56 protein-coding genes and 1 riboswitch (2 of these 57 cut by a window edge) are annotated in these 57671 nt (G+C 38.0%); of the genes, 37 read left to right on the top strand and 19 right to left on the bottom strand.

The window, feature by feature from the left end; genetic code table 11:
* Positions 1-153: the 5' end (the start) of a kinase-associated lipoprotein KapB gene (kapB, locus tag ACSVDH_RS23280; RefSeq protein WP_439251663.1), read on the bottom strand. The gene continues 237 nt to the left of window position 1, outside the view; 153 of the gene's 390 nt are visible here — the first part of the coding sequence; the start codon lies at positions 151-153; its stop codon lies beyond the left edge, outside the window.
* 161 nt (positions 154-314) lie between these two features.
* Here kapB and ACSVDH_RS23275 point away from each other — a divergent pair, with 161 nt between their 5' ends.
* Positions 315-515: a hypothetical protein gene (locus ACSVDH_RS23275; RefSeq protein ID WP_299087334.1), complete on the top strand. Its 201-nt coding sequence runs from the start codon at positions 315-317 to the stop codon at positions 513-515.
* Positions 516-854: 339 nt separating this feature from the next.
* Here the strand turns inward: ACSVDH_RS23275 and ACSVDH_RS23270 are convergent, their stop codons facing one another.
* Together ACSVDH_RS23270 and ACSVDH_RS23265 are read right to left on the bottom strand one after the other, a co-directional pair.
* The gene (locus ACSVDH_RS23270) at positions 855-2153 is read right to left on the bottom strand and encodes an ATP-binding protein (protein ID WP_439251664.1); all 1299 of its coding nucleotides are present in this window, start codon (positions 2151-2153) and stop codon (positions 855-857) included.
* Positions 2154-2297: 144 nt separating this feature from the next.
* Positions 2298-3464 (bottom strand): MalY/PatB family protein, encoded by a 1167-nt coding sequence (locus tag ACSVDH_RS23265; protein WP_439251665.1) that lies wholly within the window; start codon positions 3462-3464, stop codon positions 2298-2300.
* A 112-nt stretch (positions 3465-3576) separates the two neighbouring features.
* On the opposite strand from ACSVDH_RS23265, the gene ACSVDH_RS23260 reads away from it, so the two are divergent.
* Positions 3577-3837, top strand: coding sequence for a DUF1871 family protein (locus tag ACSVDH_RS23260; RefSeq protein ID WP_439251666.1), 261 nt, complete (start codon positions 3577-3579; stop codon positions 3835-3837).
* 311 nt (positions 3838-4148) lie between these two features.
* Here ACSVDH_RS23260 and ACSVDH_RS23255 read toward each other — a convergent pair whose 3' ends face one another.
* Positions 4149-4982: an alpha/beta fold hydrolase gene (locus ACSVDH_RS23255; protein ID WP_299087326.1), complete on the bottom strand. Its 834-nt coding sequence runs from the start codon at positions 4980-4982 to the stop codon at positions 4149-4151.
* Positions 4983-5240: 258 nt separating this feature from the next.
* Here ACSVDH_RS23255 and ACSVDH_RS23250 point away from each other — a divergent pair, with 258 nt between their 5' ends.
* From ACSVDH_RS23250 to yugI, 5 genes are all read left to right on the top strand, one after another.
* A complete protein-coding gene (locus ACSVDH_RS23250) occupies positions 5241-5741 on the top strand; it encodes an Lrp/AsnC family transcriptional regulator (RefSeq protein WP_046587649.1) in 501 nt (166 codons plus the stop codon).
* Positions 5738-6907 carry an aminotransferase gene (locus tag ACSVDH_RS23245; protein ID WP_439251667.1) on the top strand — a complete coding sequence of 390 codons (1170 nt, stop codon included), beginning with the start codon at positions 5738-5740 and terminating at the stop codon, positions 6905-6907. The genes ACSVDH_RS23250 and ACSVDH_RS23245 overlap by 4 nt, the downstream gene beginning before the upstream one ends.
* Positions 6908-7141: 234 nt before the next feature.
* On the top strand, positions 7142-7702 hold the full coding sequence (locus tag ACSVDH_RS23240; RefSeq protein WP_439251668.1) for an RNA polymerase sigma factor: 561 nt from the start codon (positions 7142-7144) through the stop codon (positions 7700-7702).
* Positions 7695-9380, top strand: coding sequence for a hypothetical protein (locus ACSVDH_RS23235; RefSeq protein ID WP_439251669.1), 1686 nt, complete (start codon positions 7695-7697; stop codon positions 9378-9380). Before ACSVDH_RS23240 ends, ACSVDH_RS23235 begins: the two co-directional genes overlap by 8 nt.
* Before the next feature lie 139 nt (positions 9381-9519).
* Complete coding sequence (yugI, locus tag ACSVDH_RS23230; protein WP_439251670.1) at positions 9520-9918, top strand: S1 domain-containing post-transcriptional regulator GSP13; 399 nt, start codon at positions 9520-9522, stop codon at positions 9916-9918.
* A gap of 314 nt (positions 9919-10232) precedes the next feature.
* Here yugI and ACSVDH_RS23225 read toward each other — a convergent pair whose 3' ends face one another.
* Positions 10233-10457: a DUF378 domain-containing protein gene (locus tag ACSVDH_RS23225; RefSeq protein ID WP_299087317.1), complete on the bottom strand. Its 225-nt coding sequence runs from the start codon at positions 10455-10457 to the stop codon at positions 10233-10235.
* Positions 10458-10600: 143 nt separating this feature from the next.
* Between ACSVDH_RS23225 and ACSVDH_RS23220 the strand changes: the two genes are divergently transcribed.
* Positions 10601-11764, top strand: a complete 1164-nt coding sequence (locus ACSVDH_RS23220) for an iron-containing alcohol dehydrogenase (protein WP_439251671.1) — start codon at positions 10601-10603, stop codon at positions 11762-11764.
* A 213-nt stretch (positions 11765-11977) separates the two neighbouring features.
* Positions 11978-13330, top strand: coding sequence for a glucose-6-phosphate isomerase (locus tag ACSVDH_RS23215; protein ID WP_299087313.1), 1353 nt, complete (start codon positions 11978-11980; stop codon positions 13328-13330).
* Between the two features lie 374 nt (positions 13331-13704).
* On the opposite strand, the gene ACSVDH_RS23210 is transcribed toward ACSVDH_RS23215, so the two are convergent.
* Entirely contained in the window at positions 13705-13995 is a 291-nt protein-coding gene (locus tag ACSVDH_RS23210; protein ID WP_439251672.1) for a hypothetical protein, read from the bottom strand.
* Between the two features lie 153 nt (positions 13996-14148).
* Here ACSVDH_RS23210 and ACSVDH_RS23205 point away from each other — a divergent pair, with 153 nt between their 5' ends.
* On the top strand, positions 14149-15234 hold the full coding sequence (locus ACSVDH_RS23205) for a CotH kinase family protein (RefSeq protein ID WP_439251673.1): 1086 nt from the start codon (positions 14149-14151) through the stop codon (positions 15232-15234).
* 480 nt (positions 15235-15714) lie between these two features.
* Here the strand turns inward: ACSVDH_RS23205 and ACSVDH_RS23200 are convergent, their stop codons facing one another.
* Entirely contained in the window at positions 15715-16542 is an 828-nt protein-coding gene (locus ACSVDH_RS23200; protein ID WP_439251674.1) for a UTP--glucose-1-phosphate uridylyltransferase, read from the bottom strand.
* A gap of 327 nt (positions 16543-16869) precedes the next feature.
* On the opposite strand from ACSVDH_RS23200, the gene ACSVDH_RS23195 reads away from it, so the two are divergent.
* From ACSVDH_RS23195 to ACSVDH_RS23185, 3 genes are read left to right on the top strand one after another with little or no spacing between them, the layout of a single operon-like run.
* Positions 16870-18153 (top strand): UDP-glucose dehydrogenase family protein, encoded by a 1284-nt coding sequence (locus ACSVDH_RS23195; RefSeq protein ID WP_439251874.1) that lies wholly within the window; start codon positions 16870-16872, stop codon positions 18151-18153.
* Positions 18150-19103, top strand: a complete 954-nt coding sequence (locus ACSVDH_RS23190; RefSeq protein WP_439251675.1) for an NAD-dependent epimerase/dehydratase family protein — start codon at positions 18150-18152, stop codon at positions 19101-19103. The genes ACSVDH_RS23195 and ACSVDH_RS23190 overlap by 4 nt, the downstream gene beginning before the upstream one ends.
* Positions 19103-20293 carry a glycosyltransferase family 4 protein gene (locus ACSVDH_RS23185; RefSeq protein ID WP_439251676.1) on the top strand — a complete coding sequence of 397 codons (1191 nt, stop codon included), beginning with the start codon at positions 19103-19105 and terminating at the stop codon, positions 20291-20293. Before ACSVDH_RS23190 ends, ACSVDH_RS23185 begins: the two co-directional genes overlap by 1 nt.
* A 467-nt stretch (positions 20294-20760) precedes the next feature.
* Here ACSVDH_RS23185 and ACSVDH_RS23180 read toward each other — a convergent pair whose 3' ends face one another.
* Entirely contained in the window at positions 20761-22161 is a 1401-nt protein-coding gene (locus ACSVDH_RS23180; RefSeq protein ID WP_439251677.1) for a glycosyltransferase family 4 protein, read from the bottom strand.
* Positions 22158-23255 (bottom strand): CotS family spore coat protein, encoded by a 1098-nt coding sequence (locus ACSVDH_RS23175; RefSeq protein WP_439251678.1) that lies wholly within the window; start codon positions 23253-23255, stop codon positions 22158-22160. The genes ACSVDH_RS23180 and ACSVDH_RS23175 overlap by 4 nt, the downstream gene beginning before the upstream one ends.
* 352 nt (positions 23256-23607) lie before the next feature.
* Here ACSVDH_RS23175 and ACSVDH_RS23170 point away from each other — a divergent pair, with 352 nt between their 5' ends.
* Complete coding sequence (locus ACSVDH_RS23170) at positions 23608-24012, top strand: YugN-like family protein (RefSeq protein ID WP_299087297.1); 405 nt, start codon at positions 23608-23610, stop codon at positions 24010-24012.
* Here the strand turns inward: ACSVDH_RS23170 and ACSVDH_RS23165 are convergent.
* Both ACSVDH_RS23165 and ACSVDH_RS23160 read right to left on the bottom strand, forming a co-directional pair.
* On the bottom strand, positions 24009-25004 hold the full coding sequence (locus tag ACSVDH_RS23165) for a potassium channel family protein (RefSeq protein WP_439251679.1): 996 nt from the start codon (positions 25002-25004) through the stop codon (positions 24009-24011). The two genes, ACSVDH_RS23170 and ACSVDH_RS23165, sit on opposite strands and share 4 nt — an antisense overlap.
* Positions 25005-25009: 5 nt before the next feature.
* The gene (locus ACSVDH_RS23160) at positions 25010-25255 is read right to left on the bottom strand and encodes a hypothetical protein (RefSeq protein ID WP_439251680.1); all 246 of its coding nucleotides are present in this window, start codon (positions 25253-25255) and stop codon (positions 25010-25012) included.
* A gap of 241 nt (positions 25256-25496) precedes the next feature.
* On the opposite strand from ACSVDH_RS23160, the gene ACSVDH_RS23155 reads away from it, so the two are divergent.
* Together ACSVDH_RS23155 and ACSVDH_RS23150 are read left to right on the top strand one after the other, a co-directional pair.
* Positions 25497-25901 carry a secondary thiamine-phosphate synthase enzyme YjbQ gene (locus tag ACSVDH_RS23155; protein WP_439251681.1) on the top strand — a complete coding sequence of 135 codons (405 nt, stop codon included), beginning with the start codon at positions 25497-25499 and terminating at the stop codon, positions 25899-25901.
* Positions 25902-25980: 79 nt separating this feature from the next.
* Positions 25981-26211, top strand: a complete 231-nt coding sequence (locus ACSVDH_RS23150) for a DUF2651 family protein (protein WP_439251682.1) — start codon at positions 25981-25983, stop codon at positions 26209-26211.
* Positions 26212-26471: 260 nt separating this feature from the next.
* Here ACSVDH_RS23150 and ACSVDH_RS23145 read toward each other — a convergent pair whose 3' ends face one another.
* The 3 genes from ACSVDH_RS23145 to ACSVDH_RS23135 all read right to left on the bottom strand — a co-directional run bounded on the left by ACSVDH_RS23145 (position 26472) and on the right by ACSVDH_RS23135 (position 28530).
* The gene (locus ACSVDH_RS23145) at positions 26472-27296 is read right to left on the bottom strand and encodes a protein-glutamine gamma-glutamyltransferase (protein WP_439251683.1); all 825 of its coding nucleotides are present in this window, start codon (positions 27294-27296) and stop codon (positions 26472-26474) included.
* 72 nt (positions 27297-27368) lie between these two features.
* Positions 27369-28166, bottom strand: coding sequence for an MBL fold metallo-hydrolase (locus ACSVDH_RS23140; protein ID WP_299087571.1), 798 nt, complete (start codon positions 28164-28166; stop codon positions 27369-27371).
* Between the two features lie 163 nt (positions 28167-28329).
* Positions 28330-28530: a hypothetical protein gene (locus ACSVDH_RS23135; RefSeq protein ID WP_439251684.1), complete on the bottom strand. Its 201-nt coding sequence runs from the start codon at positions 28528-28530 to the stop codon at positions 28330-28332.
* A 171-nt stretch (positions 28531-28701) separates the two neighbouring features.
* Between ACSVDH_RS23135 and ACSVDH_RS23130 the strand changes: the two genes are divergently transcribed.
* Complete coding sequence (locus ACSVDH_RS23130) at positions 28702-29163, top strand: MarR family winged helix-turn-helix transcriptional regulator (protein ID WP_299087283.1); 462 nt, start codon at positions 28702-28704, stop codon at positions 29161-29163.
* A gap of 2 nt (positions 29164-29165) precedes the next feature.
* A complete protein-coding gene (locus ACSVDH_RS23125) occupies positions 29166-32282 on the top strand; it encodes an MMPL family transporter (RefSeq protein WP_439251685.1) in 3117 nt (1038 codons plus the stop codon).
* Positions 32283-32333: 51 nt separating this feature from the next.
* Here the strand turns inward: ACSVDH_RS23125 and ACSVDH_RS23120 are convergent, their stop codons facing one another.
* The gene (locus ACSVDH_RS23120) at positions 32334-32882 is read right to left on the bottom strand and encodes a CBO0543 family protein (RefSeq protein WP_439251686.1); all 549 of its coding nucleotides are present in this window, start codon (positions 32880-32882) and stop codon (positions 32334-32336) included.
* Positions 32883-33143: 261 nt separating this feature from the next.
* Between ACSVDH_RS23120 and ACSVDH_RS23115 the strand changes: the two genes are divergently transcribed.
* The 5 genes from ACSVDH_RS23115 to trpB all read left to right on the top strand — a co-directional run bounded on the left by ACSVDH_RS23115 (position 33144) and on the right by trpB (position 38268).
* On the top strand, positions 33144-33341 hold the full coding sequence (locus ACSVDH_RS23115) for a cold-shock protein (protein ID WP_046587614.1): 198 nt from the start codon (positions 33144-33146) through the stop codon (positions 33339-33341).
* Between the two features lie 190 nt (positions 33342-33531).
* Complete coding sequence (locus ACSVDH_RS23110; protein ID WP_439251687.1) at positions 33532-34242, top strand: winged helix-turn-helix domain-containing protein; 711 nt, start codon at positions 33532-33534, stop codon at positions 34240-34242.
* Positions 34232-35632: a sensor histidine kinase gene (locus ACSVDH_RS23105; protein ID WP_439251688.1), complete on the top strand. Its 1401-nt coding sequence runs from the start codon at positions 34232-34234 to the stop codon at positions 35630-35632. Before ACSVDH_RS23110 ends, ACSVDH_RS23105 begins: the two co-directional genes overlap by 11 nt.
* Before the next feature lie 130 nt (positions 35633-35762).
* The gene (locus ACSVDH_RS23100; RefSeq protein WP_439251689.1) at positions 35763-36665 is read left to right on the top strand and encodes a peptidylprolyl isomerase; all 903 of its coding nucleotides are present in this window, start codon (positions 35763-35765) and stop codon (positions 36663-36665) included.
* A gap of 436 nt (positions 36666-37101) precedes the next feature.
* Positions 37102-38268: a tryptophan synthase subunit beta gene (trpB, locus tag ACSVDH_RS23095; protein ID WP_439251690.1), complete on the top strand. Its 1167-nt coding sequence runs from the start codon at positions 37102-37104 to the stop codon at positions 38266-38268.
* A gap of 33 nt (positions 38269-38301) precedes the next feature.
* Here trpB and ACSVDH_RS23090 read toward each other — a convergent pair whose 3' ends face one another.
* Positions 38302-38622, bottom strand: coding sequence for a winged helix-turn-helix transcriptional regulator (locus ACSVDH_RS23090; RefSeq protein ID WP_299087266.1), 321 nt, complete (start codon positions 38620-38622; stop codon positions 38302-38304).
* A 168-nt stretch (positions 38623-38790) separates the two neighbouring features.
* Between ACSVDH_RS23090 and ACSVDH_RS23085 the strand changes: the two genes are divergently transcribed.
* Positions 38791-39738, top strand: a complete 948-nt coding sequence (locus ACSVDH_RS23085; RefSeq protein ID WP_439251691.1) for an aldo/keto reductase family protein — start codon at positions 38791-38793, stop codon at positions 39736-39738.
* A gap of 242 nt (positions 39739-39980) precedes the next feature.
* Complete coding sequence (locus tag ACSVDH_RS23080; protein WP_439251692.1) at positions 39981-40871, top strand: 50S ribosomal protein L11 methyltransferase; 891 nt, start codon at positions 39981-39983, stop codon at positions 40869-40871.
* Positions 40872-40921: 50 nt separating this feature from the next.
* Here ACSVDH_RS23080 and ACSVDH_RS23075 read toward each other — a convergent pair whose 3' ends face one another.
* Positions 40922-41605 carry a response regulator gene (locus ACSVDH_RS23075; RefSeq protein ID WP_439251693.1) on the bottom strand — a complete coding sequence of 228 codons (684 nt, stop codon included), beginning with the start codon at positions 41603-41605 and terminating at the stop codon, positions 40922-40924.
* A 20-nt stretch (positions 41606-41625) separates the two neighbouring features.
* Positions 41626-43203: an ATP-binding protein gene (locus ACSVDH_RS23070; protein ID WP_439251694.1), complete on the bottom strand. Its 1578-nt coding sequence runs from the start codon at positions 43201-43203 to the stop codon at positions 41626-41628.
* A gap of 102 nt (positions 43204-43305) precedes the next feature.
* Here ACSVDH_RS23070 and ACSVDH_RS23065 point away from each other — a divergent pair, with 102 nt between their 5' ends.
* The 11 genes from ACSVDH_RS23065 (at position 43306) to secDF (ending at position 56273) form a co-directional block, all read left to right on the top strand.
* Positions 43306-44367: a DctP family TRAP transporter solute-binding subunit gene (locus ACSVDH_RS23065; RefSeq protein ID WP_439251695.1), complete on the top strand. Its 1062-nt coding sequence runs from the start codon at positions 43306-43308 to the stop codon at positions 44365-44367.
* Between the two features lie 159 nt (positions 44368-44526).
* Positions 44527-45198 carry a ThuA domain-containing protein gene (locus ACSVDH_RS23060; protein ID WP_439251696.1) on the top strand — a complete coding sequence of 224 codons (672 nt, stop codon included), beginning with the start codon at positions 44527-44529 and terminating at the stop codon, positions 45196-45198.
* 96 nt (positions 45199-45294) lie between these two features.
* Positions 45295-46788, top strand: a complete 1494-nt coding sequence (locus tag ACSVDH_RS23055; RefSeq protein ID WP_439251697.1) for a GMC oxidoreductase — start codon at positions 45295-45297, stop codon at positions 46786-46788.
* 173 nt (positions 46789-46961) lie between these two features.
* The gene (locus ACSVDH_RS23050; RefSeq protein WP_439251698.1) at positions 46962-47708 is read left to right on the top strand and encodes an IclR family transcriptional regulator; all 747 of its coding nucleotides are present in this window, start codon (positions 46962-46964) and stop codon (positions 47706-47708) included.
* 126 nt (positions 47709-47834) lie between these two features.
* Positions 47835-48467, top strand: a complete 633-nt coding sequence (locus ACSVDH_RS23045; RefSeq protein ID WP_439251875.1) for a bifunctional 4-hydroxy-2-oxoglutarate aldolase/2-dehydro-3-deoxy-phosphogluconate aldolase — start codon at positions 47835-47837, stop codon at positions 48465-48467.
* Positions 48468-48484: 17 nt separating this feature from the next.
* The gene (gene dgoD / locus ACSVDH_RS23040) at positions 48485-49633 is read left to right on the top strand and encodes a galactonate dehydratase (RefSeq protein WP_439251700.1); all 1149 of its coding nucleotides are present in this window, start codon (positions 48485-48487) and stop codon (positions 49631-49633) included.
* A gap of 221 nt (positions 49634-49854) precedes the next feature.
* Positions 49855-51156, top strand: coding sequence for a dicarboxylate/amino acid:cation symporter (locus ACSVDH_RS23035; RefSeq protein ID WP_439251701.1), 1302 nt, complete (start codon positions 49855-49857; stop codon positions 51154-51156).
* A 125-nt stretch (positions 51157-51281) separates the two neighbouring features.
* Positions 51282-52358, top strand: a complete 1077-nt coding sequence (locus tag ACSVDH_RS23030; RefSeq protein ID WP_439251702.1) for an NAD(P)H-dependent flavin oxidoreductase — start codon at positions 51282-51284, stop codon at positions 52356-52358.
* Between the two features lie 130 nt (positions 52359-52488).
* Complete coding sequence (locus ACSVDH_RS23025) at positions 52489-53418, top strand: manganese-dependent inorganic pyrophosphatase (protein WP_439251703.1); 930 nt, start codon at positions 52489-52491, stop codon at positions 53416-53418.
* 204 nt (positions 53419-53622) lie between these two features.
* Positions 53623-53946, top strand: coding sequence for a hypothetical protein (locus tag ACSVDH_RS23020; RefSeq protein ID WP_439251704.1), 324 nt, complete (start codon positions 53623-53625; stop codon positions 53944-53946).
* 62 nt (positions 53947-54008) lie between these two features.
* Positions 54009-56273, top strand: coding sequence for a protein translocase subunit SecDF (secDF, locus tag ACSVDH_RS23015; protein WP_439251705.1), 2265 nt, complete (start codon positions 54009-54011; stop codon positions 56271-56273).
* Positions 56274-56662: 389 nt separating this feature from the next.
* Here the strand turns inward: secDF and ACSVDH_RS23010 are convergent, their stop codons facing one another.
* Positions 56663-56803, bottom strand: a complete 141-nt coding sequence (locus ACSVDH_RS23010) for a bacitracin ABC transporter ATP-binding protein (RefSeq protein WP_299087247.1) — start codon at positions 56801-56803, stop codon at positions 56663-56665.
* A gap of 149 nt (positions 56804-56952) precedes the next feature.
* Positions 56953-57097, top strand: a riboswitch (cyclic di-AMP (ydaO/yuaA leader).
* 166 nt (positions 57098-57263) lie between these two features.
* Here ACSVDH_RS23010 and kimA point away from each other — a divergent pair.
* Positions 57264-57671, top strand: partial view of a potassium transporter KimA gene (gene kimA / locus ACSVDH_RS23005; protein ID WP_439251706.1) — the 5' end (the start) only. The gene runs 1419 nt beyond the window's last position; the window shows 408 of its 1827 coding nt (coding positions 1-408); the start codon lies at positions 57264-57266; its stop codon lies off the right edge, out of view.

Raw genomic sequence — 57671 nt, 5'->3', positions numbered from 1 at the left:
TTTTGGATGATGTAAATCGCCTTGTTGCGGATGCTTAAGGACAGCTTTTACTTTAACCAAATAATGCATTGGACGAATATCCGTAATTTCTCCAATATATTTTCCGGTTTTGTAGATTCCTGTAACGATTTCTCCTAACTTTCTTTCTTCCATTTCGCATCAATCCCTTTTCTTCTAATTGTACGAGCTTAATCTATTGTTATCTTAACATGCTAGAATAAAAAAATAATATTGAATGTTTTATGAAAAGCAAATACAGCCTAGTGAATCAGAGCAAAACTTGTTATAGTAAGGGTAAGAAAGGTCGTGACAATATGATCCAATTCATCCCTGTTTTAGGTTTGTTTTTATATTTTCCGGAAGATAAAACGGAATATATTCCAGCAGGTATTACGATGGCGGTCTTTACCATCTTAGCCTTCATCGCTTTTCGTTTTATCATAAAGCTATCGAAGAAAGAACAGCAAGAAGTAGACGAGCTGATAAAAAAGTCAGAGCAGAAAGAAAAAAATTAGGTAACCAAAAAGGTCAGATCCCCAACCAAACCACAATATACAAGATCTAAGAAAGTCAGAACTTATATATTGTGATTTTTAGAGGGTATGACCTTTTTAATAATACACCAGAATTTATATATTTTCTTAACATAGCTTGCGTTTCTGAATTTAGCTCCAGGTGCCATCGGCGAAGCACAGGACGTGCAAGTGCAGTTAAGAGATAAGGCCGCCCTAGTTTTTGACTGCCTCTAGGGTCTAGTCAAACAGGTATTGAAGGTAAAGAACACCTTCTATTCCTGTTCGCCTTATGCTTGTCGCCAAATGCTTAGCGGCTTGCGCTTTTTTTAAAACAGCTGTTTAGCCTGCATCTTGCTCATTATCCGAAACATAGTAAGGCAGAGAAACTATAGCAATTGTTCCTTTGTTTGGTTCACTTTTATAGCGGATGGAGCCACCGTGATTTTTTATAATCGAATAGGTAACGGTTAATCCTAAGCCTGTCCCTTTTTCCTTTAAGGTAAAATAGGGCTCCCCAATTCTGGCAATTTGTTCTGGTGACATGCCTATTCCATTATCCATAATTTTTATTCTAACAAATTCATGTGAAACATATGCTTGAATTGAAACTTTGCCATCAACATTAGGTACTGCTTCAATGGCATTTTTAATAATATTAATAAACACCTGTTTTAATTTGGCATGATCGCCTATTACATATAATTGCTTGTTAATGTTTCCGTTAATTGTTACTGTTTTAAAATTGGCATAGGAGGTCATCAGTGTTTTAATTTCTTCTAGTGTTTCTGCTAAATCGATTTTTTCTTTCGTTATGTATTGCTGGCTCGCTAAACCTAAATAGTCCGAAATAATCGATTGAGCACGATCTAATTCAGCAAGCACAAGATTCATATACTCTTTTCTTTCGGTTATATTGTTATCTGTTGAATTTCCAATTAATTGAACAAAGCCTCTTACAACGGTTAAAGGATTGCGAACCTCATGAGCAACACTTGCTGCAAGCTCGCTGACCATCGACATTTTTTCAGCTTTCACCAGTTCCATGCGAATCAATGCATTTTCTTTCGTATATTCAATTAAATAGATGGTAACTAAAAGGATCATCGTCAGTACAAGGTTGAATGCATTCGTCATATAAAGGTCTTTTATTGGAATGATCGCATTTTTAAAAACGCTTTCAACAACGAGCGAACAAATTGAAAATCCAAAGAGGACTGCACCATAAACAATTGCCCAGCCTTGCTTCCGTTTTAACCCGAAACTTTGCCATTTGATTCGAAGCAGATAGGGAAGCGTGCAATAAGCAATTAAACATAAAATAACCGAATACCATTCTAGATGTAATAGAAAAAAATGGTAAATTGAAGTTGGCATCAATGTTAATAAACCTGGAATAAATCCTCCATAAACAATACTGATAAATAAAGGAATCCCTTGAAGGTTAACGTATATTCCTTCCGCAAGTTCAATCGGGTAAAGAATACATAGTATGGAAGATAGAATCGTACTGCAAGAAATAAGAATTTTGTTTGGCTCTAATACTTGAACATGTGTTTTACTTAGCCAAAATAAATGATAGATGAAAATTGGAAAGATAATAAATGTAATTTGCAGGATGATATCTTTTAACAGTTCCATTAGATTGTCACCTTAGAAGTAGTTTGCCTAATTATACCATTAAATCTTCGCAAGAAGGGTTAATTTTTAATAAATTTACGTTTACATTTTATTAAAGAAGTGCTCAAAGGGCAGACTCATTAAGACTGCCCCTTCTGACAACTTCTATTTTAATGCTCTAACTAAACGATTCAATCCATCCTCAACCGTTTCTCTTGGGCAGGCAATATTCATTCTTAAAAATCCAGCACCGTTTTCACCAAATTTAGAGCCAGGTTCTAAACCAAGCTTTCCTTTTGTGAGAAGAAGTTCTTTTATTTCTTTGTCTGTCTTCTTTAGATAGCGGGCATCAAGCCAAACAAGATAGGTAGCCTCAGGCCGCATCACTTTTAACTCTGGAAGATGCTCTTTCAGGAAATCTTCAATAAAGAGAATATTTCCTTGTAAATAGTCAATAAGCTCATCCAGCCATTTAGCTCCATGGGTATAAGCTGCTTCCATAGCATCTGTACCAAGTGTGTTTAATGTAAAAAGACCATAGAGCTGAAGGACAGCATTATATTTTCTTTTCAGTGTATCGTTTGAAATGAGGACAGCTGATGCCTGAAGTCCTGCTAAATTAAATGTTTTGCTTGGGGCAATACATGTAATGGTCCGATCCGCTATTTCATGATTAATTGAAGCGATTGGTGTATAGTGGTTATCAAATAATAACAAGTCAGAGTGGATATCATCAGAAACTATAAGAACATCGTGCTTGATACAAAGTTCCCCAATTCTTTCTAACTCTTCCTTCCTCCATACACGCCCGCTCGGATTATGCGGGTTACAGAGAATAAACATTTTCGTCATTGGATCAGAAAGCTTTGCTTCAAGGTCATCAAAATCAATATCATAACAATGATCATTGTTTAATAAAAGCTGATTATATAAGACCTCGCGATTATGCTTTTTGGCTACTTCAAAAAATGGATAATAAACTGGAGGCTGAACGACAATTTTGTCGTCGGGACCTGTATATGCCTGGATTGCCAAACTAATCGCCGTTACGATTCCAGGGCTATATGTAATGATACTTGTGTCAATTTCCCAATGATGGCGGGTTTTTAACCAGTTTTGAATAGCTTGCTCTGTTTGCGCACCAGGGATGGTATAACCAAAAATCCCATGTTCAACACGTGCATGCAGAGCATTGAGCACCTCATCCGGCGCTTTAAAATCCATATCGGCTACCCACATTGGCAAGATATCGTCCATGCCAAAGATTCTCTTTGTATCCCATTTCACGGAATTTGTATTCATTCGATTCAGTACCTCATCAAATCTGCTCACTTGTTTTCACCTCAGGTATAAGATTGCTTGCTCACCTTGCTTTTCCTATTATCTTTAATGATAAATGTGATACAATGACAGTGCAAAAAATAAGATTGGTAAAGGTGAAAAAATGGAATCACAGCAAACGAATCTAAAATTAATGGAGCTTTTATTACAGTGGGATCCGCTAGGCTATGGAGAGGGTAGCTATGAAACGGAAGTAGTGGACGTCCTTCAAGCTGTTCATCAATATGATGATGTCATGCTCCTTGCTAGAAAAATTCAAGCGATCTATGAGTTTTCATTTGAAGAAATTATCCCTCTGCAAAAATGCGAAAGCTTAGCTAAGCAATTGATTCTTTTAAAAAATAGTGCTAGCTGTGAATTATAAATCGTTGCAATATAAATATTTTTTTCTTGTACTTGTCTAGCTCCAGCGCCTAGCGACTAATGAACTTCCCCCTCCTCGCATCGTAAGTCAACATCGAATCGCTATCGCTCTTCGTGTTTCCTTTGCCCCACCTTAACGGGCAGTAAAGTGGGTGAGTGCTCTAGTAAAAAATTTTTCCTGAAACTGCCCGTAAAGGTCCGATAAGTCTCGCTATCCATCAGCAGGAAAACCATCTGCTGATGTAAGTCTCGCTTTATCTCATACGGGGTGCTCTTTTTTCTACGTCGCTGAGCAAGGCGCTTCCGCTTTTCTTAATTGGCATGGCAAAATTCAAAAATCATATCTGACACATGCTCCGGTCTTTCTTCAGGCACTAAATGACCCGTGTTTTTAAAGGAAAAAAAGTTGGAATTAGGCAGGTCGTTTTTGAGTCTTTTGCCGATATGGACAGGGACGACCTTGTCCTCATTGCCCCAGATCAGAAGACTGGGCTGTTCGATTTTCTTTAACTCCTCAGGAAGCAGATCTCCCTCATGATCACGTATCATTCTGTTAAGCGCTCTGAAAATTCGGTCATCATGAAATGGCTCCATATATCCATCCATCATCTCTTGGTCAATCAGCGACCTGTCATACACAACATTGTATAAATTTTTTAATACTCCTTGGCTTGCAAGCCAATGTTTGATCCCTAAATAAAAATAAGGAATGTATGAGCCAACGATCAAGCTTGGATGAACTCGTTTCATATATCCAGAGCTGCAAAGGAGTACAACCTTTTCAAATAAATCAGGTCTTTCCTTCGCAGCAATCAGCGAAACTTGTCCTCCCATCGAATGACCGACAATATATGCCTTTTTGATTTGCAGGCTTTCGATTAATTCAATTACCAGCTTTGCCATATTCCGATAAGAATGAACAAACCTTGTTGATTTCTCTGTTTTCCCGAAAGGCGGCAAATCAATTGCTATAAGTTTAAATTCATTTTCCAATAAAGGAATTATTTTTCGATAGCAAAAGCTAGAAGATAAAAATCCATGTATTAACACCATGGTCGGTTTTGAAGGGTGTTTCTCATATACTTCATAGTGAACGTTTACACCAAGAATGTTCATAGTACTGCAATAATAATGACTCTTTTCCATAAGCATTCACTCCGTTTTTCCTATAGATAAAAAGTAATCTTATGTTAAAATGAAATGTCGATTAGCATTGCCACTTTGCAAAAAAAGTGCGAGATCATCTACCAGCAATGCAAATGAATTTTATTTTTTTTATATTTTCACCGAAAAAAAAAGAATCACTCATGTAAAATCTACCCTTAATTCTTTCGGTGAAACATATGAAACCATGCTGTATAATGGTATAATTATCTGAAGATTTGAATAGTGGGAGTGGTGAAAATGAAGTTTACAGACAAGGAAGTCGAGATTTTAGAGATCTTAGAAAATGACTGTCGCCTATCTGCAGAACAAATCGCCAAAATGATTGATTTAACCGAAGCAGAAACAAAACAGTTAATAAAAAATTTAGAGGATCAGCGCATCATTGTTGACTATACTGCCCAAGTAAATTGGCGAAAGGTTGATGGTCATGAAGGTGTAAAAGCAATGATCGATGTGAAGGTACAGCCTAAACGCGGAGTCGGATTTGATGAAATCGCAAGCCGTATTTATAGATTTAATGAAGTGAAATCTGTTTACTTAATGTCAGGTGCCTATGACTTATCTGTGATTATCGAAGGGAAATCTATGTCAGCTATCGCTCAATTCGTATCAGAAAAATTATCTACATTAGATTCAGTCTTATCAACAACAACTCATTTTATCTTAAAGAAATATAAGCATGATGGAACAATATTTGAACAAGATGATGAGGATAAGAGAATTGTGGTGTCACCATGATCGAGCCTTCTCATTACCTCTCGAGTACAGTCAAAAATTTAAAACCATCCGGTATTCGCAAATTTTTCGATTTAGCTGCCGGTATGGAAGGGGTTATTTCGTTAGGTGTTGGAGAACCTGACTTCGTAACACCTTGGAACGTCAGGGAAGCATGTATCCTCTCGCTTGAGCAAGGATATACTTCTTATACAGCAAATGCAGGATTAATTGAATTGAGAAGCGAAATTAGCGATTATTTAAAAGAGAAAACAGCGATTCACTACGATCCAAAAACAGAACTACTCGTAACCGTAGGTGCGAGCCAGGCATTAGATATTGCGTTAAGAGCAATCGTCAATCCTGGTGATGAAGTTATCGTGATTGAACCTAGCTTTGTATCATATGCATCGCTCGTTTCATTAGCGGGCGGTGTTCCTGTGTCTATCCAAACAAGTGGTGAAATGGAGTTTAAACTCCAGCCGGCAGAGCTTGAAGCGGCAATTACAGAAAAAACAAAGGCGATTATTTTATGCTCGCCAAATAATCCAACAGGTACTGTTCTTGCAAAAGAAGATCTAGAGAGAATTGCAGAAGTAATTGAAAAGCATGATTTACTGGTCATTTCAGATGAAATCTACGCGGAGCTTACATATGATGATGCGTATACAAGCTTTGCTTCAATTAAAGGGATGGCTGAACGTACCATTCTGGTTTCTGGATTTTCAAAGGGGTTTGCTATGACTGGGTGGCGTTTAGGCTATGTGGCTGCAAATCCTGAATTTTTAAGTGCAATGTTAAAGATTCATCAATATTCCATGATGTGTGCACCAACAATGGCACAATACGCTGCAATCGAAGCGATGAAAAATGGGAAAGAAGATGTTCTTCATATGAAGAAAAGCTATAGACAGCGGAGAAATTTATTTGTTGGCGCTTTAAATGATATTGGCTTGACATGCCATGTGCCTGGTGGAGCTTTTTATGCTTTCCCATCAATTAAAATAACGAATCTTTCATCAGAGGAATTTGCGGAAGCATTGCTTTTAGAAGAAAAAGTAGCCGTTGTTCCTGGAAGTGTGTTTGGCGAAAGCGGGGAAGGGTACATTCGCTGCTCATATGCATCTTCATTAGATCAGCTGCAAGAGGCATTAAAAAGAATGAATCGCTTTGTAAAAAAGCTCGTATAAAAAAGAGACTGTCCTGATTAGTACAGACAGTCTCATATAAGAGAAAGGGGGGAATACTAGAAAGCCTTGCGCTTGTCTTATTCCCCCTTTCTTATGCACATAAACCACTTTTAAGTTATTCTAAAGGAATAATCTTTCATCTCTGCCTCATTTACCACACCTAAAATGTATTCCATTATGAAACAAATGAATAATAAGTCCCGTTTTATAAGCGAAAAGGGAGGGTAGTTGAAAATGTCTGAAGAAGAACTGATAAAAAAGGCTAAGCAAGGAAATATGAATGCGTTTCAGCAGCTTGTTGAGCTTCATTATCCTGTCGTTGAAAAGTTTGCCTATCAATTAGGGAATAGACATGATGAAATCGAGGATATCACTCAAGAGGTTTTTATTCGTGTCTACCGGTTTATCGACCAATTTACGAAGGCGAAGTTTTCAACCTGGTTATATAAAATTACCTTAAATGTTACAAGGGATTTTGCTAGAAAACGACAATCAAACCTTCGAAAGGTTTTTAAAATACAACAGGACTTTCGAAATGATGATTATCCAGAAACAGAAGCAGCCGTGTTAAAAAGTGAAGAAGATCGAATGTTACATTTAGCGATTCAAAAGCTTGATGAGAAATATCGAATACCGATCGTTTTATATTATTTTCACGAGAAAAAATATGAGGAAATTGCTGAAATCATGTCGATTACGCTATCAACTGTCAAAACAAGAATTTTACGAGGAAAGACGATGTTAAAAAAAGTGATCGAGGACCTTAATAAGAAAGAGGGTGACATAAATGGATGACAAACAATTTGAAGAGCGAATGAGAAATTTAAAACAATCCTACGGGAAAATCCCAACGGTATCATCGCCAGATAAAATAATGGATCAGCTAAAAAGACAAGAAAAGCCAGTGAAGAAACGAATCTTCTTTCAGCTTCCATTTGTCGCATCTTTTATTGGGGTTCTCCTGATCGGAGGAATTTTAGGAATACAATTGCTTTCTCAATCAAACCTTTTTATAAGCGGAGAAAAAACACCAACAAAGGAATCAACGAACAAACCTGTAACAGATAAGGAAATAGAAGCCGCAAATAATGAAATTAGAGGCTATTATGAACGAAAGCTCGATAAACTAATAGTGCAGCTTGATTTCGAAGAGGCTGAGCAATATAAATTTGTACAGGAAGCAAAAGCGGCCGTAGAGAAATTTGAACAACGGAAAAATTATGCAACACAAAGAGAACTTACAACATATAGGGACAAGGTAATGGAAATTATAGACGATCGCGTTTCAATGCCTAATGAACAATTTGAATCTTTCGAACAGACGGCAGAAGATGGGGAAGAAATACCTGTCAGTCAGATATATAGCTATCTTGATAAATTGGAGCTGCTTTCCGAATTGTTCTATGAAGAATGGTATCCATTATATATTGAAAATCAGCAAAATATTACGGATATTGAAGCTTACGTAGAAGGTATCAATAGTGGTGAAGCCATAACAGGTGATCAAGAATTTATTGACTATACAAATAGACTTCGATCATATGGCTATACCTTTTTCCATGAAGGTGAGGGAAGTATTAATTTTGCGCCTGATTATACGAACGTTTATAACGATTTAGAAAGAGCTTTAACAGATGATGCGAAAGTATATTTGGAAATCAAGTCAGAGAAGAAAGCAATGATGGATGGGGCTTTAGTAATTAGTCATACTGAACTTGGAGAACGATTACTCGCAATTGAAGAATTTATTTTAAAAAACCAATCTTCACCTATAGTAGAGGAGCTTAAACTACAGTATCGGCATTACCTTACTCTCTATTTAAAAGGAACAAACAACACAAGCATTGTAACGGATGGTGGGAAAATAAAAGAGGAGATAAAAACCAATTTTGAAAATTTAATTAGTGACAATAAATATTCAGAAACGGCAAAAACGGTAGAAGCATTTTATCAAAAATTAAAGGATGCACAATTTATATTGACTGATGAAATAAGAGCAGAAGAAATTAGCTTGCCCGAATTGTTAAAGCCAAAAATTGAAGAATATTCTTTGGAAAAGCATTTATTGCCAATTACGAAGGAAATGCTTGCTCGATATAAGGCTTTGAAACAAAATGGCGATACAACTGTTTACAATGAAGCATATAGCGGGGCTAATACTTCAATAGAATTTGCAGTCGCAAGAATATACATGCATGCCATTACAAAAGGCGATTTTGAGACTGCCTATCAACTTTCATATCATGGAAAAGACTCTGATTTGCCTGAGTTAGATGTGTTTATTGAACAAATGAAAGCTGCACAGGCTGATTATCAAGCATTATCAAACGAGGTAAAATATGTAAGAACAAATTATAAAGAGGAAGGTGAAGTAATCGAGCATGTTCTCATCAAAGAAACTGGCGAATCAGTCCTTTTTAAGATGAGACGTGAGAACGGTCTTCCAAAAGTTGAGTATCAACCACTTTCTTAAGCAACGACTTCAATCGTTGCTTTTTTGGCATACTATGGCTGACAATAGAAAAACCTTTTGAAAAAAAGGTGTAAATGTGATATAATTTTTTATTGCGTATAAAGAGACCTTTAAATATAAGAAAATTAGGAGTGTTATCATGACAACAAAGTACGAAGTAGGAAGTGTGCATACAGGTAAAGTTACAGGAATTCAACCATACGGAGCGTTCGTTGCACTTGATGAAGAAACTCAAGGATTAGTTCATATTTCAGAAATTACTCATGGATTTGTAAAAGATGTAAACGAACATTTAAAGCTTAACGACGAAGTACAGGTTAAGGTGCTTTCTGTAGACGAAAATTCAGGGAAAATCAGCTTATCCATTCGCGCAACACAAGAGCCGCCAGCTGAAGAAAAGAAAGAAGCACCGAAAAAACCTAAAAAACGCCAAGCAACTGTTAAAACCGATACTGAAACTCCACAAGGATTCAATACATTAAAAGATAAGCTCGAAGAATGGATCGAACAATCGAAGCGTGAAGAAATCAAAAAATAAATGATCGGATAAAGAAAACTCGCCGATTGGCGAGCCTGTAAAGGCGAAGACAGAGGGGTAGTTGCCCTTATACTTCATACTTTAAATTGGCCACTACGTCGAATAGTCTTCTACGCTGCCAATTTTATACTTCGCTTACCAATGAAAAAAGGATGGAACGCATTGCGTTCCATCCTTTTTTCATTGGTAAGCGCAAGAATAGTTAGATGTCTAGCTCCAGCGCCTAGCCACCCATGAATTGAAGGCAAAGAACGCCTTCTATTCATGAGCGTCTTATTTGCCCTAGGCTGAGCAAGGCGCTTGCGCTTTTCTTATTATCTTGCTTCTGGACGAGGTTCTCTTGCAACTTCAGCTGAAGGCTTGAAGAGCAAACCGAGGTTTATTAATCCTGCAATTCCAACTAGACCGTAAATGATACGTGATAATGCAGTATCGCCGAAGATGATAGCTACTAAATTGAAATCGAAAAATCCGATAAGACCCCAGTTAATTGCTCCGATTATTGTAAGAACAAGTGCTATACGTTGAATGGCGCTCATTGTGCAACCTCCTTTGAATATGACTACATGATTAGATTGTGTAGAAAAGGAAATTATATTCAGTGGGAATTCATGGGAAAAGCAGTTTTCTTTACAATAAAAATGGTAATGTAACATAATCTAACTATGGAGGCGATCTGAAAATGGAAAACTTTACATACTATAATCCAACTAGACTGATTTTCGGGAAAGGGCAGGTTCAACAATTAGAAATTGAAGTTCCAAAATATGGAAAAAATGTTCTGCTTGTATATGGTGGAGGAAGTATTAAGCGAAATGGTCTCTATGATGATGTTGTCAATGTGTTAAAAAAAATCGATGTTAACCTATATGAGTTATCAGGTGTCGAACCAAACCCTAGATTATCAACGGTTCATCGTGGTGTGGAAATATGCAAAGCGGAGAAGATTGACTTTATTTTAGCCGTAGGCGGAGGCAGTGTTATTGACTGTACTAAAGCCATTGCTGCTGGCGCAAAATATGACGGAGATGCTTGGGATATTGTGACAAAAAAACATATTCCAACAGAGGCGCTTCCTTTTGGCACAGTTTTAACACTCGCAGCTACTGGGTCTGAAATGAATTCAGGATCTGTCATCACAAATTGGGAAACGAAAGAAAAGTATGGATGGGGCAGCCCGCTTACTTTCCCGCAATTTTCTATTTTAGATCCGGTAAATACGTTCACGGTTCCAAAGGATCAAACGGTATATGGAATGGTTGATATGATGACACATGTTTTTGAGCAGTATTTTCATCATACGAAAAACACACCGCTCCAGGACCGCTTTTGTGAATCACTATTAAAAACGGTGATTGAAACGGCACCAAAATTAATCGAAGACCTAGAGAACTATGAACTGCGTGAAACGATTCTTTATTCTGGAACGATTGCTCTTAACGGCCAATTGCAAATGGGCTATCGTGGAGATTGGGCAACCCACAATATTGAGCATGCAGTCTCAGCCGTTTACGATATTCCGCATGCCGGGGGACTGGCCATTCTATTCCCAAATTGGATGAAGCATACTCTTGATGAAAATGTATCGAGATTTGTTAAGCTTGCCGTAAATGTTTTTGATGTTGATCCAAGCGGAAAAGATGTCAGAACGATTGCATTAGAAGGGATTGAAAAGCTTCGTGAATTCTGGAGCAGCATCGGAGCGCCAAGCCGTTTACAAGACTACCAAATTGGTGATGAGAATATCGAACTCATGGCAGATAAAGCGATGGTAAATGGTGAATTCGGCAACTTTAAAAAGCTAAATAAACAGGATGTAGTGGCGATTTTGACAGCATCATTATAATTTTTCAAGGCTTACTCAATAGGGGCTGACCCATTCATGAAACACTCTTCTAACAGATTGTGTTTAAGTGGTCAGCCCTTTTAGTCTTTTGGTATTAACGAAAAAAATATTAATGGTTACGCTTACATCGGAAGCTTGGCTTGATTTACCTCTTTAGTTTAGATAAAGTGATAATAGCTATAATTATTTTGATGAATATTGGAGGAAAATGGTATGACACATGTACGCTTTGATTACTCAAATGCACTTTCTTTTTTTAATGAGCATGAACTTACATACTTGCGTGACTTTGTGAAAGTTGCACATCATTCAATTCATGAACAAACAGGTGCTGGAAGCGACTTTTTAGGATGGGTTGATCTGCCTAAAAATTATGATAAGGAAGAGTTTTCCCGCATTCAAAAAAGTGCTGAAAAGATCAAATCTGATTCAGATGTTCTTTTAGTAATCGGGATCGGCGGTTCTTACTTAGGAGCACGCGCAGCAATCGAAATGCTGAACCATTCTTTCTACAATTCTTTATCTAAAGAGCAAAGAAACGCTCCTCAAGTGATCTTCGTTGGAAACAATATTAGCTCTACATATATGAAGGATGTTCAAGATCTACTTGAAGGCAAAGATTTCTCAATTAACGTTATTTCTAAATCTGGTACAACAACTGAGCCTGCGCTTGCATTCCGTATCTTTAGAAAGCTTCTTGAAGAGAAATACGGAAAAGCAGAAGCGAAGCAGCGTATTTATGCAACAACAGATAAAGCGCGCGGCGCATTAAAAACTCTAGCAACAGAAGAAGGCTACGAATCATTCATTATTCCTGATGATGTTGGCGGTCGTTATTCAGTTCTTACTGCTGTTGGTTTATTGCCAATTGCGGCAACAGGTGTTGACATTGAAGCTATGATGAAAGGTGCAGCAGCTGCAAGTGAGGACTTCGGTAAATCTGAGCTAGAAGAAAACCCTGCATATCAATATGCGGCAGTTCGCAATGTCCTTTACAACAAAGGGAAAACAATCGAAATGCTTATTAACTATGAGCCAGGGCTTCAATATTTCTCTGAATGGTGGAAGCAATTATTTGGTGAAAGTGAAGGGAAAGATCAAAAAGGCATCTATCCTTCATCTGCAAACTTCTCAACAGACTTGCATTCACTTGGACAATATGTTCAAGAAGGACGTCGTGACATTTTTGAGACAGTTATCAATGTAGAAACTCCACGTCATGAGCTAATTGTTGAGGCAGAAGAAAGCGATTTAGACGGCTTAAACTACCTAGCAGGAAAATCTGTTGATTTTGTTAACAAAAAAGCATTCCAAGGTACAATGTTAGCTCACACAGATGGCGGAGTACCAAATTTAGTTGTATCCATTCCTAAAATGGACGAGTATACATTTGGCTATTTAGCGTACTTCTTCGAAAAAGCTTGTGCAATGAGCGGCTATCTGCTTGGAGTAAATCCATTTGACCAACCAGGTGTTGAAGCTTATAAAGTAAACATGTTTGCGTTACTAGGCAAACCAGGCTTTGAAGAGAAAAAGGCTGAATTAGAGAGCCGTCTGGAGAAATAAGGGTTTTCCCACTAAAAATAGTATATTTTAAAACTGAATTTAAGCTTTAATTATATGGATAAAATAATGATGTGACCATATTTAGTTAAAATTGGTCACATCAGCCATATGATTTGCAAATTTTTCAATTGATTTAGATTTCATTTCCTGACAACTAAAGTTATAAATTAACAAAATAATAAATCGAATAAATAACATTAAATAAGCGTTTTCAATTACAAAACTTCCAAATGGAATGTCAATTCAGTGTGAAACATTAGATAACTTTTTCGAGATTGTTATTGTTAACATATTTAGATATCGCGAAAGTATATTTATTGAAGGGTACCATTTTTATTTCAGGTTTATTCCGAAGCATAAACAGGATCGCATTATCAATCAGAGCCGGAACCAGAGCCGGAACCAGAGCCAGAACCTGAACCAGAGCCGGAACCAGAACCAGAGCCGGAGCCAGAGCCGGAACCAGAGCCGGAACCAGAACCAGAGCCGGAACCAGAGCCAGAACCAGAACCAGAGCCGGAACCAGAGCCAGAACCAGAGCCGGAACCAGAACCAGAGCCAGAATGTTTACCATTAGCTTTTGATCCTGGGTTTCTACTTAGGAATTCTTCATTTCCAGCATCTTTTGCCTTTTTAAGTATCTTTTTTATCTCTTCTCTTCCCATCTATAAAACCACCTTTCAACAATGATCCTTAATAAATAAGGTAGTGTATTTTATGAAATATTTTTTAATTGGTTCTAAACTAGTTAATTAATTTATTATCAAACGCCCTATTTTTTCATATGATAGTGAGAAAAGTGGGAGGCAATGATGTAGATGCAGAAAAATACTATACCTACATTAAGTATTTCTATTCAACCCAAACTTCTTGAATTTTTAGAAGGAAATGTTTGGCATGAAGAACCTATTCCTTCAAAATTAGTTGCAAACAATACTTCATATGATATTGGTATTACTTATCGTGGAAATCACACTCGAAAATTTAGTAAAAAATCTTATAAAATCGACTTTGGAACATTTAATGAGGAATTTGCAGCGCGTGAAGTTCACCTTAATGCAGAATATTGTGATCCTTCTTTTATTCGAAATAAGCTATCTTTTGATTTTTTTAAGCAAATAGGGAGTATTTCACCTGATTGCAGGTATGTTTTAATTGAGGTTAATGGAATGCCTTCAGGAATTTACTTGCAGCTTGAATCTGTCGATGATTTGTTTTTGCAAAAAAGACAGCTCTTATATGGACCTATTTATTATGCAACGAATCATCAAACTAACTTTTCTTTATTAACCACGAAGGGAGAGCCCAAAGCTTCACTTATTTCAGGGTATTTGCGCAAATTAGGAAATGATGAGGATGACCTTGATTTAGAAAGTCTAATAATAAAAATCAATACGATTCCGCGATTTGATTTTGGCAAAGAAATTGTAAAGTACTTGGATGTCAAAAAATATTTAATTTGGCTTTGTGGTGTGGTTTGTACACAGAACTATGATGCATTCATTCAAAATTACGCCCTTTATCGAAATGGTGAAACAGGGTTGTACGAAATGATTCCATGGGATTTTGATGCAACCTTTGGAAGGAATTGGAATGGAGGGGTTATGAAGTTTAATCGGGTGCCCATAGAAGGATATAATACACTCACTGCACGACTTCTTGATGTAAAGGAATTCCGCGTTCAATATCGCTTACTCCTAGAAGAAATATTAGACAAATATTTTACAGTTTCGGAATTTGAACCCCGAATTACAAATTTCCACAAGCTATTGCGCCCCTATATATCATTAGATCCTTATAAAAAGAATACCATTGAGTTATTTGATCAAGAGCCAGAATTTATCCTGGAATTTATTTCGAATCGTAATGATTATCTTAGAAAACATCTTAATAATCTGAAATAAAAGGGAAAAAGTACTAAAATATAATGCAAAAAGCTCTCAGCATTTTCATACACCAGAATTTATATATTTTCTTAACATAGCTTGCGTTTCTAAATCTAGCTCCAGGCGCCATCGGCGAAGCACAGGACGTGCAAGTGCAGTTAAGAGATAAGGACGTCGCGTTTTTAACGCCTCTAGGGTCTAGTCAAACAGGAATTGAAGGTAAAGAACACCTTCTATTCCTGTTCGCCTTATGCTTGTCGCCGAATGCTAAGCGCCTTGCGCTTTTTTTATGTTGGGAGTAATTTTAGTGTGCCGGGAATGTTTATCAACTTGGTTGTGAGAGTCATTATGTGTGTGGGGGATACGAACAATTAGATGAAGGCAAGGGTGCCCCCTCGGTAACGAGGAATCTGAAGGCAACCCTGGGGACAAATCATCTGTCTGAGGTACACGAAGCAAATTTGAAGCTCACTGTTATAGGACGAGTTATCCTTTTGTCTATTCATCCTCTTGCTCTGATTTGCTCATTACTTTTTGGAGTAGCTTGAAATATCCTTCTTCCGTACCAATGTCATAACGTTTGCTGGAGACTTCCACTCCGTAGCACTTTTCTAGCTTTAAAAATTCTTTTATTGAATCGGTCAGTTGAACTTCTCCTCCAACTCCTTTGTGTCCCTTTTCTAAATATGAAAAAATAGATGGTTCAAAAATGTACCTCCCGCTTACCGCCAAATTAGATGGGGGATTGGAACGAGGTTTTTCTACAATATCATAAATCTCATAGATATTATCTTTTATATCAATTCCTTTTACTACCCCATAGTTCTTTAATAATTTTTCATTTACTTTTTCTAGGGCAATTACTGTAGATTGATAATTTTTATATACGTCTAAAAGCTCTCGTAAAGCTGGCTGATCATTTTTTAGAAATATATCATCAGGAAGAAGAACAGCAAATGGATCTTTATTAGCAAATCCCTTGCCTAAAAGTATCGCCGCACCTAGTCCATCTGCAAAGGGTTGGCGTATATATTGAATAGAAATAGCAGGCTCCACGATTTTTTTCAATAAATGATGCTTCCCTGTCTTTTCTAAAAAAGCTTCATATTCTAGTGAGCGGTCAAAATAATCTAAAATCATATTTTTAGTACGGGATACCACAATTAAGATTTCTTCAATTCCTGATTCTATGGCTTCTTCAACAATATATTGTATGGCTGGTTTACCTGCAACGGGAAACATTTCTTTTGGAACTACCTTTGTTATTGGTAAACTTCTCGTTCCATAACCTGCAGCAGGAATGATTGCTTTTTTTACTGTCTTCATCATAAACCTCTCCTCTTCACTTTCTATATTTTAATCTATAATATTTACTTGGTAATTTGTCCGATCAGAAAAGGTGAGAAAGTATAATTTTTTACTTAGTATTGGTATCTATCTGCAGGGTCTAGCCAATTTATAATTGAAGGCAAAGAACGCCTTCTATTCATTAGCGTCTTATTTGTCTTAGGCTGATCAAGGCGCTTGCGCTTTCCTTATTTTTGCACCCATTTAATTCTAAATACTTAACCCACTTTCACGTTTTGTATAAAGCTAAATAAGATATTAGTATATTGAATGTTTCTAACATATAGCCAATGAGGGTTGATAATGATGAAAATATGTGTCATTGGTACAGGGTATGTTGGTTTAACTACTGGTGCTGTGTTGGCGGACTTAGGTCATGAGGTTCACTGTGTTGATAAGAATAAATTGAAAATAGAGAAATTACTGGAGGGGGAAATCCCCATCTATGAACCAGGATTAAAGAAACTGATTGTCCGAAATAAAAAAAGGGGTCTCCTTCATTTTTCAACTGATATTCAGGGCGTGATGAAAGACTGCCCAATCCTTTACATCACAGTCGGTACTCCCACAAATAAGGATGGAAGTCAAAACCTGACTGCCATTATAGAAGTCATAAACACCATAGTACAGACGACGATAACCTCCCATAAAACCATAATCACTAAAAGTACGGTATTACCAGGAACAAATGAATGGATACATCAGTCTTTAATAGAAAAAGGTATTGACTCTAGTATGTTTGACGTTGTATCCAACCCTGAGTTTCTTAGAGAAGGAAATGCTGTATTTGATATGATGAATCCCGATAAAATTGTGTTGGGTGCAAGAAGAACGAAACCTATTGAAATAGTAAAAACGCTGTATGAGAAGCTGCATGCCCCTTATATTATTACTTCATTAACGGGTGCAGAGATGATTAAATATGCCAGTAATGCCTTTTTGGCAACAAAAATATCATTCATTAATGAAATGGCACGTATTTGTGACGCCTATAATGTAGAAATATCCCATATTGCAAATGCGTTAGGAACGGACAAAAGAATTGGTCCTTATTTTCTTAATGCCGGATTAGGCTATGGTGGATCTTGTTTTCCAAAAGATGTGCGGGCATTAGAATATGCTGCCAAACAGAAAAATATTGTTCCTGAGATGTTAATGGCTGTTCAAAATGTGAATGACTCTCAAATTGATTTATATATTGATAAACTAGTGAATAAATTAACAAGCCTCGATGGGAAAAAAATGACCGTTTGGGGATTATCCTTTAAGCCTGAAACAGATGATATACGCGAATCAAGATCATTATTATTAATCGATAAATTGCTCGAAAGAGGGGCAGAGATCCATGCCTATGACCCTATTGTCCATTTATTTGAACCTGCCATTACCATTCATCAAGATATGTATGAATCTATTAAAGGAGCAGACGCATTAATTATTGCTACAGAATGGAATCAGTTTAAAACCGTTGATTGGAAAAAGGTAAAGGATTTTATGAAGGGAAATATTTTAGTGGATGGCCGGAATATTATTGACCCTAAAATCGTAACAAGCCATCAATTTCATTATATTGGGGTGGCTAGAAAATGAGAATTATCGTAACGGGAGCTGCTGGGTTTATCGGTTCTCACTTATGCGAAAGGTTATTAAAGGAAGAACAGAATGTAGTTATTGGCATTGATGGCTTTATTGACCCTTCCAAGAAGCAAATTAAATTAAAAAATTTAGAAAATCTTCTGATCCATCCCCGTTTTCAATTTTTCAATCAAAATTTATTAGAAATTGATTGGAGTAAAATTTTTTCTAAAGATGATGTAATATTTCATTTAGCAGCTGTGCCTGGTGTTCGTTCTAGCTGGGGGAACAACTTCCAATTGTATGTAGAAAATAATATACTCGTTACCCAACGACTGTTAGAGGCTTGTAAGAATGTTCCTTTAAAGAAGTTTATTTATGTTTCCACCTCTTCTGTATATGGAGAAAAGGTTGGCATGGTTTCGGAAGATAGTATGCCTTCCCCTCTTTCTCCATATGGAGTAACAAAGCTTACAGGAGAGTATTTATGTAAGGTATACAGTGAAAACGATGGCCTTCCTATCACCATTCTTCGATATTTTACTGTTTATGGACCTAGACAGCGGCCGGATATGGCGTTTCATCGATTTATTGAATGCATGTTAAAGAATAAACCTATTCCAATTTACGGTGATGGGAAACAAACACGTGATTTTACGTTTGTAAGAGATTGTGTAGAAGGAACTGTTGCCGCTCTTTATGCAGAACATACCCTTGGAGAAACAATTAATATCGGTGGCAAGGAACGTAAATCTATATTAGAAGTCATTAAAATATTAGAAGAGATAATGGGGCAAAAAGTAACCCTTGACTTTATTGGGAAAACTCGTGGGGAACCGCGACATACTTGGGCAGATATTTCAAAAGCGGAGAAAATACTTCAATATAAGCCAGTAGTGTCATTAAAAGAGGGGCTACTCCATGAAATAGAGGATTTACTAGTTATTTATAAGGGGGTTGAGTAATGAGACTCGCTTTTATTTGTACAGAAAAGCTCCCTTCTCCTGCCATAAAGGGTGGAGCTATTCAAATGATGATCGACGGTGTAACGCCATTTATCAGTAAAGAATATAATTTTACTATTTTCTCTGTCACCGATCCATCCCTTCCTGAATATGAAGTACGTAGCGGCGTACAATACATTCGATTACCGCCTGAAAATTATGAAGTAAATATTGCTAAAATACTTGCTGAAAAAGCGTTTCACATTGTTCATGTTTTTAACCGACCATTAAGTATCCCCCTTTATAAAAAGGCTTCCCCATCAAGCCAATTTGTTTTAGGACTTCATAATGAAATGCTTTCCGAAAAAAAAGTTTCTCTGGAGAAAGGGAAGGAAATTGTAAACTCTGTGGAAAGAATTGTTACTGTAAGTAATTATATAAAACAAACTGTTTTGGAGCGGTTTCCTGAAGCAGAGTCCAAAATAAAAGTAGTTTACTCAGGAGTAAATTTAATGGAATATCCCCCTGTTTGGTCGCCAGAGGGAGAACAAATTCGCAAGGAATATCGACAAAAATACAATATCGGAGATAAGAAGGTCATATTATTTGTTGGAAGGCTCACAAAAAATAAAGGTCCTCATCTTCTGATATCTGCCTTTAAAGCCATTGCTAAAAGACATCCTAACGCGGTCCTTGTGATTACAGGGGGAAAGTGGTTTAGTGATGATGGGATCAATAAATATATTCGTTATTTAAAGAAATTAGCCCAACCATTAGGAGACAAAGTTATTTTCACGAATTTTATTCCTGCAAAGGAAATTTCGAATATTTTTTTAATGAGTGATATTTTCGTCTGCTCTTCCCAATGGCAAGAACCGTTAGCACGGGTTCACTATGAAGCATTTGCTGCTGGAATTCCAACTATCTCAACTAATAGAGGAGGAAATGCAGAGGTCGTTTCCCATAAAGAAACTGGCTATTTAATAGAGGAGTACGATCAAGTTAGTGAATTTGCAAAGGGAATCCATTTTTATTTGATGAATCCTGTTACAGCAGATAGAATTACAAGAAATGCTAGAAAATTGGTGGAATCAAATTTCCAATTCCATCATGTAGCAAGCCGATTAACCAACGTTTATTCTGAATTGATTCCAAAAATCAAGGAAGATCAATTTCATAAAAAGTTTGGATTGCCGTTATTTCGATTCTGATTCATTTAACAATATTTAGGGTAAGCAAAAAGTTATACCGTACCCTATAGGGTAGACTTTATTTTTATGTCTGCTTTATAGGGTACTTATATGTATAATGATAAAGAAAACTTGGCTAGCGCCATGCCTTAAGTTTGCCGGGGATTGACTAGTTGCCCTTATACTTTAAACTTAAAATTGTCCTCTACGTCGAACTTTTATCTTTGCTGACAATTTATGCTTTCTTAAAGTGTAAAGAAAAATTGGCTAGCGCCATGCCTTAAGGCGCCGGCGATTGCCTAGTTGCATTTATACTTTTTTAACGTAAAAAAATAGTCAAATAGGAATAGAAGGTAAAGAGCACTTTCTATTCCTATTTGACTTATGCTTGTCGTCGAATGCTTAGCGCCTTGTGCTTTTCTTAAAATGTCCTTTCCAAAGGGGAAACTTTAGGTTGCCAGCCAACCTTTTACCCGCCATTCAAAAGGTTAAGATTCAATCGTATTTACCTTGATAGCCATATTTTCTTTATTAAACCATGGCGTTGAAGGAAGAGGGAATTTCTTAATTGGCTTCTTTAGTTTTTCTCGAACTTGCTTCTTCTCTAATGGGGAAGTCTTTTCAGTTGCTGTTTTTTCAGTTAACGGTTGCTTATCTTTCTTTTCGTTAATTATTGAAGGAGTACTAATGTCTTTCTCGTCATGAATTATTGAAGGACTGCTAATGTCAATGTTATTTTTAATTTTATGCTCAATCCCACTCCAAACTTGGGATATATCATCGATGACTCGATTCCAGTTATGATTTTTTTCTGCAATGTGCCGTCCATATTGTCCCATTTCCCTACAGAGGGAAGGACTAGAGAGTAATTTAGATAAGTGTGTGACAAATTCCTGAGGATCGTCTGGTTTCTCAACGATAAACCCATTTTTTCCAATCTCGATTATTTCAGGGTTTCCTCCACGGGCAGTTGTTACGATTGGCAATCCTGCTGCCATTGCTTCATAATGTACCCGGGCTAACGGTTCTTCCCATTGAGAAGGACAAACAAAGATATCTGCAGCAGCGAACCAGTCTTGAATTTGATCTGGCTGCACAAATCCAGTAGTGATCACTGGGATAGGAAGGCGGTCTGCAATCGCTTTAATATAAGAAATGTAATCGGTCATTCGATTATCACTAAAGCCTTTACTTCCCATTAGAACTAAAGCCACATTTGGGTGCTTCTTAGCTAAATCCACCATCGCTCGCAGGAGTACATCTGCCCCCTTGTTCACTGAAAGCCGCCCAGCAAACAAAATAACCTTTTTTGATTCAAGGCCGTGTTTTTGACGCATGGAAGCTCTAATTCTTTTGCCTTTTTCCGAATATGTTGGAACAAATCGATCCAGGTCAACACCAGAATAAATCGTTTGAATTTTAGGTTGGGCATCAGGGTAAAGCTTTACTATTTCTTCTCCAATATAATTACTTATTGTAATAATTTTATCTACTTGATTAATTGCATTCTGAGCTTCTTCAGGATCTATTTTTTCCCTCTTAAACATATCATTGTGCATGCTTAAAATGATACGTGAACTTGGTGCCGCTTCCCGTATCGGTAAAACGAGGCGGGGGCGATTAAAAATGTGAATTAAGTCAAAGGTATTGTTTTTAAGAAAATTTACAACACCCTCCTGATATGTCTCCAATAACCCGCCTGGGACCCTTACATAATGAACACCATCTTTTGTTTCCTTATCTGGTAATGTTTCATCGTCCCTTCCTATTATTGTAATAGTATGGTTTTTTCTTAAGTTTGGAATAGCTCCAGCGATGAATGTTTGGATTGCCCCCCCTTTTACTGGTGGCACTGGGAGTTTTTCCGTACTAACTATTAGTATTTTCACTTCCTATTTCCCCCTCTCCATTCTTTCCGCAATTGCTCAATTATTGGCCATTTTGTCTTATCAATTTCTACGATTCTTTGGACAACAGAATCCAATTCACTATTTAAAGCTATGGTTGGCTCAATCAACATTTCTTTTACATTTTTATAATATAAATTAGGTAATGAAAAATCGATCAATAGAATTTCAAACAAGTCGTCTGTGATAGGGTTCGCCTCATTGTATGCTTCCAGCATTCCTACAATCCAATTGATATCCCACTTTCCTAGATCATCCATAGAGCCGGTAATGAGCTTGCGTAAATCTCGAATAGGAATATCATACGCTACTCCATCAAGGTCGATGATCCACATGCCGCCTGGTCCCATTTGTCCGTTCGACCATCCATAATCCTGATGCACTAATCCCCATTCCTTATTTCCTTTGGAGACCATTTGTTGATATGAGGATTGCTCCAGCATAGTTAATGCTTTTTTTGCTTGCTCCTCAAATATATCTACTGTGTCTAGAATGGTCCTGCTAGCAGGCATTTCTGAATATAGTTTGGCTACATCTTTAAACCAGGTCATTTTTCTAACAATCTTTTTATATGCATTTGGCCATCGAAAAAGTCTTGAAGCATTTTCTGCTCCTTTAGGAGGAACATATCCTTGAGAAAGTTGATGAAATTCGCCAATGGCATTGCTTAGTAGCTTTGCCCCTTCAATATCTGCAGATACTTGATAAAGAGGTTCAATCCAATCAGCAACAAACCAGATTTTCCCTCCCATTTCCACTATATTGCTGCCCGATTTTGTCTTTACAATCGGTGGTACTCTAGCCTTTTTAACATTGACTAAATATTCCTGTGCACCAATGCTAAATAAACTCCTGGATGGTCTCCGATGGAGTATTTTTAAACTTTTAGGCCCCTTGCTCGTATTGATTTTCCATATTAGTCCACCCTTATCCGCCTTTGTTGTAATAACTTCCATGCTGTTCACTTTAAAGTCGTATTGATTAATTACTTGTTGAGCCATTTCCTCTATATATTGTGGAACATATAAATCATCTAATATTTCATCTGAATCCCATGGTGTAATAAGCTGCTCCAAAACTAGTCATTCCTTCCCTGGGTATTTTGTTTTTACATTGTATTCACTTAGTGAAAAATTGGGTGGACATTTGTCCATAGATAAAAATAATTGTCTATAAGTTCATTTGAATTAAAATGAATCTAAAAGTTATCGAGGGAGGATATCGGCGGAATAGAAAATAGAATAGCGGAAGTAAGGTTGATATTGGCAAAATAGAAATAAGAACGGCAGAATTGAGGTTGATATCGACGTAATCGAGCAATGATTAGCGCGAGCGAAAAAGCAGCCCCACTCATTTCAGCACATCTTTAGCTGCAAAAGAATGTTTTTTTATCATTAGGAAAATCTAATGGTAAAAGGGGGTTAAACAATGATCGAGATTGAATCAAGATTAGAAGGGCAAACGATTGAATTGTATGATCTTGAACAAAAGCTGAAGCCTATGGGGTATTCAATTGGCGGCAATTGGGAGTATGATCATGGATACTTTGATTATAAAATTGATTCTCAAAATGGCTATCAATATTTAAGAGTTCCCTTCAAAGCGACAGATGGTCAGCTTGACACACCTAATACGATGGTTGAAATTGGCACACCATTTTTATTATCCCATCGATATCAGGAAGATATGGATGATCATGCGAAAATTGGGAATTTTAGTGCTTCGTTTAATCAGTTCCAGGAGCCGGAAGAAAAGGATGCTGCCTTCCCTGAAAAATATGTTGAGACCGGGAAGGAGCTTGTTAAGCAATTGGAAGCGGAACTGCTTAGTTAGTGTGTAAAAACAATTAATGAATCCAAGGGTTGAATTTCATAGGTGAGGGGGGGATTGACTTTTGTTTCCTCTCCTCTTTTTATTCCAATTAAAATCGATTCTTTTTCAAGAAGCTCATGGCTTGCTTCTTTAAATGTTTTTCCAATTAGCTCATCTGATACTGGCAAGATTTTAAATAAATTTCCACTTGCTGGATTCAGCTCAGAGTAAAACTTAGATAGTCCATTTTTTGCTAAATAGCTGCTCATCATAAAATGGCTAGTTAGCTTATAGGAGCGGATGATTTCATCGGCACCGGCACGATCTGCGTTTTTCGTTTGCAGCTCGGTTAAAATTTCAATTATACAGTACAGACTAGGGTTGATCCCTTTTAATGTTAATAAGACAAGAATGGAATGCATATCTGCATCATGCTCATTTTTATGCTGGTCAGCAGTGATAATGGCCGCATCGGCTTCTAAAATATTTGCTTTCAGTAAGGTTTTATCATGGAGCGGATTTCCGCGTACAAAGTGAACATTTTCAATTAGCGGTGATTCTTTTAAAGAATCATCTACTAAGACAATTTGTTTATACGGTTTTACGGATTGAAGTGACTCGATCATTTCGTTTGCTTTTTCATTCCAGCCAATAATGACAACATGATCTGAGCCTTTAAATGAAATAGTGCCCTCTGCATGTGAATTTTGCCTTTTAATCGCCGCTGCAGAGATGCTGGCAAAATAAGCTGAAACAAAGCTTGCGCCTGCTAAGATCATGATGATCGCTATTCCCCGTCCTAAATAGGTTTCAGGAACATAATCACCAAATCCCACAGTTGAGACCGTCACAACAACCCACCAAATCCCGTCAAACGTTGTAGGAAATTCCTTAGGTTCCACTAGTGAGATGATTTCTCCAAAGACAAGGATCATAAAAAGCACGATTAATGATATTCGGTAATGTATGGGCCATCTCAGCCATTGGATAATTGTTTTGTTCGTTTTGGCCATTGAACTCAACCCTTCTTATTAGGTAAGAATGATAAAACTTCTTTAATAATCGTATTTATTTTTGCTGTGACTTCTTCTTTCCCATAAACTTCGATTGCGTTTTCGATCGTTTTGATGGTTTCCTCTGAGAACTCAATTAATCCTTTATCTTCTTCAGAATCATTATAAAATCCGATAAATGCATCTAAGCCTTCGTTCATCTTATCAATTGCTTCACTAAGCTGCTTTTTTTCCTCTTCACTGACTTTCAAAAAATCACCACACCTTCTCAGCGCTTTCGCTTTTCTTAGTATGCGCACTTCCTAAAATAGCTTGCGAAAATTATACAATTTAATGGTAATGAAAATTAGTCTGCTGGAAAAAATAGCAGGATGGTTTAAAATAAGAAGAGAGATTGTCAACTTTAAATAAACCAATGGGATTATCCGTATTAAATATCTTGCAAAGGGTTTTATCCAATGGAATGTAACTCTGATAAAGGGAGAGACTGACATGTTAAAAAAACAAACGCTGCGTACAAATAAACGCGATGAGATGATTGAGGTAACAGAAGAAGTCCAAGCCTTCGTGAGTGAATTAGGAGTACAAGAAGGGGCTGTCTTAATTTATTGTCCGCACACAACGGCTGGAATAACGATCAATGAAAATGCCGATCCAGATGTAAAACGGGATATGATTAGACGCTTTGATGAAGTCTATCCGTGGAATGTCGTAAAAGACTTGCATGCAGAAGGTAACACGGCAGCGCATATGAAAGCAAGCACTGTTGGGGCATCACAAACAGTAATTATTACGAATGGGAGATTGCTTTTAGGAACATGGCAAGGCATTTACTTTTGTGAATTTGACGGTCCAAGACAAAGAACCTTTTATATAAAATCTTTATCCCAATCTTAATGGGAGTTAATTTGGAATGCTTACTCTATGTTTGATATGTTAATATGATGTATTAGGAAGTGTCAGTATGAGGTGATGTATGGAATTCTTACTAATATTCTTTTTTGTTATAGTCATCTTAGTTTCAATTGCAGGGTTTATGATGACCAAAAAAATCTATGTTGCACCTGCTGTTGTTTTTGTTCTCTTATCATTTATTCTGCTCCTGTTTTTTAACGAAACATTTTTTATTTGGGTGCTCGGATATACATTGTTATCAACGATCATTTCTTTTCTGATGGCGACCATTAAAAAAAAACGGCCTGAATAAATAAAGAGGCTGTCTCAATGGGCCTAATCCATTTTAGACAGCCTTTCTTTGTCGTTTACCAGGAAATTAGATAGCGCTTTGACATCTAGCTCCGAAGCACAGGACGTGCAAGTGCAGTCATGGCGATTAACGTCGCGCTTTTGACTGCCAGCGCCTAGCCCCTCTAGGGTCTAACCAAATTGGAATTGAAGGCAAAAAACGCCTTTTATTCCAATTAGTCTTATTTGCCCTAGGCTGTTCAAGGCACTTGCGCTTTTTTTTTAATCATAATATAAATGTGTGCCAATTCTCCCGACTATTTTTTTGAGTGAGATAAATCGCGGAACATTTCCTTGACGATGACTGTCATTTGCAAATTGATAGAGATAATAATCATCAATTCGAGTCACCTGTGACAGTAAATAGGCTGATATAGTTGCGTTAGGATATCTCCGCTTATTTAAAGCCTCGATAACACCTTCTGCTGTTTTTATACCTATTCCATGAGCAAAATATAGTCCCTTACTTAAATCAATCACATTCTCCCCGCGCCATTGGGGCCTTTTTGGATCAAATTGCGGGTTATTAAAATATAGGCAATCACCGGGAATAAAATCATTTCCCCTTCTTGTATAAATGGGCAGGTCATCATCCGATTGCCAGTCACGTAAGTACATGCCTTGATAGATTCGGTCAAATTGGGTGCGATTTATCGAATCAAGAACGGCTTTATAAAAAATAATTACAATCGCAGTCGCACACTCAAACCCGTACTTGGCGCCATTTTGAAAAATATCATTGATCGCATCGGACGGACGAATTCCGTCTCTAAGCTTAAAGCCTCCTTGCACTGTTAATCTCCAATACCGTTCATTACAACGGGCGTTTTCAAAAGTGGTGAACCTGGCTTCACTAGCAAACAAATCTCTTGATGCCTTAATAATTGAAGAGCGCAAATGAAGGACAAACAGAAAATGATCATTATTCAAAAAGGTATACTTGATTGGATACCGGCCCATACGATCAATCATTTCTCTTTCTTCCTCTGAAAGTGTCGATGTGTGCAATTGATTTTCCTGCACAAAGTTATTTCCTATATAAATCATCTTCTCCCTCCTATCACTAAAGTGTATGTGGAGAGAAGAAAGGTTAGAGATAGGAAACAAAATTGTATGATATCATTTTCTATTTTTCGGAATTTCGGTTTGATCAAAGTGAAGTGCAAGTTTTCTCAGCTCTGTCCTTAACTCATCATTTGCCATTGGCAGTCCATGTCCTGAAATAGCGATTGAGGGCATTAATGCATCTAGTTTTTTGACAGATTCCCATGCATCCTGCCAATCAATCGTGAAGTAGGCTGGCGGGCCATGCATTTCCTGTTTTTGTGTGATGACATCATATAATGATTCCTGTTCAACCAAGGTAAACGCATCTCCAGCAATTAATGCTTGGTCATGCTCTCTGTACAATGAAATGTGACCTGGTGTATGTCCTGGTGTGTGGATATAACGCCAGTCCGGTAAGGAAGGCAGGATACCATCGTTACTTAACAGCTTTAGATGTGAGCTAATATCGATGCTATGTCTTGGAAACTTTTTAGACATTTTTGCGACAAATCCTTCCACTTCTTGGTTTGGCGGCGGATAATCACTTTTTCCGGTTAAATAGGGCGCTTCCAAAGGGTGAGCATAGACCGGTACATCCCATTTATACAGCAAATCAGGTAAAGCACCAACATGATCAAAGTGTCCATGTGTCAGGATGATGCTGCTCAATCTGCAGCCTTCCCCGAATCTTTTTTCCGCTTCGTTTATAATGAATTCACTAGATCCCGGCATTCCGGCATCAATCAAGACAAACTCATTCGTCTCTCTTGGGTTTCCAATAAAACAGAGATTGACAATTTGATCTGATAAACAAAAAACATCTGGAAGAACTTCAATTCCCATTCCACTCGTGATAGAGGTCAATGGCATTTTTTTCACTTTTGACACCCCAAAGCATTTCATTTTCAATATTTTTCCCTGCGAAAAAGTAAAGTATGCCATGTTTAAAAAACGAGAAAGAGGAAGCATTGCTGGATAATACATTGAGGGATACGAGGAAAACTCATTGCTCCTTCAGGAATGTTGAGGGTTTCTATCCTTTGCTTTTCCCTCTATAAATCAAGCCAAAAATAAGTGGTGCTGCAATTGTTACATACAAAAAGGACCAATCCTTATAAATGAAAAAATCAATTGTATAGCCGATTAGCAGGATAACGAAAATGAAAAAAAAGAGCCATGAAAGATCTTGTTGATTTCTCTTGAAAAACTGCTTACGACTGAACAAAAGCTTCATCGTTTTCCCTCCTCATTCCGATTATTGTTTCCTATTATATGCCTATAATGATGATTCCATGTTCTAGTTCAATACGTATCAGAATATTCATTGACATGCAGTCGAATGCCGATATATAGTTAAATAGTTGAATAGTTAAATCGTTGAACTAATAAGAGAGGCGGCTTCTTTATGAAGGAAAAACAGATAGAAGATTTGATTAATCGGTACCTTTCCGTGTCGTTTTCTGTAACAAAAAAGGGTGAAAACCTTATTAAGGACAGTATCGGTGAAGAAATTACAAATGACCAGCATTACACATTGCGGTATATCCATCAGGCCGGAACATGTACATCCACCGAGCTTGCAGAGGTCTTTGAGGTAAAGAAAAGCGCGATTACTGCAATCATCAATCGCCTAACAGACAAAGAGTTAATTAAGCGGACACGTGATGAAAATGATCGCCGTGTCATCTACTTAACACTAACGGAGAAAGGGGAAGCGTTATACAAAAAAACAGAGGATAAAATTTGCAACTTAGTAGGATCCATACTTACAAGTTTTGAGGAAAGCGAAATTGTCGCATTTATTGAAACATATGAAAAGCTTGATAGACTTTTAAAGTCTCTTAAAAACTGTCATTTGGAGGAATAGCGGTGAACACCATCATTAAAGGAAAATGGCTTGTTATTGTTGCTTGGATTACTGTACTAGCAGGGTTATTTTTTGCTGCGCCTAATATGGCAGACCTTGTGCGTGAGAAAGGGCAGATTAGCGTCCCGGAAGGATATTCTTCAACCTTAGCAAGTGAGATTTTGGAGGATGTTCAGAGGCAGGAAAATGCCGGAGATGAAACACAGGTGGCCCTTGTTTTTCATAATGAAGATAAACTGTCAACTAAGGAAATCAAGGAAGCTGAAAGAGCGATTCGTTTGCTCGAGGAGAACAAAGAGCTTGGCGTCACAGAAATTCTGACTCACTTTAATGAAGAAAGTTTAAAGGAACAGCTAGTATCAAAGGACGGTAAAACCATTTTAGCGTCTGTGTCGGTTAGTTGGAATGACCGGGAAGCCAAGGAAGTATCAGCATTACTTTATAAGGCAATTGAAGATGTCAATGTGGATCATTACTATACGAGCGGCTGGATGATTGATCAAGATGTCATGACAAGCTCACAGGAAGGCTTAAAGAAAACGGAAGGGATTACCGTTGTGTTTATTTTAGCTGTCCTGCTCCTTGTATTTCGATCTGTTATTGCACCACTTATTCCGCTTATTACCGTCGGGATTACCTATTTGGCTTCACAATCAATTGTTGCGATTTTAGTTGATGTTGTGAACTTTCCAATCTCAAATTTTACACAGATCTTTTTAGTCGCTGTTTTATTCGGAATTGGTACAGACTATTGTATTTTGTTGTTAAGTCGATTTAAAGAAGAACTGTCACATCATGAAAGTGTGCCAGAAGCGATTGTTGCGACGTATCGCAATGCAGGACGTACTGTCTTTTTCAGCGGGATAGCTGTCATGATCGGCTTTGCTGCCATTGGGTTTTCCCAATTTAAGCTTTATCAATCCGCATCAGCTGTAGCGGTTGGAGTTGCCGTCTTGTTGGTCGCATTGTTTACCGTTGTTCCCTTCTTCATGGCGGTACTTGGGAATAAAATCTTTTGGCCATCAAAAGGAACTCTTGAACATAAGGATAGTAAATTATGGGCAATTGTCGGCCGTTTTTCGCTTACCCGTCCAATCATCGCTCTGCTAATTGTTGCAGCGATATCTGTCCCATTTTTAGTGCAATATGATGGCGAATTATCATATAACTCCTTAGAGGAAATCGGCAGTGATGTCAACTCAATAAAAGCGTTTAATGCGATTTCAGACAGCTTTGGTCCAGGGGAATCTATGCCGACACAAATTGTTTTAAAAAATGATGAAGAAATGGATTCAACAGAATATATCAGCTTAGCTGAAAAGATTAGTCAGGAGCTCGAAACAGTTGATTTAGTCGATTCCGTCCGTTCTGTGACTAGGCCGACTGGTGAAAAAATAGACGAGTTCTATGTGGCTAACCAAGCGGGAACGCTTGAAGAAGGTCTTAATGATGGAAAAGATGGGATTGACACGATAAGTAAAGGATTGGCAGAGGCGGAAAGCGAACTCACCAAATCGTCGCCACAGTTTAAAGAGGCAACAAGTGGAATAAATGATTTGATCTCGGGTACTGAGGAAATTCAATCAGGAATGTCAGAAGTTCAGAGTAACCTAGCCAAAATTGAGGCTGGAATTCGTCAAGGCTCTGCCGGTTCTGATGAGATAAAGAAGCGTTTAGCTCAAGCGAAGGCAGGAGTTGAAGAACTTCAGGCCAGAAGCAGCCAGCTGCTTTCAGGATATCAAAATGCAGCAAATGGTCTGTATGCTTTAACTTCAGAGTATAGCAAGATTGGCAACGGGATTACAGGGCTATCTAGTGCCTTGTCTCAATTAGATCAAAGTTTTAAAAATCTAGAAGCGAAGTATCCAGAGCTGACTGACGATGGAGATTATAAAAATATCAAAGTTACGGTCCAAACTACAGCTACACAGCTTCCTAAGCTAGCAGAAGGAATTGGTAAATTAACCGAAACACAAAGTGGTATCAGCAACGGCTTAAGTAAGGCAAATGAGAACTTCGCTCAGCTGATTGAGGGCCATAAACAAATCTCAGCAGGGTTAGCACAACTTATTGCCGGAATAGAAAAGCAGCAAGCAGGCTTAAATGAGCTTGCAAACGGACAGAGCCAAATTGTAAGCAATATGCCAAAATTATCAGATGGTCTCTCAAGTGTCACAACAGGTCAAAAGCAGCTGCTAGATGGTTTTGGCGATCTTGATGGACAAATGAATCAATTAACAAGTGGATTAAATCAAAGTGTTACAGGATTAAATCAAGTATCAAATGGACTCGGCTCTGCTCAGGATTATTTAGCCGACTTAGCGAAAACATCCGAGACAGCAGGCTTTTACTTGCCTGAAGACGTGTTAACAAGTGAGGATTTCCAACAGTCGCTTGATACCTATTTATCTGGTGACCGTAAAGTCATGAAATTTGATGTGATTTTTGAGGCAAATCCTTACTCTAATGAAGCAATCAATCAGGTTGATGCCATTAATGCGGCGATTGAACGTGCGACAAAGGCTACGAAGTTAGAAAATGCCAAGGTCGCAATCGGAGGAATTACAAGTACAAATGCTGATTTAAATACAATGTCTAATAACGACTATACACGTACCGTTATTTTAATGCTTGTCGGTATTTCGATTATTCTAGTTTTCTTATTTAGATCACTCATCATGCCGCTTTATTTGATTGGCTCCTTGATCTTAACGTATTACACAGCCATTGGAATAAATGAAGTGGTCTTTGTGAATCTATTAGGATATACAGGAATCAGCTGGGCTGTTCCATTCTTTGCTTTTGTGATTCTCGTCGCCCTTGGTGTTGACTACAGTATTTTCTTAATGGATCGTTTTAATGAGTATAAGGATTTATCAGTAGGAGAGGCCATGCTTTTATCGATGAAAAAGATGGGAACCGTTATTATTTCGGCTGTAGTCATCCTTGGCGGGACATTTGCAGCTATGATTCCTTCAGGCATGCTTTCCCTTATCCAAATTGCTTCAATTATTTTAACAGGCTTGCTCCTTTACGCATTAATTGTTTTACCTCTATTTGTTCCGGTTATGGTCAAAACATTTGGTGCCGCAAACTGGTGGCCGTTTAAACGAGCATAAGTGATTTTTAGGAAGAGGCTGTCTCAAATAGATAGAGACGGCCTCTTTCCTTTAAGACCGATCATGTTTTTTGAGAAAGCTAATAAACGCCCTGATGCTGATTCCGAATAGTAACAATCCAATGAATGAACAGGTGTGATTCCACCACTTGTAGCTTTGGTATATATCAAGGAGGGTAAATAAAGGCTCTATGACATAGGCTAGCAAAAATGCAAATAGGACATAGCGCCAAATGTAAGAAAACCAAGTAGAAGAGTATTGATAGACGATCATAGAGCCAACTGGAATAACGATTAAATCAGCTGGAATGAGTGGAGGAATAATGGAGATTAATTTATCTGGATATCCCCAAAGACCTAGCGATACACCAATTAAATCCAAAAAGGAAGCAAAAACAGCACATATCAACCCGAATGCAACAATTTCAAATAAATTGGTTTTATCAACAATTTTCCACCATAGAATATAAGGAAGGATTGTCGATAAAAGCAAGATCCACCATGCTAATGCAAAAACATCATCATGAAACCAATGATCAAAGCTGGTCTCTTGAAGCTTTTCCCTTACCTTTTGCACGTCGTCAAAGTCAGGTGTATTCATAGAACCTCCCTTTCCAATAAAGATAGTGGGGAAACTTTCTTATTATTCTGATCACCTTTATAATAATTATGTAAATCAATCAAAGATATCTGTTTCGATCCTTGATTTTGGGGAAATAAAGTGTTAGAATAATATTAATTATTTTTGTTCGGATAAGGATTATTGATGGAAGTTGCTTTAAAAGTTTCCTCTTGAAAGGTCGTTGTCTAGCAAGAATAGTAATACAATGTGGGTTAATTATTCCACACAGGAGGAAAAACAATGTTACAAGGTAAAGTAAAATGGTTTAATTCAGAAAAAGGTTTTGGATTTATCGAAGTAGAAGGCCAAGACGATGTATTCGTACACTTCTCTGCTATCCAAGGTGAAGGTTTCAAAACTTTAGAAGAAGGCCAAACAGTTACTTTTGAAGTTGAGCAAGGCGCTCGTGGACCACAAGCTGCAAACGTTCAAAAATAATGAAATAACGCTGCATAGGCAGCTCTAATAAAAGACTCCGGTTTCGGGGTCTTTTTTTTACGCCCAACAAGCCGTTACATGCTAAATGGAGAAGTTCAATCTTGAATTATTTGTACACCGGGTGAGAAAACGATAAAATGAATAAATGTAGAACTATATTTAGGTTTTAGATACAACTGGCAGGTGGAAAATGAACGTTTTAGTGATTGAAGATAATCCAAGTGTTTGTTCGATGCTTGAGATGTTCTTTTCAAAAGAAGGAATAACCGGTAAATTTGTTTACGATGGACTTAAGGGCTATGAGGAGTATAAAAAGCATGAGTGGGATTTATTAATTCTCGACTGGATGCTTCCAGGAATGGATGGTGTCACACTCTGCAGAAAGATTAGGCAAGAAAAAAGCACTATCCCCATCATCATGCTTACAGCAAAAGATAGTGAGTCAGATCAAGTGCTTGGACTTGAAATGGGGGCAGATGATTATGTGACAAAACCGTTCAGCCCATTAGCCTTAATGGCAAGAATAAAGGCTGTCACGCGCCGCTATCAGCTAGCCGAACAGGATCAGCAAGTAAGCAGCTCAGATGTTTTGCTAACGGAAAACTTTAAAATGAGCCAATCAACACGTGAGGTTTATTTGCAAGGGCGGAAAATCACGAATCTTACTCCAAAAGAGTTTGATTTGCTTTATTATTTTCTAAAACATCCCCGCCAAGTATTCACAAGAGAGCAGCTGTTAGAACGGGTTTGGGGTTATCAATTTTATGGCGATGAACGTACGGTTGATGTCCATATTAAGCGATTGAGAAAGAAGATCGAGACAGAAACACATCCATTTTTTCATACCGTATGGGGAGTTGGCTATAAATTTGATGAATCGGTAGAAGCGAATGAGGATTAAATATATTTATCAGCTTTTTTTAAGTCATATCAGTATATTGATCATTGCCTTTTTAATTTTAAGTTTGCTGTTTGCCCACTATGTTGAAAATTTGGTGTACGAAAATAAAGTATCAGAACTAACCGAGTTTGGGGAACAGATCCTTGATGATTTTAACCAGACCGGACAGGAATTTGTTTTAGCCCAATATAATAATGTTTTAAGCTCACAAAATATCTTTTTCAGTATTTTTGATCAGCAAGGCAGAATTGTTTATCCTCTTTCCCCGAGCTCGCCTAGAACGCGTATAACAGAAGAAGATTGGAACAAGCTTGTTAATGGTGAAAAAGTTGTAACAAGGCATAATATTAAATGGGCCGACCAACAGGTTTCGTTAGTCGCTATCCCATATATTGGCGGAGGAGGGCTGATCGGAGGAATATTGCTTATCTCCCCGGTTAGCGGCTCCCGTCAGATTATCAGTGAAATGAATCAATTTTTGCTCTACACGGTGGTTATTGCGTTATCAGTGTCCTTTCTGTTAAGCTGGATTCTTTCAAAAATTCATGTCAATCGGATCCAAAAAATAAGAAATGCCACTTCAAAAATTGCCAAAGGTGATTATGATGCCTATATTCCTGCTTCTAACTTCGATGAAATAGCAGAAATGGCGAATGATTTTAATGAAATGATTGATCAATTAAAATCGCAAAACGATGAAATCGATCGCCTGGAGAAACGGCGAAGACAATTTATTGCCGATGTTTCCCACGAGCTCCGTACACCGCTGACAACGATTAGCGGTGTGATTGAAGGGCTTAAAAACAATATGATTGCCGATAGTGAAAAGGAAAAAGGCATTCAGCTTGTAAGCCAGGAAACAAAACGGTTAATTCGTCTTGTGAATGAAAATCTTGATTATGAACGGATTCGTTCAAATCAACTGAAGCTGCTGAAAGAAAAGATCCAGTTGAAAGAGGTACTGGAAGTCATTAAGGATCATTTACTCTATCAAGCGGAAGCAAAGGGAATTGAGCTGCAAATTGACGTTGATGAGAAGAGTATCGTCTTTGGTGACTATGACCGGCTTATTCAGATCTTAATGAACATTACAAAGAACAGCATTCAGTTTACAAATCAAGGCTCAGTCTGGCTTCGCGGCAGCCAAACAAGTCATGAAACAATCATTGAAATTGAAGATACCGGAATAGGCTTAGATAAGCATGAGGTTGAATCCATCTGGCAGAGATTTTATAAAGCGGACTTATCAAGAACCAGCAGCCAGTTCGGCGAATTTGGCTTAGGCCTTTCGATTGTTAAACGTCTTGTCGAGCTGCATGAAGGGAGAATCTCTATTTCAAGCGATCAAAATAAAGGGACGAAGTTTACGATTAAGCTGCCAATTTCATGATTAATGGTTACTGGAGCAATTCTAGTAACTTTTTTCATTTTTTCATCATTTGTTCATAGTTTATTAATAATTTTCCGTTACAATAAAAAGAAGGCTAATATGCAGATTATTTTGATTAAGGAGACGTATGATGATTGAGAAACTATTTTCGAGTAAAAAAACAATTGCGATTTTGGCAGTGCTTGTAGTAGCAGCAGCTGCAGTATTTATTTTTCTTTCCACACGAGGCGAAGTTGTCGCAAAGGTTGGGGATGAATCTATAACAAAAGACAATTTATATACATTCTTTGTTGAACAAAACGGTGAAGCGGCAGTCGATACACTGATTACGAAAAGCATCATCGAGCAAGAAGCAAAAAAGGAAAAGGTTTCTGTTTCTGATAAAGAAGTCGATGCAGAGCTTCAAGAGCTGATCGATTCCTACGGCGGTGAGGAAACATTTAACCAACAGCTAACTGCGAGCGGATTAACGGAAGAAGATGTAAAGGAAGATGTGAAAACAAATCTTCAAATTGAGAAAATATTAGAATCGAGTATTGAAATTACCGAAGAAGAAATGAAAACATATTTCGATGAAAACAAAGAATCCTTTGCCAAAACAAAACAAGTAAAAGCAAGCCATATTTTAGTAGAAGATGAGAAAACAGCGAATGAGGTCAAAGAAAAGATCGACGCAGGTGAAGATTTTGCTGAACTTGCAAAAGAATATTCAACAGATACAGGCTCAGCAGAAAATGGCGGTGACTTAGGATTTTTCGGTGAAGGCAGCATGGTTGCTGAATTTGAAAAAGCAGCTTTTTCAATGAAGGTGAACGAAATCAGCGAACCAGTTAAATCAGAATATGGTTATCATATTATTAAAGTAACAGACATCCAGGAAGCAGCCGAAGCTAACTTTGAGGACAGCAAAGAAGAAATTAAAGACATCTTATTTGATGAAAAAATGCAGACTGAATATCCAACATGGTTGGAAGAGAAAAAAGAAGAATATAAGGTGAAAAATTATTTAAGTCAAGAAGAGGAAGAGAAGTAAAGACATAAAAACGGACTCCGCAGGGGGTCTGTTTTTTTATACATTAAGAAAGCATAAATTGGCAGCGTAGAAGACTATTCAACGTAGCGGCCAATTTTAGGTATGAAGTATCAGGGGAACTACGCCTCTGTCTTCGCCTATACAGGCTCGCCAATCGGTGAGTTTTCTTTATAGAGTATGGAACTATTCCCCGGCGCAAAGCGTCTTTATAGATGTACTTATAAGAAAAGGTGGATATTTGAATGAAAAGAAAGATTTCGTATTTTCATCTAGTCATTTTGATGAATATCGTGCTGTTTGGAATAATGCTTTGGTGCTTAAACGAAATTAGAAAGTAGTAGATTTGCTGACATTTGTCGATTTAGAAATGGTATAATCATAAAAGACGATCATTTCTGAATATTTGCATTTTTAATCGACGAAGAGGAGTGGCGAGATGGAAAATCGAACAATGGAAAAAGGTTATTTTGGAGAATTTGGGGGAAGTTTTGTACCTGAGGATTTAAAAAATGTGCTGAATGTATTAGATGAGAATTTTGAAACATATAAGAATGACCCGGAGTTTATTAAGGAATTTAATTATTATATGAAGGAATATATCGGTAGGGAAAATCCGCTGACATACGCTGAAAACTTAACAAGGCAGGTCGGTGGAGCAAAAATCTATCTAAAGCGTGAGGATTTGAACCATACCGGAGCACATAAAATTAACAATGCGATTGGACAAATATTATTAGCGAAGCGTATGGGAGCAACGCGCATCATTGCCGAGACCGGGGCGGGCCAGCATGGGGTTGCGACTGCGACAGCATGTGCGATTGTAGGCGGTATGGAATGCACGATCTACATGGGAAAATTGGATACAGAAAGACAAGCATTAAATGTGTTCCGCATGGAGCTGTTAGGTGCAAAGGTTGTTCCTGTTGACAAAGGACAAGGCAGGCTAAAGGACGCGGTTGATGAAGCATTAAATGATTTAGTGGCAAACTATAAAACAACCTTTTATTTGTTGGGCTCCGCAGTTGGACCACATCCATTCCCAACAATGGTGAAACATTTCCAATCAATTATTAGCGAAGAATCCAAAAAACAAATCCTCGAGAAAGAAGGCAAGCTTCCTAGGGCAGTTGTAGCCTGCGCCGGAGGGGGAAGTAATGCAATTGGCGCGTTTGCCCATTATATTGACGAAAAATCGGTTCGTTTAATAGGTGTTGAACCTGCAGAGGCTCCATCATTAACCGAAGGAACTCCAGCAGTCATCCACGGCTTTAAATGTTTAACATTGCTCGACGAAAACGGTGAGCCTCAGCCAACCTATTCGATTGCAGCTGGATTAGACTATCCAGGTATCGGTCCTGAGCACAGCTATTTAAAAACAACGAACAGAGCTGAATATGTAACAGTTACCGGACAAGAAGCATTAGAAGCGTTCCAAACTCTTTCTAAAGTGGAAGGGATCATCCCGGCTCTTGAAAGCTCACATGCTATTGCCTATGCTATAAAACTGGCAAAAGAGCTTGATCAAGATGATGCGATTATTGTTAACCTGTCCGGAAGAGGAGACAAGGATGTGGAGCAAGTTTATAAAATGCTTCAATCATAAAATAAATGAGGGATGACGTATGTCATCCCTCATTTATTTCCCCCACTGCGCTCCCCACTTTTTCATTTCCTTCAACATTTTATTAAGTGAATGACCCTTTTCAGTTAATGTATATTCAACCGTCACAGGGACTGTAGGAAAAGTTTCGCGTGTTAATACTTCATGTGCTTCTAAATGGCGCAGAGTATCTGTTAAAGCTTTCGGACTTATTTTTGGAATGGCACGCTGCAATTCCCCAAATCGCTTCGTTCCATCAAAAAGTTCTTTAATAACTAGGAAAGACCATTTTCCACCGATAATTTCAAGCGCTTTTTCGATTGAGCATTCAATCTGTATTTCCTCTAATTTTTCCATCATATCCCCCTCAGGTAGTTACTATAAAATTTATAGTAGGTTACTAGATTTTTAGTATATCAATAATATTTCAGTACTTGTACACAAAATTCGTAAAATTTATAATTTTAGTGGGAGAACCAAAAAGAAACCATTTTTGGTTTGTAAATGAAGAGGAGGATGGGATGAATGAAATATCGTCGTTTAGGAAGATCCGGATTAAAAGTAAGTGAGGTAAGCTTGGGAAGCTGGTTAACATTTGGTGCATCGACCGAAAAGGATAAGGCTATCCAAACAATTGAGACCGCTTACGATTTGGGGATAAATTCTTTTGATACAGCAAATGTGTATGCAAGAGGCGAATCTGAAAAAGTAGTTGGTGAAGCGCTTAGCAAATATGCACGAGATTCATATGTGCTGGCAACAAAAGTGTTTTGGCCGATGGGAGATGGCCCAAATGATCGCGGGCTGTCAAGAAAGCATGTATTTGAACAGCTTCACGCGAGTTTAAAGCGATTAAAAACAGATTATGTTGATATCTATTATTGCCATCGTTATGATCCGGAAACACCTGTTGATGAAACATTAAGAACTATTGATGATTTAATTCGTCAAGGGAAAATTTTGTATGCTGGGGTAAGTGAATGGACAGCGCAGCAAATCCAAGAAGCGGTAGGCACAGCTGATAAGTTTTTATTAAACCGTATTGTTGTCAATCAACCAAACTATAGTATGTTACAGCGCTATATTGAAAAAGAAGTCCTACCGGTATGTGAACAGCATGGCATTAGTCAGATTGTGTTTTCGCCATTAGCCCAAGGGGTTCTAACAGGAAAATACAGCTTAAGCAATCGTGCACCAGAAGGAAGCCGTGCTACAGATTCGAAGGCAAACATGCATATGGGAAAACTTTTAACAGATGAAACCTTGTTAAAGGTGGAAAAATTAGGCGGAATTGCAAAAGAGCTTGATATTAGCTTATCACAATTAGCAATTGCCTGGATTTTACGCCAGCCGGGTGTTGCCAGTACATTGGTTGGGGCAACAAAGCCTGAGCAAATCCTTGAAAATGTTAAAGGGGTTGAAGTGACATTAACGGAGGAAGTCATTTCAAGAATTGAAGAGATTCTAAAATAAAGAGAAATAGTTTATAATTAACCTCTTGATGGGGAATAGAGAAGGTCGATAAATGGATAACTATTTATTGTCCTTCTCTATTTTAATGTGAAAAAATTCCGACGGATCTAAACAAAAACCCCCCTTTTCTCAGAATCAACTATGAAAAACTATTTGCTATCCTAAATCGAAATATATTACACTGTGAAGGGATAATTGCTGTCCATCAAACTAGTTTGATCCAAACAGAGAGGAATCGATCGATGTTATACGAATTTACTTTACATGTACCGTTTAAGCGGATTGATGAATACACGGAACTGCTGAATGCAGCGGGAATCTATAATCTTTATTATGAATCACCCATTGAAATCATTAAAGTCCAGAATGGCTATGGCTATGAAGAAAAAGAAAACGAGAAGGTTGATTTAAAAATTTACGCAAGTGATGCAGAGGTCGAACATTTACCAGAAGCATATTTTGCCCTTTTAGAAGAAACATTGTCTATTTCAAGAAACGGTATAAGCTATATTTCCCGTGAAGAAACAGACTGGGAAGAGACTTATGAATTTGAAGATATCGATCTAGGGAATGGCTGGGTTATCATGTATCCAAATTCAAAGGCACAATATGATGATCAGCATGTGTTGAAATTTGATCCATTGGCTGCATTTGGAACAGGCCTTCATGAAACGACCCAAGGCTGTTTGAGAATGATTATGGATAAGGATTTAACAGGAAAAAGCGTTCTAGACTTAGGCACTGGTTCAGGAATGCTGACGATTGCCGCTTCCCTAAAAGGGGCTGAAAAAGTTGTTGCCGTTGATTATGAGGAGGTTGCAAGGGAGCTTTATCATAATGCTGAGCTAAATCAGCTGACGAATAGACTTGAGGTTGTGCAGGCTGATTTGATTACAGGTGATTATACAATTGATGATCAATATGATTTGATTTTAATCAATATTGGGGCAAATGAAACGATGAGCATCTTAGAAAGACATGACCTTTTAAAACACAGCAATGATTTTATCATCTCAGGTTTGGTTGAATGGCATATTGATCAATTGATTGCTGTATTTGAAGCCGCCGGGTTTTCTATTAAAGAAAAAGCACAAACGAATGAATGGGTAACGATTCATTTTTCAAAAGGATAAACGCACTTTTAATAGAAGGGTCTGACTCTCGATTTTGAGTCAGACCCTGACTATTTTAGGAAACGATAGCGATTGATCGGCCTCCCAATTCCCCCATATTCGATATGGATTTGTACAGTTCCCGTTTGCTCCATATATTCAAGATATCTTCTCGCCGTAACACGGGCGATGCCGATCCCTTCTGCCACCTCTTCCGCGGAAACGGCTTGACTTTGCTTTTTTAAATAATCACTTATTTTTTCCAGTGTAAGAGCGTTTAGACCTTTAGGAAGCTCCTTTTGTTCGGTTTTAGATGCTTGAAATCGGAGTAAATCCAATTCCTGCTGAGTAATTGCGTCCTTTTCCTTAAACTTTAAATGGTAGTTTCGGTAATTTGTCAGGGCTTGTCTGATGCGTTCAGATTTAAAAGGCTTCATAATGTAGTCAATTGCTCCGTGCTGAAGCACCTGTCTTACCGTGTCTATATCACTGGCAGCTGTGATTGCAATCACATCGGTATTTAGCCCTTCGGAACGAATTTGCTTGATTGTTGTTAGCCCATCCTGATTAGGCATATAAATGTCAACTAAAGCTAAATCAGGCTTTTCCTTTTTAATAAACTCGATTCCTTCCTTTCCATTTGACACTAAACCAATAACCGTGAAGCCTTCTACCTGTTCAACAAATTGTTTGTTGATTTCTTGAACCATCGGATCATCCTCAATCAGTAAGACACGTGTAGATGTACTCTTCATAGAAAAATTCCTCCATAACTTTACAGATTAAAGGTGATGGTAAAGGAGGTACCTTGTTCGGATGTGGATTCAACTTTGATCGTGCCATTTGCTTTCGTAACAATCTCTTTTACTAAAAACAAACCGATCCCTCTGTTGGAGCCATCTTTTGTAGAGAAGCCTTCTTGAAAAATGAAAGCTTCTGCTTCCTTTGGTATTCCTTTTCCATTGTCCTCAACAAGGATGGATAAAAGCTTTTCATGCTGTTCTATACTTACATATATTTCTTTTTCTTTTCCGTTGCAGTCTTTAAAGGCGTCAAAAGCGTTCTCAATCAGATTTCCAAGGATGACGACAAAGTCATGATCATCAAGGGGAGGGGGGAATGAAGTCAATCTGCTGTGACGGTCAATATGAACGGTAATGCCAAGCTCCTTCCCGCGGCTCACTTTGCTTAATAGGAGGCCTGATAGACTCTCGCTATGAATGTTTTTGGATAAAAAACGTGTTAGCTCTTCGTGTTCCTCGGTTATTTGAAACACATACTCTAACGCTCTCGCTTTATGGCCAAGCTGGAGCAAACCCGCTATTGTATGAAGCTTATTCATATGTTCATGATTTTGAACGCGCAAAGCGCTTACAAACGCTTTTACCCCTGTTAATTCTTCGGCGAGCTTTTTCACTTCTGTCCGATCCTGAAAAATCGCGACAGCTCCAACGGTTTTTCCCTCCACTTTTATCGGGATACGGTTTGAGACAATATTTAGATTGCGAACGGTTAACTCTTTATTGTAGAGCGGTTTTTGCAGCTCGAGAATTTCTGGTAGTCTTGTATCAGGTATAATGGAATTAATGTTGCGACCAATAACGTCACCTGTAATGCCCATCATGCTTTTCGCTTTGTCATTAAAGATCGTAATCGTTTCATTTGTATCAATCGCAATAATACCTTCATGCATCGCATTAAAGGTTTCTGTTCTCTCGATCACTAATTGAGCAATTTCATGTGGCTCAAGATTAAACATTTCTTTTTTGATTCGCAAAGCTAAAAGCCATGCACCCCAGCCGCCGAATAAAAGGGAGATCCCTCCTGTTAAGAGGATTTCAAAACGGACATTCCAGATCATTTCTAAAAATGTCGGAAGGATGTAGCCAACAACAACGACACCGACTTGATGATGGTCTTTATTCATAATCGGAACAAATCCGCGAATAACGGTTCCGGCATCTCCTTTTGCTTTCGTTGTATAGGTAAGCTCAGCGAAGGCTGGCCTCTCATCATTACCTTGAGACCTTTTGCCAATCAGGCTGGGAACAGGATGGGACAGCCGAATATGGTTCATATCCATAACAACAATATAATCAGCATCATGGATGATTCTTAAGCTTTCGACTCTGCTATTAATCGTGTTCCGTTCATCTTTCGTACCTGTTATACTAGTGCTGATCTCCGGGACCTCGGCAACAGTACGGGCTGTCAGCAGGGCGCGCTGCTTTAAATCATCCTCGCGGGAATCAATAAAATTGCCAATAATCACGATACCGGCAAGCAACAAGGAAAAACTAACGATAAAAAAGGTGAGCCCCATAATTTTTGTTTTGATGGAAACGTAATGCATCCTGAGAGTTCCTTTCTTTCCAAAGAGGATGAACTTATTTTACCATGGAAAATCACACATGTTACAATGATCAGGATGAAGAATGGGAGTAGATGTTAAAAAATGAAGTATTTAATCGCCTCAAGTATTCTTGTCATCATCGTGATACTATGTTTCCTATTCTATCCCTTTGAGTTATTTAGTCATGAAAACATTAGTTACGATGACGAACAAAAAGGCTTGTCTGAACAAATTACGATTCGGTTTAGTCATGTGGTTGCGGAAAATACACCAAAGGGACTAGCAGCACAGAAGTTTGCTCAATTAGCCTCTGAAAAAACAGATGGATTAGTCAATGTTGAGGTTGTTCCTAATGGGACATTATTTACAGATGAAGAGGAATTGGATGCATTAATGAAAAACGACGTCCAGATGATCGCCCCATCCGTATCAAAAATGACAAAATTAGCACTAGAATGGGGATTATTCGACCTGCCTTTCTTGTTTCAAACAAATGAGGATGTCACAGCTGTCTTTACGAGTGAAATTGGCCAAAATTTTTTAAAGCTCCATGAAGATGAAAACATCAAAGGAATGGCGTTGTGGAGCAATGGACTGAAACAGATGACAAGCAGCGTAAAGGCGCTAAAGAAGCCTGAGGATTTTATTGGTCAGCGCTTCCGAATCATGCCGAGTGACATCATTGCAGAGCAGTTTAGGCGATTAGAAGCAGTGCCAATTCCGCTGCCGTTTGATCAAGTGTATGTTTCTCTTGAAGCGAATAGGTTTGAAGGACAGGAAAACACCATTTCCAATATTTATTCTCGAAGATTATATGAGCTTCAAAACTATATGACAATCAGCAATCATGGATTTTTAGGGTATGTTGTTTTAATGAACAAGGAGTTTTGGAATAGCTTACCTAAAGATGTGCAAACAAGCTTAACAGAAGCTATGGAGGAGGCAACTACCTGGATGATCAACGAATCCATGAAAATGAACAAACAGCAGCTAAAAGTGATCGACAAAGATTCCTCGATTCAAATTCATTATTTAACAAATGAAGAAAGGGAAGCTTGGTTAAACAAGCTGATGCCTGTATATCAAACGCTTTATAATCAGGTGAATGAAAAATTTGTGAAGGATTTTATTGAGCAAAGAAGGAAGCAACTGGAGACGCAGTAATCTGTGTCTTCTTTTATTATTATTTGAAATATGAATGATGCTCAACAATTACTTATATTTCTATAACCCTTTAAAACTTTTAGGGATGAATGATGGCTTTTGGAATAATCGCAAAATGAGCAAATAAGTTATATAAAGCGAGAATATGGAGTGGGAGATATGAAACATGCATCTTTAAAGTATGATGTAAGGACAAATAAAGGGTTGAAAAAAGCACTAATTGTATATGGCGGAGCTCCAGAACATCATCCAAAAGAAATTGCTGATATTTTGAGTGGATTGTTAAGAGAAGAATTTTTTTTCGTTCAAATTTCTACTACTTTAGACAGTTTTATAATGGCTGAAACCCAAAAGGATGTCGACTTAATTGTCCTCATATGGACGAGAGGAGAAATTTCACAAAAGCAATTAAATGCGTTACTATCTCTCGTTCATTCTGGAGCGGGGTTTGTTGGAATACATGCATCCGTAGGAGCTTTTCGATCAGAAATAAACTATCATAGTTTAATAGGCGGTCAGTTTTTGTCACATCCAGGAGGGGTTAATACAACATATAAAGTCTTTATATTAGATAAATGTCATCCAATAACTAGAGGTATACAGGATTTTACGGTAACTACAGAAAAGTACTATATGCTGATTGATCCTGCAATTCACGTGGTGGCTGCAACTTGTTTTAGGAATGTGATGATGCCAGTCGTATGGACGAAATATTACGGTAAAGGACGGGTATTTTATAATTCATTGGGACATACATTAGATATTGTATGCATGCCTCAGGTTTTACGTATTATGAGAAATGGCATGATCTGGGCTGCACGTAAAAGGTAATTGAATGGCAATGCTGATAATGGATAGCTAACATGCATCTCGAATCTACATATAAAGGAATTTGCGGAAAAATAAATTTATAAGGGGGGAGGAGCTTTGTCAAAGTTCTGGATTCCTTTTTGTCCATCAGAATTCCCAAATGATTATATGGAAGAGTGGATTCCAACTGTCCCTTTACATGCAATGGAAAAAAAGGAGTATGATGTATTAATTATTGGAAGCGGTGCAGGAGGCGGAGCACTGCTCTGGAGGCTCTGCCAGCAGTGGGAAAATAAAGGGAAGCGTATTGGGATGATTGAGGCAGGAGACGCTCTGTTGCCGACACATTCAGCTAACATCATGACTATGAATAGCGAGACAATAAGTAGATATATCGTTAATCCTAAAATTTCAGAAAAGATTGGTGAGCGGCTTCCTCAATATAGGGGGGCAATTCTCATTAAGATTCTTGGGGGACAAACAATATTTTGGGGAGCGGTTTGTCCGCGTATGCCTGTTTCTGAACTCAAACATTGGCCGATCCCGCTTCATGAGATGGAAGTGTATTATAATATTGCTGAAGAGGCAATGAACATTACACAAAATTACTTTCAAGAATCTCCTTTTACAACAATCCTTCTAGAAAGACTTAGAAAAAATGGACTACCTTTTGCGATCCCCATGCCAATGGCGATGAATCTCCAAGCAACTCAGTTTGGTTTCTTACAATCAAATGCAATATTTAGCTCCATTGAATTTCTCGGTAAAGCACTGCAATTCAGGCCTTTTGATTTAGCAGTCAATGCACGTGCTACCCGTCTTTATAGCAAAAATAATGCTATTACAGGCGTTGAGGTAATGGCACCTGATAAAACATCATATAGAATAAGTGCAAAAAATATAGTGGTTTCAGCTAGTGCACTTGAAACACCTAGACTTCTTCTCCATTCAAACATTCCCGGTGACGCTATTGGTCATTATCTGACAAATCATACGATCTCGAGAACTTCTGCTATCATTAGTCGTACTGTTTTTCCTGAATTATTAGGGGCGTTAGGTATACTCATTCCCTCTGGGCCTGATAGGAATTATCAGATCCAGATAGCAAGTAACGTATGGAACCAAAATAAAAATGCTCTAATAGAGCAGGAGTTGGATATTGACTTAAGTGCTTTTGGTATGGTGAAGTCCCGTTTTGAAAACAAAGTAACCCTAGATCTGTATCACAAAGATAAGTATGGTGTTCCGAAAATAAACGTACAGTTTTCGTTTAGTGACTATGATCAACTTGTTATCCATCAAATGTCAACAGCTCTTATGAATGTCAGTACAGCCCTAGGAACGAAATTAACCTTAAAAAACGGTATGTTTAATCTTTGCTTAAGCCCCCCAGGCAGACCATTTCATCATTCTTGTACCTGTAGAATGGGTGTGGATCCTTTAACATCTGCTACAGATCCATATGGTCGAATTCACAGCACTAGCGGTCTATATATAGCTGACACCAGTGTTCTTCCAACTGCTGGTGCAGTTAATCCCACATTAACAACTGTTGCCCTTTCTATTCGAACAGCAGATGCAATCGCTGCTCAAAATAGTGATTATTGTTAAGTTGCTACTTTTTAGGCAGCTCCTTTATGGAGCGAGGATGGAGGATTATTTTATCCTCTTTTTTTTTATCTAAAAATAAAATCATTGTTATTTAGTAGAAAGACATGTTAGGATAAAATTAATAAATCACATATATGATAATTAATCTCATATGTGATTTTGGAGGTAATAACATGTCAGTAAAATCTGCTGAACGGGTTTTAAGAGTATTCGAGCTATTGGCTCATCACACAGAAGGTTTAACGATTAAAGAAATCAGTGGAAAGCTTTCATTTCCACAAAGCAGTACGTCTAATCTTATTGGTACTCTCTATCAGGAAGGATACTTAAACCAGGACTCTCATAAACGATATCGATTAGGGCCAAAGTTGATTCAAATGGGAACGCTCGCAATGGAGTCGCTTGATATTTCATCCCAAGGAACACCGTTTCTGAAAAAGTTAATGGAAGATGTACAAGAAACGGTATTCATGGCTGTTTTATCTGAGGGGCAGTTAGTATATATTGCCAAAATAGACAATAACCGTTCGATACGAACAACAGCTCAGCCAGGTTATCGCAAACCGTTGTATTGCACAGGATTAGGAAAGGTTTTTCTTGCATTCTTGCCTGAACATGAAAAAAACGCTATTTTAGACAAAACTGAACTTACTCCGATTACAAATAATACAATTACGAATCGCCAGGAGTTTGAACAGAAATTAAAACAGTTTGCTGAATGGGGATATTCTATTGATGATGAGGAAAATGAGGAAGGTCTATATTGTCTGGCAGCCCCCATTTTTGGCGCAGATCGAACAATCCAAGCTGCGATTAGTGTTGCCGGGCCAAAAGAAAGAATGATCAACAGGAAGGATTTTATCGTCGAAAAGCTCCTGCAAACAGCAAAGAACATTTCCGAAAGCATTGGATATTCATAAAGCAGAAATGGAGGAGAAACATGGAAGTTTTCTCCTCATACTTAATAGATTAATTGGAAGCGCTTTTAAATCTATCAGGAAAAGAAGATGTATCCAGGTGAAAAATAAAGGTGGAACAGCATGTTAATGAATACACTGTCTAGCATTCTTGAAAACAAACTGATTGCTATTATCCGCGGAGCAAACCCTGAAGATGTTGTATCGATTGCGAAAGCATTGCATGAAGGCGGAGTAAACATGATCGAAATCACAATGAATTCTCCAAAAGCATTAGCTGGTATAGAAGCAGTAAAAGCTGAGCTTGGAAATCAGGTTCTGGTTGGTGCAGGTACCGTGTTAGACGCTGAAACGGCCAGAGCTGCCATTTTAGCAGGTGCCGAGTTCATCTTGTCTCCTACTATTCATCTTGAAACCATAAACATGACCAAAAGATATGGAGCAGTAAGCATTCCAGGTGCCTTTACGCCAACTGAAATTCTAGCAGCCTATGAAAATGGCGGAGATCTTATTAAAGTATTCCCTGCAACATTAGGACCAAGTTATATAAAGGATATCCGCGGACCTCTCCCGCAAATACCGCTACTTCCAACAGGCGGTGTTGATGTAAACAATATTAAGGACTATTTGAAAGCAGGTGCAGTTGGCTGTGGAATCGGCAGCGCGCTTGTGAATACGAAGCAAAAGATAACAGCTGAATATCTCGAAAAAATAGCAGAAAAAGCAAGACAATTTGTAGTCGCTGTAACATCTGACAATTAAAGAGGAGAGTGTTATTGATGAAAATTACAAATTATGAATTATTCCAAGTACCGCCACGTTGGTTATTTTTAAAAATTGAAACAGACGAAGGGATTACCGGCTGGGGTGAACCAGTCATTGAGGGCAGAGCTGCGACAGTTAAGACGGCTGTGGAAGAATTAATGGAATATCTTATGGATAAGGACCCGCTTACGATTGAAGATCATTGGAATGTGATGTATCGGGCTGGTTTTTACCGAGGCGACCCTATTTTAATGAGTGCCATTTCCGGTATTGACCAAGCGCTATGGGATATCAAAGGAAAATACTATAACGCACCAGTGCATCAGCTGTTAGGAGGTAAGGCAAGAGAATCGATCAAGGTTTATTCATGGATTGGCGGGGACCGTCCTGCTGATGTTGGAAATGCAGCAAAAGCGGTTGTGGACCAAGGCTTTACAGCTGTAAAAATGAATGGGACAGAAGAGCTTCAATATGTAGATTCCCATGAAAAAATTGATCAGGTGATTGAACGAATTGCAGCGGTTAGAGAGGCGGTAGGTCCTTATATAGGAATCGGAATTGATTTCCACGGCCGGGTACATAAACCAATGGCAAAAATTTTAGCAAAAGAGCTTGAACCTTTCCGTCCCATGTTTATTGAAGAGCCTGTTTTACCGGAAAATAATGAGGCGCTGCGTGAAATTGCCAATCTTGTCACCACTCCTATTGCAACAGGTGAAAGAATGTTTTCAAAATGGGATTTTAAAAACCTTTTAATGGATGGATATGTTGACATTATTCAGCCGGATTTATCCCATGCAGGCGGGATTACGGAATGCAAAAAAATCATTTCAATGGCTGAGGCGTTTGATGTTGCGGCAGCTCCACACTGTCCGTTAGGGCCCATTGCATTAGCTTCCTGTCTCCAAGTAGATGCTTCATGCCACAATGCCTTTATCCAAGAACAGAGTCTTGGCATTCATTATAACCAAGGGAATGATTTATTAGATTACATTGTTGATCACAGCGTGTTCCAATATGAAAACGGGTACGTAAACATCCCGGATGGACCTGGGTTAGGAATTGAAATCAATGAAGATTATGTAAGAAAGATGGCAGAAATCGGTCATAATTGGAGAAATCCAATTTGGAGACATGCTGATGGCAGTATTGCTGAGTGGTGATCGTTACCTAGTAATTTTATTTTCTAGTAATGAAAAATATGCTGATTAGAGCAAACCTATTATTGGGTCTGCTCTTTTTTATTTTAAAAGGAATTCCTAACTCTAAATAAAGACCAAAAAGAACAAAAAGACCATTAAAACCATAAATATAAAGTTTCAAAATTATCAGTTATTATAAAAATCAAGAAGTGAAAGCGGTATCAATAAGGGGTGAATGATGAATGAAAGTAAACTTTAGAAATTTAACAGTCCAGGTGATTATCGGGATTATCCTTGGGATTACAATCGGCTTTGTTTTCCCGGAGTTTGGAGCACAGTTAAAGGTATTAGCTGACATTTTTATTAAGCTCATTAAGATGGTGATCGCACCAATTATCTTTTTTACGATTGTCATTGGAATTGGCAGCATGGGAGATTTAAAGAAGGTTGGCCGAATAGGCGGGAAAGCCTTACTTTATTTTGAAATTGTGACGACTTTTGCTTTAGCCATCGGTATTTTAGTTGTTACGATTATTCAGCCGGGCAATGGCTTTAATACAAATGGGGCAGAAGGGGCGGATGTCTCGCAGTACACACAACAAGCTGAAGAATCAAGTCATGGAATGATGGATTTTATCATGAGTATTGTTCCTGAAAATGCGGTTGCAGCCATGGCAGGAGGTGAATTATTACCAATTCTATTCTTTGCGGTATTATTCGGAATTGCAACGGCATCATTAGGCGAAAAAGCATCACCGGTTATCACGTTATTTGAAAAATTAACAGATATTTTCTTTGCAATTGTTAATATGATCATGAAAATTTCACCAATTGCAGCTTTTGGTGCCATGGTGTACACAATTGGGAACTTTGGTCTTGGATCCCTCGTAAATTTAGGTAAATTAATGGGCTCTGTGTATATCACGATGTTTTTCTTTGTCGTCCTTGTTCTTGGTGCGATAGCAAAATTTTATCAATTTAATATTTTTAGCTTCATCAAATATATTAAAGAGGAAATTTTGCTTGTTTTAGGTACTTCATCTTCTGAATCTGCTCTTCCAAAAATGATGGAAAAGCTTGAAAAATACGGGTGTTCTAAATCGGTAGTAGGTCTTGTTGTGCCAACAGGCTATTCCTTTAATCTGGATGGAACGTCGATTTATCTGTCGATGGCGGCCATTTTCATTGCCCAAGCCTATGGAGTTGATCTATCAATCTGGCAGCTTGCAACATTATTAGGTGTTCTAATGCTGACATCAAAGGGTGCTGCAGGGGTAACCGGCTCAGGATTTATTACATTGGCGGCAACATTAGCGGCGTTTCCGATGATTCCAGTTGAAGGAATGGCGCTTCTGCTAGGTGTGGACCGCTTTATGTCAGAAGCCCGTGCCATTACGAATTTAATCGGCAACGGAGTTGCAACAGTAGTTGTTGCGAAGTCAGAAAATGAGTTTGATCCAAATGGGTATATAGAAGTAGCAATTAATGAACCGGAAGCAAGTACATCGAGTTATGAAACATCTGTCGGTGCAGCAGTAAAATAAACTATTATATGAATTACGGAAAAAGGCTGACTTAAATTGGGTCAGCCTGTCTCTATGGAAAGGGAAAAAGGAAATGATTTAAAAAGATAGAATTCTATAGAGAGGATCATTTAAGGAGGCAAGCCATGCAATCAAGTCTATGTAAAGTGTTAGGTATTACACATCCGATTATTCAAGCAGGGATGGCTGGCGGTGCAACGACCGTTGATTTAGTAGTGAATGTATCTGAAGCTGGAGCCCTTGGTACATTAGGTGCTGCATACATGAAGCCTGAAATGATAAGGGAAGCCGTTAAGAAAATAAAAGATCGGACAGCTCGTCCCTTTGCTGTTAATTTGTTTTGTACCTCAATGAAGGATGATGATAAAAATTTCACAGAGGTCCAATCAGTCCTAAACTGTTTTCGCAACAAATTAGGAATTCCGGAAGGAGAAGGAACAGTCAAGACAGCAGATGATTTTGAGGAACAATTTCAGGCCGTGATCGATGAAAATGTGCCGATCATAAGTACTGCATTTGGTCTGCTATCGGAAGAAAAAATGGAGCAAGTGAAAAGAAAAGGGATAAAAGTGATTACTATGGTAACAACGGTTCGTGAGGCGATCATGGCTGAAGAGGCTGGAGCCGATGTTATTGTTGCACAAGGAAGTGATGCAGGCGGACATCGAAGCACCTTTGATATCCACGAGCATCCAAATGGAGCGAATATCGGAACATTTTCGCTTATTCCTCAAGTGGTTGATCATGTGAGAGTGCCAGTCGTTGCTGCAGGCGGGATTATGGATGGAAGAGGAATGCTCGCAGCGTTTGTTTTAGGTGCACAAGGAATACAAATGGGTACACAATTTTTAACAAGCAAAGAATCTGGGATTCATCACAGCTATAAACAAGCATTATCTAGTAGCACGGAAGAAAGCACAGTGCTAACAAAAAGCTTTTCAGGACGTCCTGCCAGAGGGATTCAAAATGAGTTTATAACGGAATTTGAAAAGACAGGTGTTTCGCCTTTACCTTTTCCAAGTCAAAATACATTAACAGCAGACATCCGAAAGGCCGCTGCAGCACAGAATAATCCTAACTATATGTCATTATGGTCTGGGCAGGGAACGAGATTGCTAAAGGAGGATAAGCCAGCTGAAAAAATCATCAAAGAGGTGCTAGCGGAAATGGAAGAGTCATTGCGGCTTATAAATAAAAACTAATGCTCCTTCAATGCCGTGTAATCCGATAAAATTGGGATTATTATTTGATAATTTTCAAATTTGATGGTTATTTTAATAGATGAAAATATGATATGATAGAATATATTTTATTGTGTAAAGGAGCTTTCTTATGGAAAAAGTACTTGTTTTTGGTCATAAAAATCCGGATACAGATACAATCTGTTCTGCGATTGCGTATGCTGAGCTGAAAAATAAAATCGGACAAAACGCTGAGGCTGTTCGCTTAGGTGAAATTAACGGTGAAACACAATATGCGCTTAACTACTTTAAAAAAGATGCACCACGTTTAGTAGAAAAAGTAGCCGGTGAAGCAAGCGAAGTTATTTTAGTTGACCATAACGAGCGTCAACAAAGTGCGGATGATATTACAGAGGTACGAGTACTAGAGGTAATCGACCACCACAGAATCGCAAATTTCGAGACTAGCGATCCGCTATATTACCGTGCTGAGCCTGTTGGATGTACAGCAACCATTCTTAACAAACTGTATAAAGAGCATGGCGTACAAATTGAAAAGGAAACAGCTGGATTAATGCTATCAGCGATTATTTCTGATTCTTTACTATTTAAATCACCAACATGCACACAGCAAGATGTTGACGCAGCAAAAGAATTAGCTGAAATCGCTGGAGTTGATGCAAATACATATGGATTAGATATGCTAAAAGCTGGTGCTGATCTAAGCGATAAAACAGTTGAGCAGTTAATCTCGCTTGATGCAAAAGAATTCCAAATGGGCTCAAGCAAAGTGGAAATCGCACAGGTTAATGCTGTTGATACAAATGATGTGCTTGTAAATAAAGCTGAAATTGAAGCAGCTCTTTCCAATGTTGTCGCTGAAAAGGGATTAGATTTATTCCTATTCGTTGTAACAGATATTTTAACAAATGATTCTGTTGCTGTAGCCATCGGTAACGAAGCAAGCAAAGTAGAGCAAGCATTTAATGTTGAGCTTGACAACAACCAAGCCCTACTAAAAGGTGTTGTTTCACGTAAAAAACAAATTGTTCCTGTATTAACAGAAGCATTTACAAAGTAATTAATAGAGAAGCCATTCGCCTTATTTACTCAAGGTGAATGGCTTCTTTTTTATACATATGAAAAGTCATTATATACTTATTCTTTGTCAATTCTTGCTACAGTTTTGCAAATAATACATAATGAATGGAAATGCTATTATCTGTCTTGCGCTATTTATAGTATAATAATGGAGGTTAAGTAAACGTTGGAAAGGTGGAATCACATGCTGAAATTATCTATTTCTTTCATCATAATTATTTATGTGTTTATTTCACCTGTTCTTCAGATAAAGGGCCATTTGACTGATGATGATTTGGAAAAAGAATTTCTTTCTATTATTTCTGAACTGGAGATAGAAGCTTCCAAATTAGCGGTGTTTAAAGAAATGAAAGTGACAAAGATGTTGACTGCATTTCATAGTAATGAAAAAAACGTCGCTATACATCTAATAGGAATGGATCAAATCTTACATAACTTAATCGACTATTTTCCTCATGATAAGTCCTTTCTCATTGTGAAGAAATACCAATCAAATTATCTCAGCTAACTATTGATTATCAATATTTGAAGGTAATGATTTATCATAATGAAGGTAGGAGATTTTAAACAATGGTTAAAAAAAATCGCATCGTCGCATTTTTTATATTTCTTGTCGTTTTTTCAAGCATCATGCTGGCGACTTCTAAGGACATCTTAAACAATATTAAATTAGGCCTTGATCTGCAGGGTGGTTTTGAAATTCTCTATGAGGTGAAACCTGCAAAAGAAGGACAGGTGATTGACCAAAAAGCACTTGCAGCAACTGCAGAAGCTTTAGATAAACGGGTAAACATTTTAGGTGTGAGTGAGCCTAATATCCAAATTGAAGGTGAAAATCGCATTCGGGTTCAATTAGCAGGTGTTGAGGATCAAAATGAGGCAAGAGAGATTTTATCAACAGAAGCAAACCTGTCTTTTCGTGATGCAAATGATCGTCTCATGATGGATGGTTCTGATCTTGCCGAAGGAGGAGCAGAACAAACCTTTGATGAGAATGGTAAGCCAAGTGTTTCAATAAAATTAAAAAGTGCTGATAAATTTCGTGATGTAACCCAGCAAATTGTTGATCTCACTCCAAACAACGTTTTAGTAATTTGGCTGGACTTCGAAGAAGGCAAGGACTCTTTTGCTAAAGAAAGTGCGAAGCCGGAACCAAAATACATTTCAGCACCAGTTGTAAACCAGGTTTTTAATCAAAATACGGTATCCATTGTAGGGGATTTTACGATAGACGAAGCAAAAAATTTAGCAGACATTTTAAATGCTGGTGCGCTGCCTGTTAAACTTGATGAAATCTATTCCACTTCAGTAGGTGCTTCATTTGGTGAACAAGCAATGGATAAAACAGTATTTGCAGGTATTATTGGCGTACTGGCAGTTTATCTCTTTATGATTTTTTACTATCGTTTTCCCGGCTTTATTGCCACGATCACCTTGACCATTTACAGTTATTTGACTGTTCTCGTTTTTGATTGGATGAACGTCGTTTTAACACTGCCTGGTATTGCAGCGCTTATTTTAGGTGTTGGTATGGCGGTAGATGCTAATATCATCACATATGAACGAATAAGAGAGGAAATTAAAGTTGGCAAATCAATGCAAGCTGCGTTTAAAGCGGGGAATCAAAGCTCGTTTTCTGCCGTTACCGATGCAAACTTAACAACGCTTTTAGCTTCTGCTGTTCTTTTCTTTTATGGGACAAGTTCGGTAAAAGGGTTTGCGACAAGCTTAATCATTGGGATACTCGGAAGCTTTTTGACCAACGTCTATCTGTCAAGATGGTTGCTTGGCCTATGGGTGAATAGTAGAATTTTCAATAAAAAACCTGGTTGGTTTGGGGTTAAGCAAAAAGAAATACATGATATATCCGAAAACTTTGATACTCTTGATCTTCCTACTAAATTTGATCGTTTTGATTTTGTAAAGCATCGTAAAAAGTTCTTTGCTTTTTCAGGAATCATCCTGCTGTTAGGGATCATATGCCTATTCGTGCTTCGTTTGAATCTAGGCATTGACTTTACAAGCGGGACAAGAGTGGAGCTGCTTTCTGATAAACCTCTAAATACGGAGTTGGTTGCAGCTGAGCTTGAAGAAATTGAACTGCCGACAGATGATATCGTCATTTCAGGAGAAGAAAGCAATTTAGCGGTTGCAAGATATAAAGGAATCCTTTCAAAATCAGAAATCGCAACGTTAAAGAGCCACTTTAGCAAGGAATTAGGGGCAGAGCCAAATGTCAGCAGTGTGACGCCGACTGTTGGTAAAGAGCTGGCCAAAAATGCTTTGACCGCATTGCTTATTTCTGTTGTAGGATTGATTATTTTTGTCACCTTCCGCTTTGAACTTCGAATGGCTGTTTCAGCCGTCATCGCGCTTTTATATGCAACATTTTTTGTCATTCCATTCTTTAGTGTTACGGGTCTGGAAGTAGATATCACGTTTATTGCAGCGCTTTTAACGGTTGTCGGCTATTCAATTAACGATACAATTGTCACCTTTGACCGCATGCGTGAAAATATGCAAAGAAGAAGGTATTTGAAGACATATGAGGATATCGTTGATGTCGTCAATACAAGTTTACGACAAACATTGGGGCGTTCTGTTAACACCGTTTTAATGGTTGCGATCACTGTTCTTTCGCTGCTGATCTTTGGAAGCGAGGCGATTCGACCGTTTTCAATTGCATTATTAGTTGGTTTGATCGTTGGAACTTACTCTTCTATTTTTATCGCTGCTCAGCTTTGGGTAGAGTGGAAGCATAAGGAATTGAAGAAGAAAGGTGTTATTAAGACCTTTAAAGAAAAACGTGTGTATTCAGATGAACCACAAGTGTAAGCTGCGATGCTAGAATAAAAAAGGTTAGATCAGGCACAGAGGTGAGTAAACCTCTGTGTATTTTTTAAAGGTAAGAAAGTATAAAATTTTGTACTTAGTTTTAGTGTCTAGCTCCACTAGGGTCTAGCCACTCATGAATTGAAGGCAAAGAACGCCTTCTATTCATGAGCGCCTTATTTGCCCTAGGCTGATCAAGGCGCTTGCGCTTTTCTTAAAAGGTAAGAAAGTATAAATTTTCAACTTAGTTTTGGTGTCTAGCTCCAGGCGCCATCGGCTCGAGGTCATAAGTCAAACAGGAATTGAAGGTAAAGAACACCTTCTATTCCTGTTCGCCTTATGCTTGTCCCCGATAGGCGGGCGCCTTACGCTTTTCTTATGAGGAGATTGGGTTATTTACCTTCATTACCATCTTCTCTTATTGCCTCATTATGATCTTCTATTGGCTGGGGATGTCCATATAGCAGGTTAATTTCTCTTGCCACCTCATTTAAAAACTCGTCCGATAATAAGAGCTTCTTTTCCTTTGACATGTCATTCACCCTTTACTCGTTTTACCTATCATTATCATTGACGTTTTCATCATGAATATTCCAGGCTCATTTTTTATGTTCAACAAGAAAAAATTACGATTAGGTATTTACATAGCAAAATCTTAGGAGTATGATAATCATCAGTTTCATAATTCAAATCGCTTAATCCATTAGGAACGGGGGACCCATTTTTTATGTGGATCTATGATCCTCTTGGGGTGAATCCTTAATAGGTAGGGATACTCTTTTGTCCCGAACCCGACAGCTAACTCCGTAAGCGTTATGAGAGGAAGGTGGAGCTGGTGTGACAGACAAAATGAATGTCCACAAGGCTATTAACGGTGCCTTTGTGGGCTTTTTGGCGTTCCTAAAAAAGATATAAATTGATCTTATTGAAGGCTTATATCCCTGAATGGGGGGAATATAAGCGTGTAATCAAAAAAACGTGGTGGTGCAAGAAATGGTATCTACGGTAAAAAGAATCTTAATAGGTCGCCCCTTAAAGTCAACAGAATTAGGGGAACAAAAACTGAATAAGAAGAAAGCTCTGGCTATTTTATCTTCTGATGCTTTATCATCTGTTGCATATGGGCCAGAACAAATTTTGCTTGTTTTAATGACAATAAGTGCCGTTGCCTTTTGGTACTCAATCCCAATCGCAATTGGCGTATTATTTCTCTTATTGGCGCTCATATTGTCCTATCGGCAAATTATTTTTGCCTATCCGCACGGAGGCGGGGCATATGTCGTTTCACGGGAGAATCTTGGAGTGAATCCAGGGCTCGTTGCAGGCGGTTCGTTATTGGTTGACTATATTCTGACTGTGGCAGTTAGTGTGTCGGCAGGAACAGATGCGATTACTTCCGCT

It is taken from the genome of Metabacillus sp. Hm71 (assembly GCF_051842955.2).
GTDB lineage: Bacteria > Bacillota > Bacilli > Bacillales > Bacillaceae > Metabacillus.
This window is presented reverse-complemented; position numbering and strand designations above follow the sequence as displayed.

Coding starts and splice junctions, on each gene's coding strand:
- ACSVDH_RS23275 (WP_299087334.1), top strand. CDS start 315: ATGATCCAATTCATCCCTGTTTTAGGTTTGTTTTTATATTTTCCGGAA.
- ACSVDH_RS23270 (WP_439251664.1), bottom strand. CDS start 2,153: ATGGAACTGTTAAAAGATATCATCCTGCAAATTACATTTATTATCTTT.
- ACSVDH_RS23260 (WP_439251666.1), top strand. CDS start 3,577: ATGGAATCACAGCAAACGAATCTAAAATTAATGGAGCTTTTATTACAG.
- ACSVDH_RS23255 (WP_299087326.1), bottom strand. CDS start 4,982: ATGGAAAAGAGTCATTATTATTGCAGTACTATGAACATTCTTGGTGTA.
- ACSVDH_RS23250 (WP_046587649.1), top strand. CDS start 5,241: ATGAAGTTTACAGACAAGGAAGTCGAGATTTTAGAGATCTTAGAAAAT.
- ACSVDH_RS23245 (WP_439251667.1), top strand. CDS start 5,738: ATGATCGAGCCTTCTCATTACCTCTCGAGTACAGTCAAAAATTTAAAA.
- ACSVDH_RS23240 (WP_439251668.1), top strand. CDS start 7,142: ATGTCTGAAGAAGAACTGATAAAAAAGGCTAAGCAAGGAAATATGAAT.
- ACSVDH_RS23235 (WP_439251669.1), top strand. CDS start 7,695: ATGGATGACAAACAATTTGAAGAGCGAATGAGAAATTTAAAACAATCC.
- yugI (WP_439251670.1), top strand. CDS start 9,520: ATGACAACAAAGTACGAAGTAGGAAGTGTGCATACAGGTAAAGTTACA.
- ACSVDH_RS23225 (WP_299087317.1), bottom strand. CDS start 10,457: ATGAGCGCCATTCAACGTATAGCACTTGTTCTTACAATAATCGGAGCA.
- ACSVDH_RS23220 (WP_439251671.1), top strand. CDS start 10,601: ATGGAAAACTTTACATACTATAATCCAACTAGACTGATTTTCGGGAAA.
- ACSVDH_RS23215 (WP_299087313.1), top strand. CDS start 11,978: ATGACACATGTACGCTTTGATTACTCAAATGCACTTTCTTTTTTTAAT.
- ACSVDH_RS23210 (WP_439251672.1), bottom strand. CDS start 13,995: ATGGGAAGAGAAGAGATAAAAAAGATACTTAAAAAGGCAAAAGATGCT.
- ACSVDH_RS23205 (WP_439251673.1), top strand. CDS start 14,149: ATGCAGAAAAATACTATACCTACATTAAGTATTTCTATTCAACCCAAA.
- ACSVDH_RS23200 (WP_439251674.1), bottom strand. CDS start 16,542: ATGAAGACAGTAAAAAAAGCAATCATTCCTGCTGCAGGTTATGGAACG.
- ACSVDH_RS23195 (WP_439251874.1), top strand. CDS start 16,870: ATGAAAATATGTGTCATTGGTACAGGGTATGTTGGTTTAACTACTGGT.
- ACSVDH_RS23190 (WP_439251675.1), top strand. CDS start 18,150: ATGAGAATTATCGTAACGGGAGCTGCTGGGTTTATCGGTTCTCACTTA.
- ACSVDH_RS23185 (WP_439251676.1), top strand. CDS start 19,103: ATGAGACTCGCTTTTATTTGTACAGAAAAGCTCCCTTCTCCTGCCATA.
- ACSVDH_RS23170 (WP_299087297.1), top strand. CDS start 23,608: ATGATCGAGATTGAATCAAGATTAGAAGGGCAAACGATTGAATTGTAT.
- ACSVDH_RS23165 (WP_439251679.1), bottom strand. CDS start 25,004: ATGGCCAAAACGAACAAAACAATTATCCAATGGCTGAGATGGCCCATA.
- ACSVDH_RS23155 (WP_439251681.1), top strand. CDS start 25,497: ATGTTAAAAAAACAAACGCTGCGTACAAATAAACGCGATGAGATGATT.
- ACSVDH_RS23150 (WP_439251682.1), top strand. CDS start 25,981: ATGGAATTCTTACTAATATTCTTTTTTGTTATAGTCATCTTAGTTTCA.
- ACSVDH_RS23145 (WP_439251683.1), bottom strand. CDS start 27,296: ATGATTTATATAGGAAATAACTTTGTGCAGGAAAATCAATTGCACACA.
- ACSVDH_RS23140 (WP_299087571.1), bottom strand. CDS start 28,166: ATGCCATTGACCTCTATCACGAGTGGAATGGGAATTGAAGTTCTTCCA.
- ACSVDH_RS23135 (WP_439251684.1), bottom strand. CDS start 28,530: ATGAAGCTTTTGTTCAGTCGTAAGCAGTTTTTCAAGAGAAATCAACAA.
- ACSVDH_RS23130 (WP_299087283.1), top strand. CDS start 28,702: ATGAAGGAAAAACAGATAGAAGATTTGATTAATCGGTACCTTTCCGTG.
- ACSVDH_RS23120 (WP_439251686.1), bottom strand. CDS start 32,882: ATGAATACACCTGACTTTGACGACGTGCAAAAGGTAAGGGAAAAGCTT.
- ACSVDH_RS23115 (WP_046587614.1), top strand. CDS start 33,144: ATGTTACAAGGTAAAGTAAAATGGTTTAATTCAGAAAAAGGTTTTGGA.
- ACSVDH_RS23110 (WP_439251687.1), top strand. CDS start 33,532: ATGAACGTTTTAGTGATTGAAGATAATCCAAGTGTTTGTTCGATGCTT.
- ACSVDH_RS23105 (WP_439251688.1), top strand. CDS start 34,232: ATGAGGATTAAATATATTTATCAGCTTTTTTTAAGTCATATCAGTATA.
- ACSVDH_RS23100 (WP_439251689.1), top strand. CDS start 35,763: ATGATTGAGAAACTATTTTCGAGTAAAAAAACAATTGCGATTTTGGCA.
- trpB (WP_439251690.1), top strand. CDS start 37,102: ATGGAAAATCGAACAATGGAAAAAGGTTATTTTGGAGAATTTGGGGGA.
- ACSVDH_RS23090 (WP_299087266.1), bottom strand. CDS start 38,622: ATGGAAAAATTAGAGGAAATACAGATTGAATGCTCAATCGAAAAAGCG.
- ACSVDH_RS23085 (WP_439251691.1), top strand. CDS start 38,791: ATGAAATATCGTCGTTTAGGAAGATCCGGATTAAAAGTAAGTGAGGTA.
- ACSVDH_RS23080 (WP_439251692.1), top strand. CDS start 39,981: ATGTTATACGAATTTACTTTACATGTACCGTTTAAGCGGATTGATGAA.
- ACSVDH_RS23075 (WP_439251693.1), bottom strand. CDS start 41,605: ATGAAGAGTACATCTACACGTGTCTTACTGATTGAGGATGATCCGATG.
- ACSVDH_RS23070 (WP_439251694.1), bottom strand. CDS start 43,203: ATGCATTACGTTTCCATCAAAACAAAAATTATGGGGCTCACCTTTTTT.
- ACSVDH_RS23065 (WP_439251695.1), top strand. CDS start 43,306: ATGAAGTATTTAATCGCCTCAAGTATTCTTGTCATCATCGTGATACTA.
- ACSVDH_RS23060 (WP_439251696.1), top strand. CDS start 44,527: ATGAAACATGCATCTTTAAAGTATGATGTAAGGACAAATAAAGGGTTG.
- ACSVDH_RS23050 (WP_439251698.1), top strand. CDS start 46,962: ATGTCAGTAAAATCTGCTGAACGGGTTTTAAGAGTATTCGAGCTATTG.
- ACSVDH_RS23045 (WP_439251875.1), top strand. CDS start 47,835: ATGAATACACTGTCTAGCATTCTTGAAAACAAACTGATTGCTATTATC.
- dgoD (WP_439251700.1), top strand. CDS start 48,485: ATGAAAATTACAAATTATGAATTATTCCAAGTACCGCCACGTTGGTTA.
- ACSVDH_RS23035 (WP_439251701.1), top strand. CDS start 49,855: ATGAAAGTAAACTTTAGAAATTTAACAGTCCAGGTGATTATCGGGATT.
- ACSVDH_RS23030 (WP_439251702.1), top strand. CDS start 51,282: ATGCAATCAAGTCTATGTAAAGTGTTAGGTATTACACATCCGATTATT.
- ACSVDH_RS23025 (WP_439251703.1), top strand. CDS start 52,489: ATGGAAAAAGTACTTGTTTTTGGTCATAAAAATCCGGATACAGATACA.
- ACSVDH_RS23020 (WP_439251704.1), top strand. CDS start 53,623: ATGCTGAAATTATCTATTTCTTTCATCATAATTATTTATGTGTTTATT.
- secDF (WP_439251705.1), top strand. CDS start 54,009: ATGGTTAAAAAAAATCGCATCGTCGCATTTTTTATATTTCTTGTCGTT.
- ACSVDH_RS23010 (WP_299087247.1), bottom strand. CDS start 56,803: ATGTCAAAGGAAAAGAAGCTCTTATTATCGGACGAGTTTTTAAATGAG.